This window comes from Prevotella sp. P2-180, from assembly GCF_002251435.1.
In the GTDB taxonomy this organism is placed as follows: domain Bacteria; phylum Bacteroidota; class Bacteroidia; order Bacteroidales; family Bacteroidaceae; genus Prevotella.
This window is the reverse complement of record NZ_NPJI01000025.1, coordinates 1-40580: the sequence shown is the minus strand read 5'-3', so window position 1 is coordinate 40580 and position 40580 is coordinate 1. Positions and strand designations below refer to the sequence as shown.

Sequence of the window (40580 nt, the reverse complement as noted above, 5' to 3'; positions counted from 1 at the left end):
AAGTAATAAATAGGAATAAAATACTATAATAAAATAATAGTTAATCAGGAAAATATCGATTTTGTTTTGCGAAATAAAAAACTTATTGTAATTTTGCCGTGTAATTCAAAACCTGTAGATATGAAAAAGTTTTTGGCAATTCTTTTATCCTCGACACTCATTTTGGCGAGTTGCGACAACACTATGGCTTCGCAGGGAGCCGGCACTGGCGCTTATCTTGGCGCAATACTTGGTTCCGCCATTGGCGGCATTTCAAACGGTCCGCGTGGCAGCGACGTTGGAACAATTGTTGGCATGGCCACAGGTGCTGTGGTAGGAGCGGCCATAGGGTCGGCTTCCGACAGGGCTGAACAAGAAAAATACCGCGAATATCAGGAGCGCCAGCAGTGGCAGTACGAACGAAACCGACGCAATGACAACGAGGCAATACGCCATTACGAAGAAAACGCCGATAGCGGTTTCGACCCGACAAACAGTGGCGACGACCGCATAGTGTTTGAGAAGGAAGACAATCACAACAACTCCTACTCCACCATCGAGCCCAAGACCTATACTCCGCAGTCGGTGTCGGTAGGCCAGCTCTCCAAGCTCATGCCTGGCTGCAAGCTGAACTATAATGAAGATGTGGAGATAAGGAAGGCAAGCTTTGTCGACTATAATGGCGATGGCGTGCTCCATGCCAACGAGGAGGCGAAGGTAACGTTTGAGATTATGAACAACTCTTCTGCCGTGATTTATGGTGTCCTGCCCACAGTGGTAGAGACTTCGGGAAACAAGCACATCCACATCTCTCCCAGCATTCTTGTGGAAAGCATTATGCCGGGCAAGGGCGTGAGATATACCGCCACAGTGCGTGGCGACAAGAAACTGAAGGACGGCACCGCTGTCATTCGTGTTGCCGTACGTCAGGGTCAGAATGACATCACCTCACAGATAAAGGAATTCACTATCCGCACGTCGAGATAGTAGTTTTAGTTAATCTAAAGGTTTTTCTAAAGAATAAAAAAAAGAGGTGGCATTTCCTTTGCAGTAGGAAATGCCACCAACAGGTTAAAGAAAAAGAATTGTGATTTTCATGGTGTCAGAATATTATTCCGCAAATTGAAATCCGTCGAGACAGAACCAAGCCGGAGTACGCATGCGGCCGTTGTCGTCCTTGTCTGAAGAGTCGAGGGTAAAGACCACTTTGTCTACAGTGCCGAGAGCAGAGAGTTCCATCTTGCGCCAGTCGGTGACGAAGTAGTTCCACGACGGGTTTTCGGTATTATGACCTCTCATGCAGACGAGATCGAAGGTAACGGCACCAGTTTGCTGTCCTCCGAGGAATCCTGTTGCCGTGACAGAGAAGTAGTCACCCGCCTTGAAATATTTCACTCCACCTTCCACGTAAGAGTACCACACTCCCTTCGGTTTGCTTGGAACATTAGGGTTTGCCATGGGATATTCCGGAGTGCCATAGGAATCGCCGTAGTAGGTGGCGAGATACGACCATGTGCTGTGAGCCACGAGCACGTAGTCGAGTTTTTTCGGTGTTTCGAGAGTGAAGTAAGCGTCTTGGCCTACGGCGTGGCACACGAGATAGGTTCCGGTGGTGTTTGGTTTCGATGACCATACGCTGTAGCGCAGGGAGTCCAACGACACCTCGTCGTTGTTCCATACAAACGAGCGGTTGGAGCGGTTGCTATAACAAAAGCCCGCCGCCAGTTGGTTTCCCGTCTTCACGGTGTTGAATTTCATTCCCGCCACGGTAAACCCTCCTTCAGGAATGACATGTGAGAAACGTTCCGAAATCTCAAGTTCTGAGAAGGTGATGTTTGTGGCATGTGGTATGACGAGGTCGAGTTCGTCGCTGCACGAGGCGAACAGTGAGCCGAGTCCAATCATTAAGCTATAAAATATTCTTTTCATATTACAATCATTAATCATAAATCACCAAATCAAAAAAAATCACTCCAGTCCCGGGTTTTGTTCTATCGGGTCGTTATGGGCCTTTATTTCTTCTTCAGGTATTGGCCAGCAATACTGGTTTGAACTGAAGTTTACGTCGGGCTTGAGTATATTGATCCATAACTTGCCTTCATGTTCGAAACGTATGGAGGCGAACCATGGAGTCTCGTTTTCAAGAAACAGTGTAACCACATACTCCTTGAACAGTGCGTCCATGAGTTCGGCATGGGTATTGATGCCAGACAGAGGTTCCATAATCGGATTTGAGTATTTTGCCCGCATCTCATTAATTGGAGCGAGAGCCCCCTGAATGTCGGAAGGATTGGTGCGGGCAAGCAGTTCTGCCTTCATCAGGTATAGTTCGGCATATCGCATAGGATATGTGGCATACATGTCGTTTTTCCCGTCCACTCGTCCTCTGTGGTACAGCTTCGTAAGTATGTTCTCCTTCTTGGTAGTGTCCCAAGTCTCTGGCGAGCGGGCTGTGCCGAAGATGACGTCGTGACGCGCATCGTTGTTGAGCCATTCCTGTATTTGGTCGGTAAACTCAGGATAGTAAAAGAGTCCTGCGGAATAAACATATTCATATCCCGAAATACCGTTATAGCTTCCAGTTTGGTCGCCCAGGAATCGCGAGAAGGAGTTTTCGGCAGAGTTCCATCCGTTTTCATATAGTTTCGAGAGGTCGGTCTCCATTTTCCATTTTGACGACTTGTCGGCAAGCAGTTCATTTACGAGTTTCAGTGCTTCTGCATAGTCGCCATCCCATCCGCGCACGAGCAGCAGTTTTGCGTGCATGGCCTTTGCAAACTGTCGGTTCATTCTCAATGCGGTTGAGTATTCTGGTGCGTTTTGTTCTGCATACTTCAAGTCGTCGAGTATTTTTTCGTAGCTCTCGCCCACGCTGATGCGTCCCACCTGCAGGTTGGAGAGTTCAGCCACTTGGTCGCGGTAAATTATGCCATAAGGCGAGTCTGGTTTGTCAAACCATCGTGCGAAGAGCCATAGCAACTGAAGGTTGAGGTAGCCACGGAAGCAACGTGCCTCGCCCAACATTTCGCTTTTGCTCACTCCTTCGGCAAAAACGGTCTCGTCGAGTTTTTCTATGCCTTGTATTGCCGAATTGCTTACATTTATAATACTGTACAACTGTCGCCAGATGGTGCTGATGATGCCATCGTTGGCACTTTGCGTGTAGCCCATGTTGAACATCATGCTGCTGTAGTTCCACATGCCTGCCATGCAGTGGAGGTTGGCATAGATGTAGCCACCCAGGTAACTGCAGTTCTTGTATTCGCCATAGATGCCTGTCACGGCGTTGTCAGCGCTGTTGTAGTCTCTGACCGCATTGTCGGTGGTTAAGGCATATTTTGGCGTTTCGGTGAGGAAGTCGTCGCATGAGGAGAAGGCTACTGTTGCAAGTAGCGCCATTGCAATTATTCTCGTTTTCATAATGTCTTTGTTTTATTTTATTGTGAAACGCAGTCCGAAGTTATAGGTCCTTGCCGATGGATAGGTACTGTTGTCGGTACCGAATCCGTAGAGGGCGCTGGTGGACGTGGAGAAGTTTCCCTGTGGGTCCATGCCTGGATATTTCGTGACAGTGAAGAGGTTGGTGGCTTGGAATGTCAGTGCGATACCTTTTATCACCGACTTGCGGAACCATTCTGTCGGCAGCTTGTATGACAGGTTGAGAGAGCTGAGCCTGAGATATGAGGCGTCGTGCAGCCATCGGTTTGTGAACACTCCGTTTTGTCCCATGCCGTAGTGAGTCACTACGGGATATAATGCTTCTGGTCCTTTCATCGTCCAGCTGTCCATCACGATATCGAGTGAGTTGTAGGAGTTGGTTCCGCCGAAGGTCGAGGCTTCACGGGCCCAGTAGCGCACTCCTCCAAGGGCATAGCTGAAAGAAAGGTTGACCATGAGGCCTTTCCAGTAGAGTGTAGATCCGAAGCCACCGAAGAAGTCGGGATTGCTGTCGCCGATGATGGTGCGGTCGTCGGTTGTGATTTTTCCGTCGCCATCAAGGTCAACGATGTAGATGTCTCCTGCTCCCTCGGCAAATGAGCTGGCACGATAGTAGTTTGCAGCCTTGCCGGTGGCAGGGTCTATGGGTTTCAGGGCCCATACCTCTTCGTCGTTGTCGTAGAAGCGTCCTGCGTCTACATATCCCCAGAAAGTGCCGAGTTTTCCGCCTTCTTCAAGCTTGTAGGTGTATGTGCCTGTTCCGCCGAGGAAGGTGTCTACTCCGTTTAGTTTTTCCAGTTTGCCACGGTTGTGTGCAGTGTTGAAGTTTATTTCCCATTTCAGGTCGCGCTGGCGGATGATTTCTGCCGTGATGTCAAACTCCACGCCAGTGTTGCTTATGGCTCCGATGTTCTGGCTTGTGGAAGAGAAGCCTGAAGACACTGGCACTGGTTTGTTGCTGATGAGATTGTCGACATATTTGCGATACCAGCCGAGCGAGCCGCGGATGCGGTCGTCGAAGAAACCGTAGTCTACTGCAATGTCGGTCTGTGCCTGCGACTCCCACTGCAGCGTGTTGTTGCCAAGCGACGAGGGGAACATGCCTGGCTGCCCATTATATCGGTTTGAGCCCATATATCCTGTAAAACTGTAGTAACCAAGGTTTTGCGAACCAGTAAGGCCATATGAGAAGCGCAGCTTAAGGTAGCTCACTACGTCTTTCACCGACCTCATGAAGTCTTCCTCAGTCATAATCCATGCCACGGCTCCCGACGGGAAATAGCCCCAGCGATGGTCTTTTCCAAATCGTGAGGAACCATCGGTACGAAACGTTCCGGTAAACAGGTATCGGTTGTTGAACTTGTACTGTACCCTTGCAAAAAGCGACACGAGCGACGACGACTGCTTGTTGCTGTTTATGGCTCCACGAGTGGCTGCGCTACCAAGGTTGACGAGAATGTCGTCGTCAGGGTAGTTGCTGCCATTGGCTTCCATATAGTCGTATGATGTGCGTTCGACGGAATGGCCGAGCATGGCGGTCACGTCATGTAGTCCCATGGTCTTGTAGAAGGTAAGCAGGTTGTCCCAAACTATGGTGTAGCTCTGTGAGTCTTTCTGCGTGCCAGAGTTGGTGCTGCCCTCATAGTAGGCACGTGTGAACTGGTCGTATTTCACATTCTGGTACTGTGCGTTGAGTGTTGAGCGGAATTTGAGGAACTTGTAGAAGTTATATTCCAGGAATCCGGCAGCATTGATGTTTCTCGACACGCTCTCGTTTTTGTCAAGCAGTTCGACGAGAGGATTCTTCACATACATGTCTATGGTGTTGATGGTTCCGTCTTCATTGTATGCCGGATAGTCGGGGCGCATTCCAATGATCTTGCCTATCATTGCGTCCTTGTTGCTGGCGTTGCGTGACGAGGCGTCCATATTCATTCCGAATTTCAGTTTGTCGGACACGAGCGACTCAAAGTTAAAGCGTGCTCCTACAGTGCGTGAGTTGCTGCCCTTCACTATACCATCTTGGTCGCGATAGCTGATGGAGGCATAGTATGAGGTTTTAGACGCTCCTCCGCGTATCGATGCACTGTAGTCCTGTACTGCGGCGTTCTGTGTCATCATATCCCAGTAGTCGTCGTGTCCATCGTAGTATGCGTTTGGAAGCCAGATATCGTCTATGTCGCTCATGTCCCATTGGCTTGTTCCTATCAAGTTGAATTTTGTGTTGTCCATGTATTTCTTGTTGAAATACGTGAGCGACCCGTTGCGGAAGGCTTCAAGCAAGTTGGCACGCTTTGAGTATGCCTGATATTGCTCGGGGGTGAGTGTTCTCATCTTGTTGGCGTCGATATACTGCCATCCATAGCGTGCATTAAATTCCACTACGGGCTTCATACCTTCAGCTCCCGATTTTGTAGTGACGATGACAACGCCGTTGGCTGCACGCGAACCATAAATGGCTGTGGCTGACGCATCCTTTAGGATATCGATGCTCTGCACGTCGTTGAGATTGAGGTTATAGAGTGTGTTGCTCACATCGCCCGATATTCCCGACGAGTATTGCGGCACACCATCAATTACCCACAGAGGCTGTCCGTCGCCCGAGATGGACGACTGTCCGCGTATTACCACCGACACTGGCGATGTAGGTGAAGCATTGGCAATCATGACGTTGACACCCGCCGCGCGTCCCTGCAACATTCCGGCAATGTTTGAAGTCATCGGAGCCGTTTCGATTTCCTTTTCAGAAAGTCGGGCCACCGAGCCTGTCAGGTCTTTGGCCTTTGCCGTTCCGTAGCCGATGACCACCACCTCGTCGAGGGCTTTTCTGTCTTCCTTCATCACGATGGTTATGTCGCTCATGTCCTTTCGTCCGTTCACATAGTAAGACTCTTCCTGCATTCCGAGAAACGAGATGATGAGTGTTTCTCCCCTTCCCTTCTCTAAGTTAATCGCAAAGTGTCCGCTCATGTTTGTCAAAGTGCCCACGTTTCCATCGCTGTCGAGTTTTATTGTAGCGGCGGGAATGCCATCGCCCCGTTCGTCAACCCCTCTTCCCCCCACTCTCACCGTGTTGGCTGGCCTTGAGCTGGAGGTGGCGGCCTTTTGTCGGTTAGCCTTCACCGTGATGTATTTTCCTTTCACTTCGTAGCTTACGGGCAGTCCGCCAAGAGCCTGTCTGAGTGCTTCTTCCACTGAGCCAGCCTTTATGTCGGCCTTCACCTTGTAGTTTTTCAGTTCTTCATATGAGAAAATGATTTTTTTTGTAAACCGGTCTTCCAGTTGTTTCAAAACGTCGGTGAGCGGTTTTCCGTTAGTTGCTTTTTCATACTTTACCATATTGTTTTGGGCATATGCGCCATAATGATAAGACGCAGGCAGCAACATGACAAAGAATAAGCAGATGAGGATTTTCTTTTTGCTCATTATTCTTCAGATTTATTTGGTTATTACTATGGGACACAGATAATGCCCGATTTCTCGTCTCTTTCACTAATCATGACGCATGAAACGGAAATCGGGCACCCCGAAAATGAAATAAAATCGTAATAACCTGCTTATTTCTCTATGAGTATTTTGTTGCCTTCCACCTTTATGTAGAGGTTGGAAGATGAATTCAGGAGGTTTACAGCTTCTTCTAAACTATCGTCTTTGCTGAAAATGAAATGGAAGTGATGGTCGAGCAGTCGTGGGTCGTTGCACACGATGTTCATGTCATACCAGGCTCCGAGTTGCTGGAGTATCGTGCGTAATGACGCGTCATCGAAATACATCACTCCTTCTCGCCAGCTGGTATAGTCCTTTGGATTAACATCAGCCACCACCAGTTTGCCTCCGTCGAGGCTGGCGTCCTGGTTGGGTTCAATGTTCACCCTATTATATATAGTGGACACTTCCACGAGTCCTTTCACAAGGGTCACATGGGTATCGTTGGCATCATAGCTCCTGACATTAAATTCTGTGCCGATCACTCGTGTGTCAACGTTTCGTGTGTGTATGACGAATGGATGTCCCGGGTCTCTCTTTACCTTGAAATAAGCCTCGCCATAAAGTGCCACTCTCCTTACTTTTTTGCCGAAGCTTTCAGGATAGATAATGGTCGACTTGGCATTAAGACATACTTCAGTGCCGTCGGGCAGGATGAGGTTGCGGGTCTCTCCAGCAGGCACATCCACCCGTTGTTTGTGTATGGAGGCTATTGTGGCAGAGGTAGTTGTCTCAACACGTTTTGCTTGTGCAGCCTCTTTCTTGTCTATTATTTCTTCGAGTGCAGCCACTTCGGGAGTTGTTTCCTTCTGTGACCAGTCTACACGACTAACCATGAATATAGCAACGACCGCTGCAGCCACTGCCACTGCCTTCCATATTATGAAGCGCTTCTTTGGGGCAACTCTCGTCTTAAGAGCCTCCCATTCCTTGTCTATGTCGGGCAGCGACCCCATGGCTCTGTTGGCAGCCTCCTCGAGGTCTTCCATTTCCCGCCAAGCCTCCATTGCGTCTTCACTGCCAATTAGTTTTTCCACTTCTTGAAGGTCGATGTTCTCTTCGTTATTGGCGAAGTCAAGCAGCCGGTCAATATCTTTGTTTTTGTCCATCGTGACTGTTGTTTCTGTAATATATTCAAGTATTCATTATTGTTTGTCAGCCCCAAAATGCTCACGGCATATCATTCGTTTCTTCCTTTGAATTTCTGTCTCAAGAAACTCAGAGCCTGCATGATATGCTTTTTCACCGTACTCTCGCTGATGGCTAATTCCGAAGCCACCTCACGATATTTTTTTCTTTCCACATAGCAAGCCTTTACTATATGTCTTGTCTTTGGAGTGAGTTCGTCGAGAGCCTTCATCACTTCCTCAATATATAGTTCTCGCCGTTGGAAGTCGAAATTTTCTTCGTAGCATCGTTCCATGGAGTGCAACTCCATTTTCGCAAACTTGCTGACGGTCTGTTGCTTTCGCAAGTATCCTATGCATCTGTTTCTCACTGTCGTGAACAAATACGAGTCCATGTTGGCTATGTCTTCGTCCGATGTCTCCACTTTTTTCCACACATGTTCGAAAGCGTCTGCCACGAGGTCACGGCAGACTTCTTCGTCATGTAGATGGCGAAGTGCGAGGTAGAAGGCCTTGGGATAATTGCCTCTGAAAAATGATTCAAAACCGTCTGCTTTCATTACAATTCGGGCACAAAGGTAGTGCAAGTTGAGTGAAAAACAAAATAAAAATAGATTTTTTTGGTGGCTAAAAACGTTAAACTGTCATAAATATGAATAAATTTCCGAGTGTTTTTTGATGCTTATATGAAAGAAAATTCGTATCTTTGCAGCGCAACGTGGTGTATTAGCCTATGTATAGGCGATGCGCGACATCAATTATTGTGAACATGAAGATAAAGAAACATACATCGAATATGAATTGTAACCTCCTGAACTACAATGACTTAGAAGGTATCGACTTTGCCGTAACGTATTCATTCACATATAGATACAGAGCCTTCCGCAGGTGTCAGATGATGGCACAGGCGGAAGGCTCTGTGCGTTATTCATCTTCTATAAACCTGAATATATAAATAAAAAAATCTTAATATTATGACATGTAAAATTAAAACTAAACAATTGAGTTGGCTCGCCGCGACGCTAATGCTCGTGGCGGCAATGGTGATGCCCTCCACGGCGTGGGCAGACACGATCACTCCTATAAAACCTTCAAACGGTGATGGTTCAAAGACAAGTCCTTATCAAATCGGCACTGCTGCCGAACTTTATTGGTTTGCAGGGTTGGTGAATGGTGATACAAACGTGTGCGATTATAACGCAGACACCAATTTAGGAACACAGCAAAACAAAGCCGCATGCGCAGTGCTCACGGCGAATATTACTGTGAATTCAGGTGTGCTCAAAGCAGACGGCTCTATTGCTGATGATGTTAGTAGTTTCAGAAGCTGGACTCCTATCGGAAACTATGATAACAACTACACTGGTACATTTGATGGAAAGGGATACACCGTCAGCGGATTGTATTTCAACGATACAAGCAAAGAAAATGTCGGATTGTTCGGCTATTTAGGAAGCGGCGGCAAGATTTCCAACGTAGAAGTCTTGGATTCCTATTTCGAGTTCAGAATGTTTGGCGGCGGAGTATGCGGAAGGAATGACGGTGAAATCAGCAACTGCAATAATTCCAGCACGGTTGTTGAAACAAGTGGTAACGGTTTCGCCGGTGGAGTGTGCGGATATAATGTCGGTGGCAAAGTATTGAACAGTTATAATAATGGTATAATCAGTGGAAGTACTAATACCGGTGGTGTGTGCGGAAAGAATCAAAGCAACGGTGAAATCACCAACTGCTATAACAGCGGTACGGTCAGTGGAAAAGGAGAAACTAACCAAATAGCTGGTGTGTGCGGAGATAATGATATCAACTGCACAATTTCTGGTTGCTATAACACTGGTACTGTCAGTGGAAAAAACTCATGCGGAGTGTGCTTCGATAATTATGGCACGGTCAAAAATTGCTATAATACAGGCACGGTCGACGGACAAAATGTTTGTGGAGGCGTGTGCGGCAGTAATAATAGCGGCACTATCACGAGTTGTTATAACAGGGGCGTAGTCAATAGAACAGTAGGATATGTCGGCGGCATTTGCGGAAAAATAGGTAGTTCATCATCTACAACAAACTGCTATTATGACAGCAATATTTATTCAGGAAATGCTATCGGCTATATTCCGGGCGGCACTGTTGATAATGTCATGGGCAAGACAACGGCGCAGTTCAATAGCGGCGAGGTGGCATGGCTGCTCAACGGCAGTACGTCAGCAGATAATTCTCTTGCATGGTATCAGAACATTGACAACGGAACAGCAGACTCATATCCTCTCCTTGACAGCAACGGTCACGGAAAGGTATATCAGTGTACTCCTTGTACTGGTGTTTATTCCAATACAGAGAATAAAGCCGGAGAGCACTTATTTGGTGAAAACGATAACGGTTTCTGCCATAACTGTGGGGCATATCAGCCTGCTACATTGACAACAGACAAGTATGACATTGATGGCGACGACACCAAGGACAAAGTATATGAAATCGGCAATGCCGGTCAGCTTTATTGGTTTGCAGGGTTGGTGAATGGTGATACAAACGTGTGCGATTATAGCGCAGACACCAATCCGACAGGAACACAGCAAAACAAAGCCGCATGGGCAGTGCTCACGGCGAATATTACCGTGAATTCAGGTGTGCTCAAAGCAGACGGCTCTATTGCTGATGATGTTAGCGGTTTCAGAAGCTGGACTCCTATCGGAAACTATGATAACAACTACACTGGTACATTTGATGGACAGAAATACACCGTCAGCGGATTGTATTTCAATGATTCAAGTATAAACTATGTAGGCTTGTTTGGATATAGTTGCGGTACCATACAGAATGTTGGCGTTGTTGGATATAGTTGCTTCGGTACCATAAAGAATGTTGGCGTTGTTGACTCCTATTTTAATGGAGCCGATTTTATCGGTGGAGTGTGTGGAAAGGATGATAACGGCACAATCATGAACTGCTATAATACAGGCACAATCAGTGGAAATAATTATGTCGGCGGCGTGTGCGGAGAGAATCATGCAGAGATAGAAGGCCAAGGTGCGACAGCCACCATCTCCAACTGCTATAATACAGGCGCAATCAACGGAAGCTGGTATGTAGGCGGCGTGTGCGGACAGAATAACGCAACTTTGAACGGTGAATTTGGAATAATCACAGCCACCATTACGAACTGCTTTAACACAGGCCCAGTCAACGAACGAGGTGCTAATGGCGGAGGCGTGTGCGGATATAATGAAGCAATTAATAAAGCAACTTCGAGTGAAGGACCTACAGAAGTAACGGCCACCATCGAGAACTGCATCTATTGCAGCGATACATGTAAAGGTTGGGGCGTTAACAGCGCTAACGGAGGTAGTGCTGTTAGTGTAAATGTAGATGAAAAGACCGCCTCTCAGTTTGCAAGCGGCGAGGTGGCATGGCTGCTCAACGGAAGTAAGTCAGAGAGTACAGAAGAAAGCCAACTTGTGTGGTATCAGGACCTCTCAGCTGAGGGTGGTGATATTCATCCAGTCTTGACAAAAACTAACTCAAATACCGTATATAAAGTAGAATTGTATTGCGGTGGCGGAAATGTCTATGCCGGAATGACATACGCCAACAACACTGAAGCTGTGACTAAAGAGCATAATATGCCTGAGACCGCCTCATTCAACTCTGAGAAGAAAATATATGAGAATCTATGTCAGACAGAAGGATGCGGAAAAACAGTCTATTACGCCAATGCTGCCGGCACCATCGAAGCCACACCCGAGGGAACAGGGTTTACCGTGGCAAACTATCCATTGCAGGATGCCACGGCGTATGACAATCAGGCTGTGTTCACAGCTACCAACTTCATCTATAACCGCACGTTCAGCACTACGGAATGGACTACATGGTATGTGCCATTTGACTTGACGCTGACCGAAGAGATTTGCGCACAATATGACTTCTCGCGCATCAACAACGTGCATCAGTATGACGACAACGGCGACGGCAATGCCGACCGCACAGTGGTGGAGAGCTTCCGCCAAAACGCCGGCGTGATACTCAAAGCCAACTATCCTTATTTGGTGAGGGCAAAGAGCGATGCTGACTTCTCAATGTCATTACCATTGACAAACGTTGTTCCGGCATTGGCTGAGACAAACAGCATAGACTGCCAGAGCGTGGATTATAAATATACCTTCACGGGTACATACGCCACCATGGGCGACAGCGGTTCTGACAAATACACCCTCAGCACAGATGGTACGTGGATGCACTTCCTAAGTCTAAAGCCCATGCGCCACTACCTGACAATCACGTCGCGCAACGCTACTTCCAACCAAGCAGCTCCAATGCTTGTCCTGCTCTCCGTCATAGGCGAGGAAGACACTACGGGCATCGTGAAGCTGTATGACGAAGAGCGCAAGGCTACAGAGACCTACGACCTCTCTGGTCGCCGTCTGCCGGCAGGAAGCAAACAGCGCGGACTGATTATCGAGAATGGAAAAGTAACATTCAAGAAATAATCAAAAAAACACATGAAGAATATGAAAAAGTACATCAAACCGGCAATGAAGGTCTATGAAGTAAAGACATCCCAGATCCTGGCAGGCTCTCTTATTGTTGACAATACAAATGTGGAAGAAGGATATGAAGAGTCCCAATAGTCTCGTGTATGTCATTCTATATCAACAAACAGCAAATGCCGCAATGGGCGCGATGCCCATTGCGGCATTTGCTGTTATCACCACACTCACTATGCCCGCTTTACACCCCATCATCTGCGATGCCAATATCGGCAGGAATTGCTTTTTTATTGACGAGAGTTGCAGATAGAGCGGGGCGCCCGCGCCCCCGGCGCGCCGGGTTAATGCGCGCTGGGGGCAAGTTCAACATAGAACTGCAATTTCTGGTAGATGAGAATAAATAATCTAATACCAGAAAACACTGAGGGGTTTGGGAGTGGACATGGGACAGGTCAGTGTACAGATTGAAAGGCGGTCTGATTAACAATTACTGATTATTTATTTGGACAGTGACCTGTCCGTGTGCCACGAGGCGCACATCTATATATAAAGGGTTGGCTACCCTTCCATATAAATGTAGCCGTAACTGCCAATGAGATGAGAGTGGGTCAGAACAGTTCGGCAAGCTTTTTCGCTAACTGTTCGCCACGAGCGGCATCGCCACTGGCAATGATGTCCATCGTGGCGGTGTCGATGAGGAACATCGAGGGTATGGAACGGACGCTGTAGGTTTTCGCCACGTTGGTCTTGTCGATGAAGTTGGGCCACTGGAGCTTCTCTTCCTCCACAGCCTTGCGCCATGCTGCCTCGCTCTTGTCGATGGAGATGCTGATGACCTCAAAACCCTTGTCCTTGTAAAGTTCGTACTGACGCTTCACGTTGGGTATCTCCCTGCGGCAGGGACCGCACCACGATGCCCAGAAGTCAACCAGCACATAACGCTTGCCTTGGCAAAGATGGTGTCGGCGATTTCGGTGATTACGGTGGTGTAATTGCCTCCGCTTTGGAATACAGCCTTCACGTTGCCCTGTACATTGTTGGCATCAACCACAGCGTCGGAAGAGGTTGACTTGAAACTGCTCACCTGCGAAGCCTGGGAGAAGTAAGGACGGAACTTCCGGTTCTGCTTGTCGTAGATGACCTGCCATGCGTCGATAGCACCTTCTACTGAATAGTATTTATAGTGACAGCTCTGCTCGCCGTAGATAAGCATCAGACCTGAGGTGAACACCTCGAGGTCGGTCTGTCCGTCGCGCTCTGTAAGAAGGTACAGGCCACTGAGTGTCCCGCCTGAAGCCACGGTTGTGTAGTTGCCAGCCTGATAGAATCCTTTCATGCCGGTGATGGTGTCCTCCGCCATGAGGAAGAAACGATATTGGCCTGGGGTGAGGTCAACGGTCCAGTCGAGCTTTTTCGTATGACAGATAGTGTCGGCAGGCTGATAGACGAGCGAGTTGCCTTGCTGTACAGGCAGGTACTGATAGTTTGTGAGTGTGAGATAATACCAACTGTAGCGGAGGCGTTCAGGATATTTGTAGTTGCCGTCGTCCTCGCTGCAGGCCGATGGAAGGTGGAAGTGACAAACCACTTGGCAAAAACTGTTCTTACACCAGGAAAACTGGCTAAGCTGAATGCCGACGGACACTTCTCGGTGAACGATGTCGATACAGAACAATATACACAGTGGCGCGACGGATATTTCTATTTCGACAACGCCACCGCTCACGACATACTGCTCGCCATAGGACGAAACTACAATGTCTGCGTAGTATGCCCCCACCCCGAGACTCTCTACATGAGAATGCGTTTCATTGCCGACCGCAACGAGCCACTTGCCAATGTCGTACAGAGACTTAACGAACTCGGCGACTTGAAGGTCGTGATAAATGAAAACAGAATAGAGGTAAGGTAAACTACGATTTTAAAACAAACGTGTCGATGGCCCAACCTATGAGAGGCGTGGCGGCACCACCACCGGCAACGGCTGTGATGAGAAGGCCGGATTTGTTTTTTGTAGATTGTTTTATGCCTTGTTTTCAATATGTTGTAAAAGCTTCACAGCATCCACATATTGGGCTATGCCTTGCGCCACCTCCTTGGCGGCCTTCATGGCAAGTACCACGGTTTGGGGACGGTGAACCACATCGCCTCCTGCAAACACTCCTCTGCGGGTAGTCATGCCCATGGGATAGTCGGAGGTGATGACATAGCCTTTTTCGTCAGTGGCGATGCCGTCGGTGGTGGAGACTATGCGGTTGGCGGGACGTGAACCGATGGCGAGGAACATCCGGTCAAATTCCTCAATGCTTTCTCCATCGGACGATTTTAGACGTGCGGCACGCAAATAGCCGTTGCCATTGTCAAGAAACTCTGTGACTTCAGTCTTCCACAAGAACTCAACGCCCTCTGCCACGGCAGCATTATACTCGCTCTCTATGGCGGGCATCTCTGCCTGTGTGCGACGATACATCACCTTCACTTTCGCCCCTAGTCGGACGGCTGTGCGGGCGGCATCCATTGCCACATTGCCACAACCGATGATGCCCACGCGGTCACCCTCGTTTACTGGCACATGACGACGGCTCAACGCTCCCTCGTTGTATGCCGAAAACTGGTGAAGCAGGTAGATGGACTGGCCTATTCCTCCAAGGTTGTGGCCTGGAGTAGCCACTTCTTGGGGCAAGGCAGTACCAGTGCCTATGAATATGGCATCGTATCCGTCGGCAAAGATGCTGTCGATGGTGATATTATTCCGACCCACCATGCAGTGAGGCTTGAACGTCACTCCGAGAGCCTCGATCTTCTTCACCTCAGCCCTGACGATGGCTTTCGGCAGTCGGTATTCCGGTATTCCGTACATCAACACACCTCCAAGCTCTTCCTGACCTTCGTAAATGGTCACTCCGAAACCTTGTCGCGCCAGGTCGCCCGCAACGGTGAGTCCAGCTGGTCCCGAACCGATGACGGCCACACGTCCTCGGCTTTTCTGTGGCAGGTCTTCGCGTATGAGGTTCATCTGTGTGTCGAAATCGGCAATGAAGCTCTCCAGCTTGCCTATCTGTATCGGCTGTCCTTTCTTGCCGAGCACACAATTGCCCTGACACTGCTTCTCATGAGGACATACGCGTCCACAGATGGCGGGCAGGTTGCTAGTCTCATTGATGATGCTCATAGCTCCTCCCATGTTGCCTTTTGAGAGCTGACGCACAAACTCCGGTATGTTATTGCCTATGGGACAACCCTTGCGGCATTGCGGCACCTTGCAGTGGAGGCATCGCTTAGCCTCGTCGATGGCTTCTTTCACTGAGAAGCCGTCGTTTACTATTGGAAATATATTTCTTTCTTGTTGCATAATTCATGATTTTTTTCTGTCAGGCTACAAAGGTAGCCATTTTTCCCTTTTCTGCCAAATGAATACTAAAAAACCTCCCTTAATTCTCTCGAAGAAGGGAGGTTCTTGGCAATCTTTAAGCAGTTTGCTCATGTAATGACTTTCTTAATATTAACCTAACATAACTACTAACTAAAAACCAATTATCGTATCCGAAACTAATTATTAAAAACCAAATTTCAATTATAATACGTATTCGCATCTATGATTACTTAATGAATATGCCATTTTTTTCAATCTTCCAAGAGCCTCTATATAATAATAGTCGGCATAGACTGTCCGCGCGACCACATGGAGTAGTCGGCATAGCCCTGGTGGTTCTGACAACGAAGGTGTAGCCTTCCTCTATCATTTTCCCGAAACGGCCAATGGCCTTTTCCTTCATGTTAAGAACGAGGTGACAAACTTCCGCATGCCCAAAGGTACCATGGCGTGGTATGAGGTATGGGCACAGGGACCTTATCATTAAGTGTCGTCAAAGGCCATCACCATCAAGGCTGGCAAGAGGATTGAACTGCAACTACAGGCAAAAAATACCTCCATTTCAAATGGCGACACGGGCAACTCGGGAAGCACTCCCTCGATTTGTTCTAAAATGCCAATAGCCCTCATTATCCTCAACAAGGATTCGAGGGTCCTTATACTATATCCACGGAATTTTTCCCCGCCGTTTTCCCCGCAGCCCTCCGCTTTTTCCCCTTAGCCCCGCTTCTTTCAGGACAGGGCGAGGGGAAAAGTTGGGAAGAGGAAGTTTTGTTTGTAATTTTGCAGCGTCTTCCAAAATGGGAGATGCGGTCTTTGGTTTCGTTGGCTTGACTGTGGCGGAGATTTGCAGGGGGATGTCGCCAGAACCCTACACCCTACATCATTCACACCTAAACCACACGTTTTCAGCGGGTTACAGAATGCAGGGTGCCACGCAAGCAGGCTTATATACGACGCAGACGAGACGTTAATGCCGATGAAGCGTAACGTCTCCTACGGCTCTGTCACTACTATGACAGCCGACTGTCACAGTTATGACAGACGACTGTCGTAAGGTGACAGACGGCGAAACACAAGTTATCATTAATATTACCACCGGGGCAAATACAATTGCAGTGTCCCCTTCACAGGCTTCTTTTTCAAGTGGAATTCAATATATTTCTTCTCCATTTCTTGGCAGTATCGTTTTTATTTCGTATTTTTGCAGCGTGGAAGTGTTTGTTTGATAAAATGCAGATGATATGAGCAGATTCAAGTACCCCGTAGATACCGACCAGTTTCAGAGAATTCGTGAAGATGGCAAGGTGTATGTTGACAAGACCGGCCTGATGTATAGCCTTGTCAGCAAGTATCAGTATGTCTTTCTTGCCCGCCCACGCCGTTTCGGCAAGTCGTTGTTGTGCAACACCTTCAAGGCTTATTTCCAAGGTCAGAAAGAGCTGTTCGAGGGATTGAAGGTCATGGACTTGGAGAAGGAATGGAAGACATATCCCGTGCTGCATTTTACAATGAGCGGACTGAAAAACCTAAAGGTGAGCGAGGCAAAGACCAAACTGGAGTCAATGATTCGTGGTTACGAGAGTATCTATGGGCGCGACCCTCTGTCTATAACTCCCGGCGACCGCTTTCGCGACCTTATTCATAACGCAAATAAGCAAACAGGTGAACGTGTCGTGGTAATACTCGACGAATACGATGCGCCCGTTATGCGATTGCTCTACGACACAAAACAGCTTGAAGAAATGCGTATGATGCTACGTGAGTTCTATCAGGTGCTGAAGGACGAAGGAGCATATCTTAAGTTCGTGTTTATCACAGGAGTGACGAAGTTTTCTCAGATGAGTATTTTCTCGGAGCTTAACAACCTGAATCAGATATCCATGATAGACGAATATTCTGGATTGTGCGGCATCACCCAAGAGGAGCTCAACACCGCCTTGCGCCCATGTGTCGAGGAATATGCATCCAACCTTGAGATTACAACCGACGAGGCATACGCCTTGCTGAAATCGAAATACGATGGCTATCACTTTGCAAGAAAGAGTCAGGACATATATGCTCCTTTCAGTCTTATGCGTGCCCTCAATAACAATACGACAGACAACTTCTGGTTTGAGTCGGGCACATCGGCATCGCTCATCGAGCATCTCAAACATTTCCCCAACTTCAACCCTCTCGACTTCGATGGCGTGGAATTGTCGTTGGAGGAATTTAATGTGCCGTGCGAGAATGCTTCGACACCTGTACCGATGCTTTATCAGAGTGGCTACCTGACAATTGATTATTATAATAAGGAGGATGATGTATTTGTACTTCATTTCCCCAACTACGAGGTGCGCCAAGGTATGGTGTATAGCTTGACAAGCTATCTGATGGATATATCCGACTGGGACAGGAATGCCACCATTCTTGCAATGGCACGCGCCCTGAAACGTGGCGACCTGCCATCGGCACTTACCGAACTCCGCTCCTACATAGCCTCCTTGCCCTACGACATCATCACCCGCAAGGAATGGATGGCGAAGAAGAAAAAGGAGGCCTTTTATAAGTTGCTGATGTACGTTGTGTTCTCGTTGCTCAACAGCAAGGTGGACACTGAGGTGAAGAGCGTGATCGGTAGAGCCGATGTGGTCATCAAGACCAAGAACGACATCTATGTCCTCGAACTGAAGGTGGACGACACCGTAGATAATGCCTTGTCTCAGATAGACTCCAAGGGATATGCCATCCCTTACGAAGCCGACGGACGCCATCTGACAAAGTGCGGAGTAACCATATCCTCAGAGGCTCGAAACATCACGCATTGGCGGGCAGTGGATAAGGATGGCAAGGTCATCGACGAGCAGAAGTTCTGAACCGGTCTTTCATTATCTCCGCAAAAGTTTCGGAAGTAATATTCACCCTGTTTCGGAAATCTAATTGCGCCCTTTGGTCGCTGGGAGAAGTTTCTTTCCGCATTTCTCACACAATCCCTTTATGACATATTCAGACTCGACAACAGTAAAGGTGTCGGGAATCGGTACTTGCGGAATCATGATGTTGTCAAGGCAGATGGTCTTGTGGCATTTGATGCACGTAAGGTGAACATGTCCCCTATGATGGAGTTCATGCCCGCCTTTTTTCAATTCGCATCGGCACAGGCAATATTTCTGTTTGCCAGAGCCATCATCAACATGGTGAAGGATGTGGTTTTCTGCAAACAAGGTCAGTGTTCGATAGACAGAAGATTCGTCCATATAAGGTATCTTCGCCAGAATATCCGAAAACGAAAATGTTCCTTGCACGGTTTCATGCAGGGTTTGGAGCACAAGCAGGCGATTCGCTGTCAAACGAATGCCTGCCTGTTCTAGTATTTCTTCATATTTTTGATTCATAACTTTCCTCTTTTCATGTCAATGGCAATGCGGTTTGTGATAGTGTTGCCAGAGGGCATTGAGCAGCAATATGCCAAGCGCTATGGTGCTACTCCAGTTCAACCACGAAGCCCTTTCCTCCATACCGCAACTGCCGGTAGTCAATGATATATGGAACCACTCGGCAGGAAGCAGATAATCGACTGCATGTCCCCAGAGAATGGCCATGGTGATGATAGAAACGAGGTAAAACACCAATGATTTGCGACCTAAAGCCTTGTTAATCACCAGGATTGATGCCATATTGCATGCAGGACCAGCCATGAGCAGTACAAGTGCAGCTCCAGGTGTAAGACCCTTCATCATCAGTGCAACAGCAATCGGAATGGAGCCTGTTGCGCAAATGTACATGGGAATGGCTATACAAAGCACGAGAAGCATGCTCAGTTGGGTGTTGCCACGAAACAAGGCAAAGAAATCATCTGGCACAAACACCGTTATCAGTCCTGCTATTACAAGACCCACCACAAGCCATTTGCCTATATCCTCCATCATCTCAACAAATCCGAATCTCAGGGCTTCACGCATCTTACCAAGGAAACCATTGTGACGGGACTCTCCTTGAACGTGATGACAGGAGCAAGTGTTTTCTTCATGAACATGCTCATGCTGGCAGCAACAAGTGTTTACCGATGTATCAGCCGAAACTACTTCCTCCTTATCACCAAATTTGTTGATCAGCCAACCACCCATTATGGCATTGCAGAAAGCTGCAATAGGACGGATAATGGCAAACGGAAGTCCAAGGATCGAGTACGTGGCAATGATACTGTCAACACCCGTTTCTGGTGTAGCAATGAGGAAAGAAGCCGTAGCACCCCTGGATGCCCCTTGTTTTCTAAGCGACATGGCTGTTGGTATCACTCCACAAGAGCACAATGGCAGCGGAATACCGAACAATGCACCATAGAATACGGACTTGAAACCTTTGCCACCGAGATAGCGGTTATATACTATGCCTGGAACAAAAGCATGCATCACTCCTGCAAAAAAGAATCCCAACAGAAGATAGGGAGACATCTCATTGATAAGATTAAAAACCTCTTGCATATTAAATATTTGTTTTTGAATTTACTTTTCGAGTGCAAAGGTACTGAATCTTTGTTGCAAGTCAAAGGCATTTTTGTTCATATACTCGTTGCTCCCACTCCCGATAGCACAGTCTTATACTGTGTGGTAAAGAAATACAGCCATGGTTTTCTACAAAAAGTTGTCTTATAGCAGGTGCAAAGGTAATATATTTTTGGGGACTTTTAGAATATTTCATTGGAAATCAGAATACTTTCAGAATAAAAACTTGTCTTTTTCTGAATAAGGTTGCAGTGACAGGTTCATTGCCCCGATTTTGTGAATAGGAGTGTGGGGGTCTCTCCCACATCTCGCCTAACGAGTAACCTCCGATGTGGGATTGTAGGAGAGAGAGGCTTTGGAGGCAAGGTCATCGACGATCAGAAGTTCTGACCCTGTCTTTCATTATCGCCACAAGATTATACAATTTCCTAATGCCTGCAACCTCCAATAATCCTTGCCGCCTCATCTTTCTCACTTTGGAATGAGAGTTGGTCGAATATGATGTAGGCACGATGTGGATCGGTAATGCGTGGAGCCATGAGTCTAAGTGCCGCAAGTTTCTTGTCGCCAAACGAGAATATACTCATAATTGTCGCACACTGCTCACAGGAATAAAACGCCCCAAGACTGGCCACCTCGATTAGATCCATCTTTCGGTCGTCGAAACTGGTGTTTTTCACCTTATTATATAATATGGCGAACTTATCGTCGCTGAGACGAAGTTCCATCACCGCACTTGGTTCATGCATACGTCTATGCCGCTGAGCCTTAACGTCAACTGCTCCCAATGTCAAACAGGAGAGCAACAGAATAATATACAAGTTTCTTTTCATAATAATTGCCATTTTTGTTTTTTCTGCAAAGGTAATGCCTTTTTGGCATATTATGCAAGGGAATTTCCCTACAAGATAATATGATAATTCCTATTATAGCAGCCCTAAGAATTTCCCTTTTTTACAACAAAGATTGATTTTGGGTGGTGAATGTACGGAGGAAAATTGTGTTGGTAAGAATAAAAAAACTATATTTATATTTTCATTTTGGGAGAATTATATTACCTTTGCATCAAAAATGCAGCAAATAGTATTAATTCCACTTGAGAATATATGAATCAGTTTATCGATTTAGTCACCGAAATGTCGCCTTACCTGCTACTAGGATTCCTGTTGGCAGGTTTGATGCATGCCTTTATACCAGGGACTATCTACAGTAAATATCTTGCCAAACCAAATATGAGAAGTGTAGTGCTTGCCGCACTCTTCGGCATTCCCCTTCCGCTTTGCTCGTGTGGCGTTCTTCCCACGGCAATGTCATTGCGTCGTGAGGGGGCCAGCAAGGGTGCGGCAGTCTCTTTCCTTATAGCCACACCGCAGACAGGTGTCGACTCTATCATTGCCACATTCTCGCTGATGGGATTGCCGTTTGCCATTATCCGTCCGATAGCCGCCCTTGCCACAGCCATATTCGGAGGAAAGATGGTCAACGTGATTGAGGGCGACGAGGGTGCCGGGAAATTTGACAGCACAAATGAACAAGCCCATGATGACCTCTGTGGAGACAGTTGCTGTGGGGGGCATGACAAAGTGCCTACGTCGTTTGTCGGCAAGGTCATTGAAGCCTTGCGCTATGCCTATATCGACATGATGGAGAGCGTGGGGAAATGGCTTGTCGTAGGACTTGTCGTTGCCGGACTGATAACGATTTTTGTACCTGATTCATACTTTGAGATTTTCAAGGACAACAGTTTCACGTCGATGCTGCTGGTATTGTGCATCTCCATCCCCATGTACCTGTGTGCCACCGGCAGCATACCAATAGCCGTGGCGTTGATGATGAAGGGACTCACCCCTGGAGCGGCACTCGTACTGTTGATGGCTGGTCCTGCATGCAGTGTGGCGAGTGTCTTGGTGGTGAGCAAGGTGTTGGGCAGACGCACATTGATAGCATATCTTGGCTCGATTATTTCAGGGGCAGTTGGCTTCGGTCTTGTCACCGACTATCTGTTGCCCAGAGCATGGTTTATGTCACATCTTGTGGCGAATGACGCATGTTGCGAAGAGGAAAGCAGCTTGTTTGCCACCTCGTGCACCATTCTGCTCTTTCTTTTGTTGGCAAATGCGTTCATTCGTCGTAGATTCTGTAGTAAGGCAAATATTAATTCCAAAAATACAATGAAACAAACATTTGTCATCAAAGGCATGTCGTGCAATCATTGCCGTATGTCGGCAGAAAAAGCCATTCTCTCGGTAAAGGGAGTCACCTCTGCTTCCGTAGATTTAGGCAGCAAGCAAGCTGTAGTTGAAGGCGACTTTTCGCCTGAGGATGTCTGCAAGGCAGTAGAGGAAACAGGATTCTCGTGCTCATTGCTGTGATTTCTTTAAGTTTAGCTGTTGGTAACTTGAGATTACCATAGAACGGACGTGGTTTGGCTATGAAAAGAGTTACACATTTTTATCCAAGAGGTTGTGTCAGTTATTTTGACACGACCTCTTGGGACACTTAGTCTCTCAGCTTCATGTTTATCCGCCAAAAGGCGGTCAATAACTCTGTTTTTATACTGCTTCATTTCTTCATCTTTCTATTCGGCAGCAAAGTATGTTATTTCATGCCTTTCTCCATCAACCTTAGCATCTTGTCCAGCGACTTGAACATCTCGTTCCAATTCCTGCCCTTGCCCACTGTGTTATAAAGCAAAGCCGAGGCGGCAGGGGCATTGACCTTTCCAACATACCGAGACACTGTGGATACTTGTATTTTATCCTTGTCAATCTCAATGTATGCATTATAGAGATTGCGAGTCGGCATAGTGAAATCCCTGAAGTTGTCCACGTCACGAATGACAGTGGTAGTTAAGTCGCAACTCACCAACCGCCATAGCTTGTTGGCTTTGCTACGCACGGTTTCTTCCTGTCTGAGAATGCCAACGAAGGTCTCGAAGTTCACTTTCTGGCCCTCGTTATCGTCATTGTCATAAGTCAGACCTGGTTCACGCCTTCTCCTGACTACTTTGTCAGACCCGATATCCCTCCTTATGCAGCGTACCATGAATTCCAAATTATCCTGCAACAGCAGTCTTCCGTGTTCTTTTCCGTTCATGTCGTTGAGCATAGCATCAGGCACAAGGTTGTGCTCTATGAGATATATCACGAGGTCGGGATGGCTGCCTCCTACCATTAAACACAGCCCCATAGCATTTTCCTCAGCCTTACTCTTGTTGTAATAGGGATTGTCCGGACTTTTTATACATTCGGCACCAAAGCTAAACAGCATTTGTCCATTCGGATGGAGAAATGCCATGAATGCCCCATCTCTCGGAAGATCTGAAACCGGAAAAGACCCAAGGTGTTCTATACCAATTTTTCCCCTCATCCATTTCTCAAAATCCTCAGGATTATTGAAGAAAAACAATCTCTTGCCATCGTTTCGTTTTATCAGGTCCTCGTATTGGCCTTGATAGTCGTGGAACATACTATATTCCCGGTTCTCCTTCTGACAATGCTCTGCATAACGTTTGTCGCTCATCTGGAACAATAACGAATGACCATTCGCAAACCAATCTCCCCGGAAAGAGAAGAACGAACCGAAGATGTGGGTATTCTTCTTCGCATCCCTCCTTATTCCAAGGTCAAAACTATCAAGCATCACATTATACCTTTGTTTCATGAAATCCTCTACAACAAGATACTCCTCGTCCGTGTTTTGTATCTTGTAAATATTCAGTTTTGCATACTCCATCTTCTCTATCTCTGCAGCAATCTCGTCGTCAGGGTCGTCCATGTCAATCCTTATCATTTCGGCGTAAGCCTTGGTGGCAGGTATTGACAACGGCCACGAGCGATATTCAAACACCGAGCAGTCTTCCGTAAACTCACGCAACTGCTGATTGTTTGCTTTTACAAATATTTTCTTTAACCCATAATGGTCTTCTTCCATCACCACATTGGAGTACCAGCGTCCCAAATAGCTCCGGTTTTGCAACCAAACCAGCACGCTCCTTATCAAATACGGATTATCCTGCGTTTCTTCGGAGAAGATATAGTCCGCCAGTTCCTCATTGGGAGATATCGAATGTTTTTTACTATTCCAATGGTTCAGTAACGTACCTGCCACATCGGCGATTGAGGTATTCGTCGGATTTAATATGCATCCAGCACGCTCTGCCACGAACGAGAGCCACAACACAAATTTCATTGCGTCAAGTTCAGCTTCCGGGGACGACACATCCCTTGAATCATAAAACGGCAAATACATTCCATACATCTTGCCATACAACCTTGTGAAAGCGTCGAACTGGTGTGTCCCGGAGTGTATGTCCTCAAAATACAATGCCAAGCTGACACACGCATTCCTCATTTCCCTATCATCAACATACGGTAACACTTTGCCAACCAAATCATAAATTTCATTGGCAAGATTTGCATACTCCCTGTCTGTTGAACAATAGAGCATGTCTGGATGGCGTTTCGTTATTTCACTCACTGGTATTTGTGACTTCATATAAAAAATTGTTGTTTAATTTTTATTGGATACATATAAAATATGGCTGCAAAGATAATGCAAATCGAGTGCAGAAGCACCAAGCTTGCTTGAGTGTTATGCCGAGATGCAGCTTATCTTCTGCAAAGATAATGAAAAAATACAAGGAACAAGAATAAATCAAAGAAAAAAATGCCTCCGGTTGAAATCGTGCTAAATTTAGTAGATTACCCGACTTTATTGGTCACCTCTGCCTCCGTAGATTTAGGCAGCAAGCAAGCTGTAGTTGAAGGTGACTTCTTGCCTGAGGATGTCTGTAAGGCAGTGGAGGAGACTGGATTCTCGTGCTCATTGCTGTGACATAACGGCAGGTAATAAGAAATAAGACATCCCCTATACCGCCAAGCCGCTTATTTCGCGTTTCTCTTTTGCGAAACTCTTGACTTGTGTGGGTTTTTGTCTATCTCGTCTAAAACGCTTGTGGTTGAGGGTTGTGAGGTTTGTTTCTCGTTCGTCTTTTGATGCTGTGAGGTGTTGTTGGTTGTTTGTTTTGTGGTTGCGTCGTCAAGCTTATGCAATGGCTTAGACTTCTTTTTGTGAGCATCTTTCAGTTCTTGCCATATAGGCACGATGGAAGGGGAGGAAGTAGAGGGTTGCGTTTCGAAGTCTATTTCATATAGATGCTTCTCGTCTTTCGGCTTAAATGGTACGAGTAGTTCGTCGGCAAGTTCTACTGTAACCATTACCACACCTTGCGACAGCATTCCGAGTTCTCGTGCTGCACGATATGAAAGGTCTATGATGCGTCCTTTGCCGAATGGCCCGCGGTCGGTCACTCTCACCAGTACATTTTTCCCATTTTGCAGGTTTGTCACCTTTAGCATTGTACCGAAAGGATGTGTGCGATGAGCACATGTGAGACTGTCGTGATGCAGACGTTCTCCGCTACTTGTGCGAGTCCCCGTCGCACGTTTTGAATAATAAGAGGCTTTTCCCTTCTGAGGTTCTTGGGCATAGATGAATGAAGAATGAGGAATGAGGAATGAGGAATAAAGCAAAGCAACCAAACCCAAAGTCCTTTTTATGACGTTGGAAACAATTAATCGATATGTTTTTTTGCTTAGTTCATTCCTCATTCCGATTCCTAATTCCTAATAAAAATTACACAACTCCCTGTGCCATCATTGCGTTTGCCACCTTCATGAATCCGGCTATGTTGGCGCCTTTTACGTAGTTGATATATCCGTTAGGCTCCTTGCCGTATTTCACACACTGTTCGTGTATGTTATGCATAATCTGATGGAGGTTTTTGTCCACTTCTTCCTCCGACCAACTTAGGCGGATGGCGTTTTGTGTCATTTCAAGACCAGATGTTGCCACGCCTCCGGCGTTTACTGCCTTTCCTGGAGCGAAGAGTTGACCTGCTGCAATAAACTTGTCGACAGCCTCAGCCGTGCAACCCATGTTCGACACTTCTGCCACGAGCAACGGTTTGTTAGCCAAGAGTCTATCGGCGTCCTCGCCGCTCACCTCGTTTTGTGTAGCACATGGCAGGGCTATGTCGCACTTCACTTCCCATGGACGCTTGCCTGGGACGAATGTAGCCTCTGGGAATTCCTCAGCGTAAGGTGCGCAGACGTCGTTGCCGCTGGCACGAAGCTCAAGCATGTAGTCAATCTTCTCTCCGCTGATGCCTTCTGGGTCGTAGATGTAACCGTCGGGACCTGAGATGGTGATTACCTTTGCGCCAAGCTGTGTAGCCTTGGTGGCAGCACCCCAAGCCACATTGCCAAAACCGCTGATGGCAACTGTCTTGCCTTTGATGTCAAGTCCGTGGGTCTGCAGCATCTCGTTGACGAAGTAGAGAGCGCCGAAACCGGTAGCCTCGGGACGAATCTTCGAACCGCCCCATTCCAATCCCTTTCCTGTCAGCACTCCGCTCCACTCGTGGGTGAGCTTCTTGTACATACCGAAGAGGTAGCCAATCTCACGCGCTCCGACTCCGATGTCGCCAGCAGGCACGTCTTCAGAAGGACCGATGACCTTGTACAGCTCGGTCATGAAAGCCTGACAGAAGCGCATCACCTCGTTGTCGGAACGTCCGCGGATAGAGAAGTCTGAGCCTCCCTTGCCGCCGCCCATAGGCAGAGTGGTAAGCGCGTTTTTGAAAGTCTGTTCGAATCCGAGGAACTTTAATATAGAAAGGTTTACAGAAGGATGGAAGCGCAATCCCCCCTTGTATGGGCCTATAGCGCTATTGAACTGCACTCGGTAGCCGATGTTAACATGCACCTCGCCTTTGTCGTCCACCCAAGGCACTCGGAAGGTAAGCACGCGCTCTGGCTCTACGATGCGCTCGATGATCTTTGCCTTCTCGAATTCAGGATGCTGGTTATATACATCCTGTACCGACAAGAGCACTTCTCTCACTGCCTGCAGATACTCCAGTTCGCCTGGGTGCTTCTGCTCCAACTGTTGCATAATTTTTTCCACTTCCATAACGATAGGTTTTTTAATTGTTTCAATAATTTGTCATTGTGTAATAGAATTGCGGCAAATTTAGATTGTTTTTGTCAAACCTCCAAACTTTTTCGGGTTATTTTTGGTCTCCAAAGTTACATTTTGTTAAATATACCGTTTATACAACATTTCTTAAACCTTTACGCACTATTTTTCTTGCCATGCCAAGCTGTTTTTCAGCATATCTGTAGTTTATCTGAAGTTTCTCGGCTATCTCCGCCACTTTCATTCCTCCGTAGATGTTGAGTTCATACACATTCCTGCATTTCTCTGGCAGCATTGCTATCTGTTCGTTTGCCCTGTCTAACATATCTTTTGCCATAATGCGCGTTTCGGGATACTCTGAGAGAGCGTTCGCCGATGCAGTTACGTTTTTGCTATATGTTCTTTGTATAGCTTTTTTTCTCAGTATGCTGACAGAAGCGTTTCTTACCATTTGGTGAACCAAGGCTCCAATAGAGTCGGGAATGATGTTTTGTTGCATGGCTAGCAAATGCGTGAAACATTGTTGCACGACATCTTTCGACTCTTCGATGTCGTTCAGCAGGGAATCTGCGAATAACCGTAGCTCGTCCACGTTTGCTTCGTAATATTCTGATATAATATCAAATTTGGTTCTTTCCATACTACTTTTTATTGGAAATTTCAGTTGCAGGTATGATTAGTTCTGCAAAATTAGCAAACTTATTTATATCTCAAGCAAGAATTGACAAAAAAAATGCTAAAATGTAACAAAAAAATATGTTTTATGTAACAAAAACATATTTATTGCTCTTTTATCCGTACCTTATTATATTTATAATGGAAAACGTAATTGGTTTCTCCGACAAAACTGACAACGGAGGCATGGAACATTGCCTGACTGAGCGAAAAAGGCTGAAGGGAAAAACAAACACATTTTAAGTGTCTTATCAACACTAAAGAACATCTTTTTATGTACAATGATACATATTAAAACGAAATTGAAACGAAATTGAAACCAGTATGTATTATGTTTAAAAAAAAACAGAAAAAATTTGGAATTATACCAAAAACTTTCTATATTTGCACCTAGAATTAATAGCTACCTAGAGCAAACGTGCTAATATTACTTATAGAGCATTATGAACCAAAGGCAGTTAAAACCAAATTCAAAAAAATTTAACATTATTATTTAATCAAACAAATTTCGTTATGCGTAACCTAAAGAAATCGTCCCTACTGATGGGATTGTGTTTTGGAGCAACGCTATTGCCAATGCAGGCGTTCGCTGAAGCTAATGAAACCATCCAGTCGGTGCAGCAAGCTGCACGAAAGGTCACTGGTGTCGTGTCTGACTCTCAAGGTCCACTCATCGGAGCGACAGTAAAGGAGAAAGGCACTGCCAACGGTACCGCAACCGACCTGAATGGTAATTTCGTTCTAAATGTCAAGTCTGGCGCTACACTCGTAGTTACATACGTAGGATATGTAACTAAAGAGGTGAAAGTACCGGCAAATGCTGGAAGCAAAATTTTTATCACCCTTGAGGAAGAACAGGGACGTAACCTTAATGAAGTGGTGGTAATCGGTTATGGCACCCAACGCCGTGAAGCAGTAACTGGTTCGGTTGCCAACATGCAGGGTGACAAGCTCAATCAAGTGGCAGCGTCAAATGCCGCTTATGCACTACAAGGTCGTGTGGCAGGTGTACTCATGACCCAAACTTCTTCTCAACCTGGCGCAGAGATGCAGATCCGCATCCGTGGGCAACGCTCTCTTACCGCAAGCAACGACCCGCTGATCGTGCTCGACGGAATACCTTTCATGGGAAACCTGTCTGACATCAATCCTGCCGACATCAAGAGCATGGACATTCTCAAGGATGCCTCTGCCACAGCTATTTACGGTAGCCGTGGTGCCAACGGTGTCATCATGATCACTACAACCAAAGGCACGCAGGGTACTCCTGCCAAGGTGAGCTACAACGCTTATGTCGGAGTAAAAAAGTTGTTCCACCGCTATCCAATGATGTCGGGTCCTCAGCTTGCACAGTTGCGCAAGGACGCCGGACTTTTCACTAACTCTCTTGAGGAAAGCGACGATACTGATACCGACTGGCAGGACCTCTTCTTCCGCACAGGTATACAGACAAGCCACGACATCGGCGTGTCTGGTGGCACACAAGGTGGCAGCTATAGCTTCGGCGCTGGCTACTACCACGACGAAGCTGTCATTCCTACACAGCAGTTCGACCGCTACTCCGTTCGTGGTAACTTCGACCAGAAAGTTGGTGAATACTTCCGTTTCGGTCTCACCACCAACAATGGTTTCCGCATCAACAAGGGTAATCAAATCGGCGTATACAATGCACTCAGCATGAGCCCATTGGCATCACCATACGACGAAAACGGCAACCTGAAGCGCATTGTAACCATGCCTAACGACCAAACTTTCGTCATGACAAAAGAGGTAGTTGAAAGTCTTGAGGACACTTGGCTAAGCGAAAGCAAGACTCTTAGCAGCTACAACACCCTGTTTGCTGAGGTTCAGTGTCCATGGGTAAAAGGCTTGAGCTATCGCATCAATATAGGTCTTAACTATCGTCACACCAAGGGTGGCAGTTTCACTGGTACAGGTATCAACAATACCGACCCGAACTATATCAACAGCGCAAGCGTAGACGAGCAGAACACCACCAACTGGGCTATCGAGAACCTCATCACCTACGACCGTATCTTCAACGAGAAGCACCACATCAACGTTGTAGGTATGTATTCAGCAGAACAGACCACATACGAGAAGACCTCAGTAGCTGCCAAGGGCATACCGGCAGAATACTTCCACTACTACAACCTCGGTACAGCCAGCAGTGAAATCACCGTTAATCCTGACAACTGGAACTACTGGCAGAGCGGACTGATGTCGTGGATGGGTCGTGTGATGTATACCTACGACAACAAGTATATGCTTTCAGCCACTCTCCGTGCCGACGCTTCCTCTCGTCTTGCCAAAGGTCACCAGTGGCATACTTATCCTGCAGTGTCAGCAGGTTGGAACATTTCACGTGAGTCGTTTATGGAAGACCTTAAGTGGATTGACAACCTTAAGTTACGAGTAGGATATGGTGAGACTTCTAACCAGAGTATCAATCCTTATTCAACCCTTGGCCGACTGAGCCAGCGCCGCTACAACTTCGGCACTACTTTCGACACCGGTTACTACGTTTCAGCACTTCCTAACCCCGAACTCGGTTGGGAATACTCCCGCACATGGAACTTCGGTGTTGACTTCTCGTTATTCGGTGGCCGTCTTAGCGGTTCTATGGAATACTACGTCCAGAACACCCGCGACCTGCTCCTTGACGTGTCGATGCCAAGCACTTCTGGCGTAGGCAGTTATACAGCCAATGTCGGCAAGACACAGAACAAAGGCTTTGAAATGAGCCTTAACGGAATCATCCTCGACAACAAGAACGGATGGAACTGGGAAGCTGGCCTGAACTTCTACTTCAACCGAAATAAGCTCGTAGAGCTTGCTTCAGGTGCTGAACGCGACGAGGCTAACCGATGGTTTGTTGGCCATCCTATCGACGTTATCTACGACTATAACAAGGTTGGACTATGGCAGGAAGGCGACCCTTATCTCGACATCCTTGAGCCAGGCGGCAATGTTGGTATGATAAAGGTAGAGTATACTGGCGACTACAATGCCGACGGCACTCCTACACGACAGATTGGTCCAGACGACCGCCAGATCCAAAGCATGGAACCAGACCTCATGGGAGGCTTCAATACCACAGTTGGATATAAGGGCTTCGACCTCACCGTTATCGGCTCGTTCCAGATTGGCGGTACGCTCATATCCACTCTCCACTCTTCCTATGGCTATCTGAACATGCTCACAGGTCGTCGCGGCAATATAGATGTCGACTACTGGACACCAGAAAATACGGATGCAAAATATCCAAAGCCAGGTGGCGTAATGTCGAGCGATAACCCCAAGTATGGCTCAACCCTCGGTTATTTCGACGCTGGCTATCTGAAAATTCGCACCATTACCCTCGGCTACAACTTCGACCGCATCAAGGCAGTACGCGACTTCGGAATCAGCAAGCTGCGTGCGTATGTTTCAGTTCAAAACCCATTCGTACTGTTCTCTCCATTCAACAACGAGTGTGGTCTTGACCCTGAGACAAACACCTACTCAAACAACGGCGGCACAATGGCTGTGACAATGGATGGCTACAACGGCAAGCACGTGCTGCCAGTAGTAGGCTACAACACACCTTCAACCCGCAACTTCCTGTTTGGTATTAACGTAACATTCTAAATCCCAATAGCAATGAAAAAGATTTCAAACAATATCAGATTAATAGGAGCTGCCGCTCTTGGAGTACTCATCATGGGCTCTTGCTCCGACATTCTCGACGAACAACCGAGAAGCAACTACGACCCGGGATTCTTCCAGACAGAATTGGGCATCAAGGGAGGACTCACCTCTCTCTACGCCAACCTAAGGAATCTCTATGGTCAGGCATATTATTTCAACTCCCAGGAGACAGGTACTGACGAATACACCTACGCACAGTCTGCCGACGGCAACTTCAAGGATGCCGACGTGTCGGGAGCCGGCTCTCCGCTGAACTCCACCAACTGTCGTGCTGACGTCCTTTGGGGAAGTGCTTTCTCAAATATCAACACTGCCAGCGGTGTCATCGAGAACGCTACTGCAGCAGGCATGAGCGAGGCTCTCATCGCCGAGGCACGCTTTTTCCGCGCCTTCGACTATTTCAACCTTGTACAGACCTTCGGTGGAGTGCCACTCGACCTTGGTTCAGGCGAACTGAAGTTCAACACTTCCACTTCCCGCACATCTGTTCGAAACACTGTGCCTGAAGTATATACCAAGGCGGTGTTCCCCGACTTGTTAACAGCCATCAATGACCTGCCGGAGAAGCCACGCCTTACCGGAGCATTGACAAAGAACGTGGCTCGTCTTATTCTCGCCAAGGCTTACCTGACCTACGGATGGTGGCTTGAGAACCCCAATGGCATTCCTACCTATCCAGAGTGCTCTCGCACCGATCCTGACGGTCACGACGCAAAATGGTACTACCAGCAGGCGTACGACATAGCACTTGACGCCATCAAGAATCCAGGCGCTTACAGTCTCCAGCCTACATTCTACGACGTGAACGTGGCTACCAACGACCGCAACTCTGAGTGCATGCTCTACGCTGACCATAACGACCAGAGCGAGCTTTACAACGGCGGCTCCTTCTCTTACGGTAGTGGTGGAGCTCCCGACAACTTCGTGTCATGGATGGGTTGCTGGAACTACACTACAATGACAGCAGAGGGCAACACCAGCGGAGTAATCAATCCCGTGCAGCGTGAGTGCGTCCAAGCTCTCGGACGTCCTTGGACCCGTATGGCAACACCACAGGAAGTATTCACAAAGGTGTTCACCGACGTTGAGAAGGACTCTCGCCTCGACGGAACATTTACCACTACGTTCTATACCAACTGGAAGAAGGGCGGCAAGTCTGACGACTATGTCGAAGGTGCCAATGGCTCAAAAGTTTATTACGGCGAGCCGTTCCTGAAGTTTGTGCTTAGTGGCGACCCTGCTATCACCTATCCTAATGGTGGAGGCAAAAACAATGTCGGTGCAGGAGAAATGGCTGGCGAGAACGCTTACGTGGTTGGCATCACAGGCATCAGCCGTCTGAAGTACCCGATGTTGTGGAAGCAGGGACCTTACCGTACCGACAATGGTTCCGGTCTGGGGCAACCTAATGCCGGCAGCACTCGTCCCTACGTAGTATGCAAGTTCTCAGAACTTTACCTCGTTGCAGCCGAGGCAGCCGTTAAGGGTGCTTCCGCACAAGGCGGCTACAGTGCCCGCGAACTCGTGAACGTTCTCCGTGCCCGTGCAGGAAAGTGGCGTTGGAACAACAACAGCAACTGCGAGAAGGTGGCTGACTACAGCAAGGAACTGACCGACGCCACACCGGCAACCATAACCATCGACTACATCCTCGACGAGCGTATGCGAGAGTTCTTTGGTGAGACGATGCGTTGGTTCGACCTTGCCCGCACCCAGACATGGGAGAAACGTGCCGGTCAATACACCATCTGCGGTTCCGGAGCTGGCGACCACACTCCACAGGTGTTCACCCGCACCATAACCAAGGACATGTATCTCCGCCCGATTCCACAGGGACAGATTGACGGTCTCGAAATGACTGATGCCGAGAAGGACGCTTACCAGAATCCCGGCTATCGTAACTGATGATTTCATCATAGAATAATTAGTAAGTTTAGCCGCTATCCTCAAGCAAAGAGGGTAGCGGTTTTTCTGCTAACTGTCGTAATGGAAAACGGCTAAATATCGGATTAAAATATATTAAATACTTGCATATTAGAATAATTCTTATTATATTTGCAACGAATAAAACAATGGAAACATAATCAATGAGAAAACCTATTTTTTTAATTGTATACATGTTGATCGCAGCCACAGTATGCCAAGCAGCGCCGAAGCAACTGCGACAAAGGCTGACGTTCGACCAGGGATGGCAGTTCCGCTTATGCAAGAACCATCAAGAGGTGAAGGCGGTGCTCGACTCGTTAGGAGTGAAAAACGTCAGTTTCGGCACTGAGGGGGAAAAAGCTGCAAAGACGAAGGTGACCGACGACACTGAGCCTGAACAGGCACAAGTGACGGCATCAGAGGTGACCGCTTCCACAATGAAGGGAAATGCGAGTGGAGGCGGGTTCCAAAGCGTCTGCGTGCCTCACGACTGGAGCAGTTTCCTGCCTTTCGACCCGCAGATGGGCGGTTCGGCGGGATATCTCGCTGGCGGTCAGGGCGTATATGTGAAAGATTTCAAACTGCCTTCTTCTGTGGCTGACAAGGAAAGGATTGACATCGCGTTCGATGGTGTCTACCATCGGGCCACGGTATGGCTCAACGGCCATCGTCTTGGACACCACATGTATGGATATACTGGCTTTTCTTTCAACCTTACACCTTATTTATATATAAAAGGAAACAATAGACTCGTGGTACATGTAGACCGCGAGGAACAGTCTCGCTGGTACACTGGGTCGGGCATCTATCGCCATGTGTGGATAGAAGCCACTGCTGCTACGAGGGTAAAGGAAAACGGAGTGTTTGTAGTTGCAAAGACCGATGGAACCATTATCGTGAAGACTGAGCTGGAAGGCGACAAAGAGGCAAAGGTGACTCATGCCGTGTTTGGCCCCGACGGAAAGCAGATAGCCTCATCTGCCTCGGAAGAACTAAAGATAAACAACCCGCAACTTTGGAGCTGCGACACGCCTGTGATGTACCGGCTTGTGACAAAGGTGAAGAACTCTCGCGGCCGCCTGACCGACGAAGTGACTACCCCATTCGGGTTTCGCTCCATCCGATTCGATGCCAATACAGGTTTCTGGCTCAACGAAAAAAACTTGAAGCTGAAAGGTATGTGTCTTCATCAGGATGCAGGAAGCCTTGGAGTGGGAGTACCCGACGAGGTATGGCTACGCCGTCTGAAAGCCATGAAGGAGATAGGCTGCAACGCCATTCGTTGTTCTCACAACCCGCCATCACCAGAATTTCTCACCATCTGTGACACCCTTGGACTACTTGTGCTCAACGAGGCTTTCGACAAGTGGAAATCTGGTTATTACGAGCCGTTCTACGACGACAATGCCCATAAGGACATCACCGACATGGTGCTCCGCGACCGAAACCATCCCTCGGTGATAGTCTGGAGCATTGGCAACGAGGTGAGTGAGGCATGGAAGACTGATAATGAGGGCGTTGAGCGCGCACGTGAGCTGAACGCAATAGTGAAGGCCCTCGACCCAACGCGCCCCACGATGCTCGCATGCCAACAAGGCTTTCAGGACAAGATTGCCGATGTTGCCGACCTTGTGGGCTATAACTATCTCGAACCACGCATGGTGGCCGACCATAAGCGTTTCCCTGAGAGAAAGATGTTTGTGAGCGAGGCTTTCGTGTATTATTCCGGATTGAGGGAGAACCTCGTTCGCGACTGGGTGGAGCGCAATCCCTGGAATTTTGTTGAAGACTACCCGTTCATTGCGGGCTCTTTCGTATGGGCTGGTGTGGATTATCTCGGCGAATCGTCGCCTTGGCCTGCAAAAGGCTGGTGCTCTTGTCCGTTTGACATGACACTGAAAGAGCGTCCGCAGGCTGCTTACTATCATCCGGCATGGAATCCGGAGAAAGACTATCTGAAACTCGTAGTGCGTGATAACTGCTTCAACCAAGCCATAGGCACCGACCACTGGCAGTATCCTCCGATGGCCGACACATGGGATTTGCCTTACACCGATTCGCGTTGTGTAGAGATACGATGCTACACCACTTGCGACTCAGTTCAGTTCTTCTTCCCCATGTGGAGCAATCCGCAACTCCCGCTTAAGCCACGCGTCACAGCCAACTATCCTGACCATTGCATCACCATCCAGCTGCCAGCTCGTCAGGGCAAGGTGCTCGCTGTGGGATATCGTGGCGGCAAGGAAGTGTTGAGAGACTCGCTAGTGAATCATGGCCCGGTGGCAGATGTGAGTCTTGAGGCCGATTTCACAGAACTGAACACCATAGCCCCCGACTATTCTTCCGCCACGGCTAAGAACACCGTTTCCCACATTCGTCTAAAGCTTGTTGACAGTGAGGGACGTATCCAGCAGATGCAACCCCGCCGCTTCCGTGTAGAAGTGGAAGGACCTCTGCGACTGCTTGGAGTGGAGACAGGCGACATGCGTCGTACGGAGTCATGGCGCACCACAGAACTAGACACTTATTTTGGGGAGGGTCTTGTGCGCGTTCAGTCTACATTACAAACAGGCAAAGGTCGTGTCGTATTCCACGTAGATGGCTTCGACAAGCCGTTTGTCAAGGAGCTGACAATAAAATAAATAATTTAAGTTTCGCATGTACTAAACTTTTGAGGAGTTAAGAAGTTAAGGAGTTAAGGAGTTAAGCCATTAGTTTGGAGCATTGGATATAAGCGCAACAACATTTGGCTTAACTCCTTAACTCCTTAACTCCTTAACTCCTTAACTCCTTAACTCCTTAACTCCTTAACTCCTTAACGACTTCCCTTTCTTTCGAAAGTTGAGTAAATAAGCTGAGCCTCTTCAAAAATTACTCTTCAATTCCGTCCACAACCTTGCAAACGTCGGCGAAGATTTCCTCCAGCACTCCGTAGCTCTTCACGTAGTGATGAAGACCTTCATTCTTATACCAGTCGATGAGCGGTGCTGTTTGTGTGTTATATACGGCGAGACGTTTGTTTATGGTTTCCTCGTTGTCGTCGGAACGGCCTTGCTCCTTTCCGCGGTTCAGCAGTCTTGCCATGAGTATATCCTCGGGCGCGTAAAGCTCTATCATGGCAGCTATGGAGTGACCACGTTCAGCAAGCATTTTCTTCAGGGCTTCCGCCTGCGGAATGGTTCGTGGAAAACCGTCGAAAATCACTCCCTTATGTTCTTTTCCAAAACTGTCGTATACCTTTGCCAGGATATCAATCATCAGTTCATCGGGAATGAGTTGTCCTTTGTCAATAAAACCTTTTGCAGTTTTGCCTAGTTCAGTACCGTTTTTGATTTCACTGCGAAGCACATCTCCCGTAGAGATATGTCCGAAGCCATACTTTTTAATCATCAGTTCGCTCTGAGTACCCTTTCCAGATCCAGGAGCACCGAAAATTACGATATTTTTCATTGTGTCTTAAAAAAATAATAATTTAATTATGTTGTTATCTCTCTCTTTTGATAGATTCTACTCTCTTCCTTTTACTACATAAATGTCCTTCAGGTTTCTTCCCTGTTGGTCGTAGTCAAGTCCATATCCGACAATAAAGTCGTTAGGAATCTTGAAAGCAGCATATTCGATGTCGAGTTCTGTCTTCAGACAGTCGGGCTTGAGTAGCAAGGTACAGATGTGAACCGACTCAGGGTTTCTGGTGCCAATGCTCTCGATCATTTGTTTAATGGTCAGTCCGCTTTCCACTATATCCTCAACGATAATCACAGTTCTTCCCGTCAGATCTTCGTTAATTCCAATCACCTCTTTCACCTTTCCCGTGGAAGTCGTACCCTGATAGCTTGCCAATTTCACAAAAGAGATTTCGCTTGGTATGGTAATCTCTCGCATGAGGTCGGCAGCAAACACGAACGATCCGTTAAGCACCGCCAGCAGCAGTGGGTTTTTGCCTTTCATGTCGTTGCTTATTTGCTCCGCCACCAGTTTTACTCTCTCTTTGATTTCTGCCTCAGAAATCATCGGAATAAACTCCTTATCCTTGATTTTTATCGTTTTCATACTGCTTTTTTATTAATTTTGGGGCAAAATTACTAAAAATCTTCCAATAAATGGCATCGTTTAGCATTAATTTTGTATTTTTGCACGTATGAAAATATTTACAAGCGCTCAAATACACGAGTTAGACAAATATACTATAGACCATGAGCCGATAAAATCTATCGACCTCATGGAGCGTGCGGCTATACAACTCACCGATTCCATTGTCGCCGAATGGGACAAGGACATGAAGGTTGTGGTATTTGCCGGACCGGGGAATAATGGTGGCGATGCTCTTGCCGTGGCACGTATGTTGGCCGTCAGGGGATACAACGTATCCACATGGCTCTTCAATACCTCCGGACGCCTTTCTGACGATTGCAAAAAAAACCGCGACCGACTGAAAGACGTGAAGCAGGCGGCTTCGTTTGTTGTGGTCACTGAAGAATTCGACCCTCCTACACTCGACGCACAAACCCTTGTAGTCGACGGTCTCTTCGGCTCTGGGCTGAACAAACCCCTTACTGGAGGTTTCGCCTCACTGGTGAAGTATGTAAACACTTCACCCGCAAAGGTGGTGAGCATCGACATTCCGTCGGGCCTTATGACCGAGAGCAACGAATATAACGTCAAGTCAAACATTATGAAAGCCGACGTCACACTCACGCTCCAACAGCCCAAGCTATCCTTCCTCTTCCCCGAAAACCAGCAGTTTATCGGACATGTTGAAGTACTCGACATTGGCATCAGCCAAGAAGGCATAGACAAGACCGATGCACAATTCTACATTCTCGAAAAGAGCGACATCACTCCTTGTCTCAAACGCCGCGACCCGTTTGCCCATAAAGGTTCCATGGGCCATGCCCTACTCGTGGCAGGAAGCCGTGGCATGGCTGGAGCCGCCATGCTCGCAGCTAAGGCTTGTTTGAGAACTGGAGTTGGAAAGGTCACCGTACACACTCCGGCTTGCAACACTCTTCCTCTGCAAATAGGAGTGCCAGAAGTGGTGCTCGATGTCGACAGCGACACTAACGTTGTGTCAGAAGCAGTAGACACCGATTGCTTTAAGGCCATGGGCATTGGTCCCGGACTGGGCACTAATGAGAATACGGCCATTGCCGTCATAGGACAAATGAGAAGGGCCCAGTGTCCGATAGTGGTCGATGCCGACGCACTAAACATTCTCGCAGCTCACAAAGCCTGGTTGCAACAGATACCGGTCGGAGCCATACTTACACCTCATATAGGCGAGTTTGACCGCCTTGAGGGTGTGTCGACCGACAGCTACGAACGACTGTCAAAAGCCATGCTCCTTGCAGAACGCCAACATGCATACATAGTGCTGAAAGGCCACTACACCGCCATCATCACCCCTGGCGGCCGCGTGCTGTTCTCACCCACGGGCAATCCTGGCATGGCCACCGCCGGCAGTGGCGACGTGCTCACAGGCATCATCACCGCCCTACTGGCACGAGGCTATACTCAAGGCGAAGCTTGTGCCATCGGTACATACCTCCACGGACTTGCAGGTGACATTGCCGCACGATCATTAGGCGAGGAAAGCCTTATAGCATCCGATATCATCAATAGTCTGCCAATGGCGTTCAAAGAACTCTCAAACGAATAAAAAATGAAAAAGACATTACTATCATGTATGCTTCTGGCTGCCACCACAGCTTTCAGCCAGACTCAGATAAGCGACTACAAACCGGGAATTACGGCTGAAGGCGCCGTGTACTATCTGCCCAAAACCGCAATACGCGTGGCGGTGAAAATAGAAAAGACGACTTACACTCCTGGCGAATTTTGCAAGTATGCCGAACGATACCTTCGACAGAAAGACGTTAGACAGAATGCTGCCGTAAGCCATCGTGTGATAGACTGCAGCGTGATGCCATACGGTGTGGCTGACAAGTCGAAGGCTTACGCCGTGAAGTTCAATGCCCGAAGCGCTGCCGCCAACCTCTCGTTGGCAGACGACGGACGACTGCTCTCTGTCAACGCCGCTCCCACAGCCGAGCCTGTATTCAAGCCTTTCACGGCCTCTCCAAAACCACAACCTGTCAATCCGCGAGACTATATGAGCCAAGAGATACTTGCAGCGGGCAGCACTCCCAAAATGGCGGAACTCACGGCCCGTGAGATTTACGACATACGCGACAGTAAGAACGCGCTCAACCGTGGAGAGGCTGACTTCATGCCGAAAGATGGCGAACAACTGCGCATCATGCTCGACAATCTCAACACTCAAGACCGCACTCTGTCGAGCCTGTTTGTTGGCACCGAGTGCAAAGACACCACCGAAGTGGTCTTCACGCTTTGTCCGGATATGGAAGTAAACCGTCAGGTATTGTTCCGACTGTCAAAACAGCTGGGTGTAGTGGATGCTGACGACCTTTCCGGTTCACCATATTATATTAATATAAAAGACCTGAAGACTGTGCCTGATGTTGGTCCCGACGACGGGAAGAAAAAGAAAGAACGCGAAGACGGCATTTATGTCAATGTTCCAGGCAAGATACTGGTAGAGATTTTGAATGGCAGCAATACAATAGCAGACGCGGAGTTCTCTGCCGGTCAGTTTGGTCGTGTAGAGCTACTCAGCGGCGACCTGTTCAACAAGCGTTTCACCACCCATCTTTGGCTTAACCCCATAACTGGCGGTGTAGAGAAACTTGAAGCAGAACAACCAAAATAATGGCTCTGCTGTAAGCCTTTACATTCTTTTCGGCATCAAAGATAATGAAAAAAAATGGAATATGCAAAATAAAATGGTACTTTACTCAAGTTTCGGAAGTAAAAATTCAGTACTCTATGCCGTCTGTGCAAGTTGGCTTAGTAATGCCATTCTGCGACTGTCAGCAATGACTTGTTTGAGTACAGTCTCCTCGTCGCATTCCAGTATTTC

Annotated in this window: 30 protein-coding genes and 2 pseudogenes; 14 read left to right on the top strand and 18 right to left on the bottom strand. The window is 47.7% G+C overall.

The window, feature by feature from the left end:
* The first annotated feature begins 120 nt into the window (after window positions 1–120).
* Window positions 121–966 (top strand): glycine zipper domain-containing protein, encoded by an 846-nt coding sequence (locus CIK98_RS03535; RefSeq protein ID WP_094382908.1) that lies wholly within the window; start codon window positions 121–123, stop codon window positions 964–966.
* Window positions 967–1089: 123 nt separating this feature from the next.
* On the opposite strand, the gene CIK98_RS03530 is transcribed toward CIK98_RS03535, so the two are convergent.
* The 5 genes from CIK98_RS03530 to CIK98_RS03510 form a co-directional block, all read right to left on the bottom strand.
* The gene (locus CIK98_RS03530) at window positions 1090–1908 is read right to left on the bottom strand and encodes a DUF4465 domain-containing protein (protein ID WP_172409803.1); all 819 of its coding nucleotides are present in this window, start codon (window positions 1906–1908) and stop codon (window positions 1090–1092) included.
* 39 nt (window positions 1909–1947) lie between these two features.
* Complete coding sequence (locus CIK98_RS03525) at window positions 1948–3399, bottom strand: RagB/SusD family nutrient uptake outer membrane protein (RefSeq protein WP_094382906.1); 1452 nt, start codon at window positions 3397–3399, stop codon at window positions 1948–1950.
* A 12-nt stretch (window positions 3400–3411) separates the two neighbouring features.
* Window positions 3412–6756 (bottom strand): SusC/RagA family TonB-linked outer membrane protein, encoded by a 3345-nt coding sequence (locus CIK98_RS03520; protein WP_253249633.1) that lies wholly within the window; start codon window positions 6754–6756, stop codon window positions 3412–3414.
* A gap of 218 nt (window positions 6757–6974) precedes the next feature.
* Entirely contained in the window at window positions 6975–8012 is a 1038-nt protein-coding gene (locus CIK98_RS03515) for a FecR family protein (protein ID WP_094382904.1), read from the bottom strand.
* Between the two features lie 71 nt (window positions 8013–8083).
* Complete coding sequence (locus tag CIK98_RS03510; protein WP_094382903.1) at window positions 8084–8590, bottom strand: sigma-70 family RNA polymerase sigma factor; 507 nt, start codon at window positions 8588–8590, stop codon at window positions 8084–8086.
* Between the two features lie 209 nt (window positions 8591–8799).
* On the opposite strand from CIK98_RS03510, the gene CIK98_RS03505 reads away from it, so the two are divergent.
* Window positions 8800–8985: a hypothetical protein gene (locus tag CIK98_RS03505; RefSeq protein ID WP_141210392.1), complete on the top strand. Its 186-nt coding sequence runs from the start codon at window positions 8800–8802 to the stop codon at window positions 8983–8985.
* Between the two features lie 19 nt (window positions 8986–9004).
* Complete coding sequence (locus tag CIK98_RS03500) at window positions 9005–12511, top strand: GLUG motif-containing protein (protein ID WP_141210391.1); 3507 nt, start codon at window positions 9005–9007, stop codon at window positions 12509–12511.
* Between the two features lie 210 nt (window positions 12512–12721).
* Here CIK98_RS03500 and CIK98_RS18630 read toward each other — a convergent pair.
* The 3 genes and pseudogenes from CIK98_RS18630 to CIK98_RS18625 form a co-directional block, all read right to left on the bottom strand.
* Window positions 12722–12832, bottom strand: a pseudogene (locus CIK98_RS18630) (LrgB family protein); the annotation flags it as partial.
* A 287-nt stretch (window positions 12833–13119) separates the two neighbouring features.
* A complete protein-coding gene (locus tag CIK98_RS03495) occupies window positions 13120–13446 on the bottom strand; it encodes a peroxiredoxin (protein ID WP_253249632.1) in 327 nt (108 codons plus the stop codon).
* Window positions 13386–14099 (bottom strand): hypothetical protein, encoded by a 714-nt coding sequence (locus CIK98_RS18625; RefSeq protein ID WP_253249631.1) that lies wholly within the window; start codon window positions 14097–14099, stop codon window positions 13386–13388. The genes CIK98_RS03495 and CIK98_RS18625 overlap by 61 nt, the downstream gene beginning before the upstream one ends.
* Here CIK98_RS18625 and CIK98_RS03490 point away from each other — a divergent pair, their 5' ends adjacent.
* The gene (locus tag CIK98_RS03490; protein WP_172409802.1) at window positions 14100–14423 is read left to right on the top strand and encodes a FecR domain-containing protein; all 324 of its coding nucleotides are present in this window, start codon (window positions 14100–14102) and stop codon (window positions 14421–14423) included.
* Window positions 14424–14534: 111 nt separating this feature from the next.
* Here CIK98_RS03490 and CIK98_RS03485 read toward each other — a convergent pair whose 3' ends face one another.
* Window positions 14535–15863, bottom strand: a complete 1329-nt coding sequence (locus CIK98_RS03485; protein WP_094382898.1) for an NAD(P)-dependent oxidoreductase — start codon at window positions 15861–15863, stop codon at window positions 14535–14537.
* A 364-nt stretch (window positions 15864–16227) separates the two neighbouring features.
* Here CIK98_RS03485 and CIK98_RS03480 point away from each other — a divergent pair.
* The 3 genes and pseudogenes from CIK98_RS03480 to CIK98_RS03475 all read left to right on the top strand — a co-directional run.
* A pseudogene (locus CIK98_RS03480) lies at window positions 16228–16365 on the top strand (glycoside hydrolase family 97 N-terminal domain-containing protein); the annotation flags it as partial.
* Window positions 16366–16921: 556 nt separating this feature from the next.
* Window positions 16922–17113: a hypothetical protein gene (locus CIK98_RS17560; RefSeq protein WP_141210389.1), complete on the top strand. Its 192-nt coding sequence runs from the start codon at window positions 16922–16924 to the stop codon at window positions 17111–17113.
* Between the two features lie 15 nt (window positions 17114–17128).
* Complete coding sequence (locus CIK98_RS03475) at window positions 17129–18742, top strand: ATP-binding protein (protein ID WP_094382897.1); 1614 nt, start codon at window positions 17129–17131, stop codon at window positions 18740–18742.
* A 60-nt stretch (window positions 18743–18802) separates the two neighbouring features.
* On the opposite strand, the gene CIK98_RS03470 is transcribed toward CIK98_RS03475, so the two are convergent.
* The 3 genes from CIK98_RS03470 to CIK98_RS03460 all read right to left on the bottom strand — a co-directional run bounded on the left by CIK98_RS03470 (window position 18803) and on the right by CIK98_RS03460 (window position 21204).
* Complete coding sequence (locus tag CIK98_RS03470; RefSeq protein WP_094382896.1) at window positions 18803–19261, bottom strand: Fur family transcriptional regulator; 459 nt, start codon at window positions 19259–19261, stop codon at window positions 18803–18805.
* Window positions 19262–19279: 18 nt separating this feature from the next.
* Window positions 19280–20350, bottom strand: coding sequence for an SO_0444 family Cu/Zn efflux transporter (locus CIK98_RS03465; protein WP_094382895.1), 1071 nt, complete (start codon window positions 20348–20350; stop codon window positions 19280–19282).
* Between the two features lie 449 nt (window positions 20351–20799).
* Window positions 20800–21204 carry a DUF4476 domain-containing protein gene (locus tag CIK98_RS03460; protein WP_172409801.1) on the bottom strand — a complete coding sequence of 135 codons (405 nt, stop codon included), beginning with the start codon at window positions 21202–21204 and terminating at the stop codon, window positions 20800–20802.
* 273 nt (window positions 21205–21477) lie between these two features.
* Between CIK98_RS03460 and CIK98_RS03455 the strand changes: the two genes are divergently transcribed.
* On the top strand, window positions 21478–22743 hold the full coding sequence (locus CIK98_RS03455) for an SO_0444 family Cu/Zn efflux transporter (RefSeq protein WP_094382893.1): 1266 nt from the start codon (window positions 21478–21480) through the stop codon (window positions 22741–22743).
* Between the two features lie 226 nt (window positions 22744–22969).
* Here CIK98_RS03455 and CIK98_RS03450 read toward each other — a convergent pair whose 3' ends face one another.
* A complete protein-coding gene (locus CIK98_RS03450; RefSeq protein ID WP_094382892.1) occupies window positions 22970–24868 on the bottom strand; it encodes a DUF3843 family protein in 1899 nt (632 codons plus the stop codon).
* A gap of 171 nt (window positions 24869–25039) precedes the next feature.
* Here CIK98_RS03450 and CIK98_RS17555 point away from each other — a divergent pair, with 171 nt between their 5' ends.
* Window positions 25040–25207, top strand: a complete 168-nt coding sequence (locus tag CIK98_RS17555) for a heavy metal-associated domain-containing protein (RefSeq protein ID WP_141210388.1) — start codon at window positions 25040–25042, stop codon at window positions 25205–25207.
* A gap of 50 nt (window positions 25208–25257) precedes the next feature.
* Here CIK98_RS17555 and CIK98_RS03445 read toward each other — a convergent pair whose 3' ends face one another.
* From CIK98_RS03445 to CIK98_RS03435, 3 genes are all read right to left on the bottom strand, one after another.
* Window positions 25258–25920, bottom strand: a complete 663-nt coding sequence (locus CIK98_RS03445; protein ID WP_253249630.1) for a septal ring lytic transglycosylase RlpA family protein — start codon at window positions 25918–25920, stop codon at window positions 25258–25260.
* 88 nt (window positions 25921–26008) lie between these two features.
* On the bottom strand, window positions 26009–27346 hold the full coding sequence (gene gdhA / locus CIK98_RS03440) for an NADP-specific glutamate dehydrogenase (protein WP_094382890.1): 1338 nt from the start codon (window positions 27344–27346) through the stop codon (window positions 26009–26011).
* 139 nt (window positions 27347–27485) lie between these two features.
* The gene (locus tag CIK98_RS03435) at window positions 27486–27992 is read right to left on the bottom strand and encodes a sigma-70 family RNA polymerase sigma factor (protein ID WP_094382889.1); all 507 of its coding nucleotides are present in this window, start codon (window positions 27990–27992) and stop codon (window positions 27486–27488) included.
* A 548-nt stretch (window positions 27993–28540) separates the two neighbouring features.
* On the opposite strand from CIK98_RS03435, the gene CIK98_RS03430 reads away from it, so the two are divergent.
* The 3 genes from CIK98_RS03430 (at window position 28541) to CIK98_RS03420 (ending at window position 36285) form a co-directional block, all read left to right on the top strand.
* Window positions 28541–31657, top strand: a complete 3117-nt coding sequence (locus tag CIK98_RS03430; RefSeq protein WP_371683236.1) for a SusC/RagA family TonB-linked outer membrane protein — start codon at window positions 28541–28543, stop codon at window positions 31655–31657.
* A gap of 12 nt (window positions 31658–31669) precedes the next feature.
* A complete protein-coding gene (locus tag CIK98_RS03425; protein ID WP_094382887.1) occupies window positions 31670–33622 on the top strand; it encodes a RagB/SusD family nutrient uptake outer membrane protein in 1953 nt (650 codons plus the stop codon).
* 182 nt (window positions 33623–33804) lie between these two features.
* Complete coding sequence (locus CIK98_RS03420) at window positions 33805–36285, top strand: glycoside hydrolase family 2 TIM barrel-domain containing protein (RefSeq protein ID WP_094382886.1); 2481 nt, start codon at window positions 33805–33807, stop codon at window positions 36283–36285.
* Between the two features lie 229 nt (window positions 36286–36514).
* Here CIK98_RS03420 and CIK98_RS03415 read toward each other — a convergent pair whose 3' ends face one another.
* Window positions 36515–37093 (bottom strand): adenylate kinase, encoded by a 579-nt coding sequence (locus CIK98_RS03415; protein WP_094382885.1) that lies wholly within the window; start codon window positions 37091–37093, stop codon window positions 36515–36517.
* Between the two features lie 57 nt (window positions 37094–37150).
* A complete protein-coding gene (hpt, locus tag CIK98_RS03410) occupies window positions 37151–37693 on the bottom strand; it encodes a hypoxanthine phosphoribosyltransferase (RefSeq protein ID WP_094382884.1) in 543 nt (180 codons plus the stop codon).
* A gap of 88 nt (window positions 37694–37781) precedes the next feature.
* Here hpt and CIK98_RS03405 point away from each other — a divergent pair, with 88 nt between their 5' ends.
* Together CIK98_RS03405 and CIK98_RS03400 are read left to right on the top strand one after the other, a co-directional pair.
* Window positions 37782–39299: an NAD(P)H-hydrate dehydratase gene (locus tag CIK98_RS03405; protein WP_094382883.1), complete on the top strand. Its 1518-nt coding sequence runs from the start codon at window positions 37782–37784 to the stop codon at window positions 39297–39299.
* 3 nt (window positions 39300–39302) lie between these two features.
* Entirely contained in the window at window positions 39303–40370 is a 1068-nt protein-coding gene (locus CIK98_RS03400) for a DUF4831 family protein (protein ID WP_094382882.1), read from the top strand.
* The last annotated feature ends 210 nt before the right edge of the window (window positions 40371–40580 follow it).

Coding starts and splice junctions, on each gene's coding strand:
- CIK98_RS03525 (WP_094382906.1), bottom strand. CDS start 3,399: ATGAAAACGAGAATAATTGCAATGGCGCTACTTGCAACAGTAGCCTTC.
- CIK98_RS03535 (WP_094382908.1), top strand. CDS start 121: ATGAAAAAGTTTTTGGCAATTCTTTTATCCTCGACACTCATTTTGGCG.
- CIK98_RS03425 (WP_094382887.1), top strand. CDS start 31,670: ATGAAAAAGATTTCAAACAATATCAGATTAATAGGAGCTGCCGCTCTT.
- gdhA (WP_094382890.1), bottom strand. CDS start 27,346: ATGGAAGTGGAAAAAATTATGCAACAGTTGGAGCAGAAGCACCCAGGC.
- CIK98_RS03420 (WP_094382886.1), top strand. CDS start 33,805: ATGAGAAAACCTATTTTTTTAATTGTATACATGTTGATCGCAGCCACA.
- CIK98_RS03485 (WP_094382898.1), bottom strand. CDS start 15,863: ATGCAACAAGAAAGAAATATATTTCCAATAGTAAACGACGGCTTCTCA.
- CIK98_RS03430 (WP_371683236.1), top strand. CDS start 28,541: ATGCGTAACCTAAAGAAATCGTCCCTACTGATGGGATTGTGTTTTGGA.
- hpt (WP_094382884.1), bottom strand. CDS start 37,693: ATGAAAACGATAAAAATCAAGGATAAGGAGTTTATTCCGATGATTTCT.
- CIK98_RS03500 (WP_141210391.1), top strand. CDS start 9,005: ATGACATGTAAAATTAAAACTAAACAATTGAGTTGGCTCGCCGCGACG.
- CIK98_RS03450 (WP_094382892.1), bottom strand. CDS start 24,868: ATGAAGTCACAAATACCAGTGAGTGAAATAACGAAACGCCATCCAGAC.
- CIK98_RS03455 (WP_094382893.1), top strand. CDS start 21,478: ATGAATCAGTTTATCGATTTAGTCACCGAAATGTCGCCTTACCTGCTA.
- CIK98_RS03510 (WP_094382903.1), bottom strand. CDS start 8,590: ATGAAAGCAGACGGTTTTGAATCATTTTTCAGAGGCAATTATCCCAAG.
- CIK98_RS03530 (WP_172409803.1), bottom strand. CDS start 1,908: ATGAAAAGAATATTTTATAGCTTAATGATTGGACTCGGCTCACTGTTC.
- CIK98_RS03465 (WP_094382895.1), bottom strand. CDS start 20,350: ATGCAAGAGGTTTTTAATCTTATCAATGAGATGTCTCCCTATCTTCTG.
- CIK98_RS03415 (WP_094382885.1), bottom strand. CDS start 37,093: ATGAAAAATATCGTAATTTTCGGTGCTCCTGGATCTGGAAAGGGTACT.
- CIK98_RS03505 (WP_141210392.1), top strand. CDS start 8,800: ATGAAGATAAAGAAACATACATCGAATATGAATTGTAACCTCCTGAAC.
- CIK98_RS03400 (WP_094382882.1), top strand. CDS start 39,303: ATGAAAAAGACATTACTATCATGTATGCTTCTGGCTGCCACCACAGCT.
- CIK98_RS03435 (WP_094382889.1), bottom strand. CDS start 27,992: ATGGAAAGAACCAAATTTGATATTATATCAGAATATTACGAAGCAAAC.
- CIK98_RS03470 (WP_094382896.1), bottom strand. CDS start 19,261: ATGAATCAAAAATATGAAGAAATACTAGAACAGGCAGGCATTCGTTTG.
- CIK98_RS17560 (WP_141210389.1), top strand. CDS start 16,922: ATGACAGACGACTGTCGTAAGGTGACAGACGGCGAAACACAAGTTATC.
- CIK98_RS03460 (WP_172409801.1), bottom strand. CDS start 21,204: ATGAAAAGAAACTTGTATATTATTCTGTTGCTCTCCTGTTTGACATTG.
- CIK98_RS17555 (WP_141210388.1), top strand. CDS start 25,040: ATGCCTCCGGTTGAAATCGTGCTAAATTTAGTAGATTACCCGACTTTA.
- CIK98_RS03520 (WP_253249633.1), bottom strand. CDS start 6,756: ATGGTAAAGTATGAAAAAGCAACTAACGGAAAACCGCTCACCGACGTT.
- CIK98_RS03405 (WP_094382883.1), top strand. CDS start 37,782: ATGAAAATATTTACAAGCGCTCAAATACACGAGTTAGACAAATATACT.
- CIK98_RS03515 (WP_094382904.1), bottom strand. CDS start 8,012: ATGGACAAAAACAAAGATATTGACCGGCTGCTTGACTTCGCCAATAAC.
- CIK98_RS03475 (WP_094382897.1), top strand. CDS start 17,129: ATGAGCAGATTCAAGTACCCCGTAGATACCGACCAGTTTCAGAGAATT.